This is a genomic window from Streptomyces sp. NPDC050211, assembly GCF_040656035.1.
In the GTDB taxonomy this organism is placed as follows: Bacteria; Actinomycetota; Actinomycetes; order Streptomycetales; family Streptomycetaceae; genus Streptomyces.
On record NZ_JBFALC010000076.1, the window covers coordinates 1 to 41,294 of the forward strand.

The window sequence follows — 41,294 nt, forward strand, 5'->3', positions numbered from 1 at the left end:
GTTCCGCTGCGCGAGGGCAGCGAGGAGTACCTCGACTCGGAGAAGTACCAGCTCAAGCTGCGCGACTGGGAAGCGGCCGAACGCGCGGGGGCCACTATCACCCCGCTGATCACCCAGCTCAACACCATTCGCCGGGCGAATCCGGCGCTGCGGCAGTTGCGTGATCTCCATTTCCACCACGCCGACCAGGATTCGGTGATCGCGTACTCGAAGCGGAGCGGCTCGAACACGGTTCTGGTGGTCGCCAACCTCGACCCCCACCACACCCAGGAGGCCACGGTCTCGTTGGACATGCCGCAACTCGGCCTCGACTGGCACGAGTCGGTGCCGGTGCGCGACGAGCTCACCGGCGAGACCTATCACTGGGGCAGGGCCAACTATGTGCGTCTCGAGCCGGGCAGGAGGCCCGCGCACATCCTGACCGTCCTGCGACCGTCCACCCCGCAGATCGGAGGGTCACCCACATAATGATCGTCAACGAGCCCGTCCCGGACACCTTCGAGGACACTCCGGCCAGGGACCGCGACCCCGACTGGTTCAAGCGAGCCGTCTTCTACGAGGTCCTCGTCCGCTCCTTCCAGGACAGCAACGGCGACGGCGTCGGCGACCTGAAAGGCATCACGGCCAAGCTGGACTATCTCCAGTGGCTGGGCGTGGACTGCCTGTGGCTGCCGCCGTTCTTCAAGTCACCGCTCAGGGACGGCGGCTACGACGTCTCCGACTACACGGCCGTCCTGCCGGAATTCGGTGACCTCGCCGACTTCGTGGAATTCGTCGACGCCGCCCACCAGCGCGGTATGCGCGTCATCATCGACTTCGTCATGAACCACACCAGCGACCAGCACCCGTGGTTCCAGGAGTCCCGCGCCAACCCCGACGGCCCCTACGGCGACTACTACGTCTGGGCCGACGACGACAAGCAGTTCCAGGACGCCCGGATCATCTTCGTCGACACCGAGGCCTCCAACTGGACCTTCGACCCGGTCCGCAAGCAGTACTACTGGCACCGGTTCTTCTCCCACCAGCCGGACCTGAACTACGAGAACCCCAATGTGCAGGAGGAGATGATCTCCGCCCTGCGGTTCTGGCTGGACCTCGGTATCGACGGCTTCCGCCTGGACGCGGTGCCGTATCTGTACCAGCAGGAGGGCACCAACTGCGAGAACCTTCCGGCGACCCATGATTTCCTCAAGCGGGTCCGGAAGGAGATCGACGCCCACTACCCGGACACGGTGCTGCTGGCGGAGGCGAACCAGTGGCCGGAGGACGTCGTCGACTACTTCGGCGATTACGCGTCGGGCGGCGACGAATGCCATATGGCGTTCCATTTCCCGGTGATGCCGCGGATCTTCATGGCCGTACGCCGGGAATCCCGCTACCCGGTCTCGGAAATCCTGGCGAAGACCCCGGCGATTCCCTCCAGCTGCCAGTGGGGCATCTTCCTGCGCAACCACGACGAGCTGACCCTGGAAATGGTCACCGACGAGGAACGCGACTACATGTGGGCGGAGTACGCGAAGGACCCGCGTATGCGCGCCAACATCGGGATCCGCCGCCGGCTCGCCCCGCTGCTGGACAACGACCGCAACCAGATCGAGCTGTTCACGGCCCTGCTGCTGTCCCTCCCGGGCAGCCCAATCCTGTACTACGGCGACGAGATCGGCATGGGCGACAACATCTGGCTCGGCGACCGCGACGCCGTCCGCACGCCGATGCAGTGGACCCCGGACCGCAACGCGGGCTTCTCGTCGTGCGACCCCGGCCGGCTGTTCCTGCCGACGATCATGGATCCGGTCTACGGCTACCAGGTCACGAACGTCGAGGCGTCGATGTCGTCCCCGTCGTCGCTGCTGCACTGGACCCGCCGCATGATCGAGATCCGCAAGCAGAACCCGGCGTTCGGCCTCGGCTCGTACACCGAGCTGCCGTCCTCCAACCCGGCGGTGATCGCGTTCCTGCGCGAGTACGAGGACGACCTCGTCCTGTGCGTGAACAACTTCTCCCGGTTCGCCCAGCCCACCGAGCTGGACCTCAGCCGGTTCAAGGGACGCCACCCGGTCGAGCTGTTCGGCGGCGTACGCTTCCCGGCCGTCGGTGAACTTCCGTATCTGCTGACCCTCGGGGGTCACGGCTTCTACTGGTTCCGGCTGCGCAAGGACCCCGTGTAGCCACGCCGAACAACCCGGGCGGGGCGGTTTCTCCCGTCCCGCCCGGGGCACGCATCAGTAACACCCCGACCACTCCGGGGAAAGGACGCGACGCCATGTCGGAAGCCGTCACCCGTTCCGTCACGACCGAGTCAGGTCTCCTTGCGTCACTGGATCCCCTGCTCAGGGAGTGGCTGCCGCGGCAGCGCTGGTTCGCGGGGAAGGGACGCCCGGTCACCGGGTTCTCGCCGGTGGCGGCCACCGAGCTGCTGTCGGCCGGCGGAAAGCTGGGCCTGCACCATCTGCTGGTGCGCGCCCATCAGCCGATCGCGCTGGGCGCCCCGCCCCACCCCGGAGACTGCTACCAGCTGCTGATAGGGGAGCGCGAGGCGCTTCCGCCGCGGCTGGCGCCCGCGCTGATCGGGCATGTGACCGAGGGCCCGCTCGCCGGACGCACGGTGTACGACGCCCTCTACGACCCCCGCCCGGGCGATGTGCTCCTGGAGGCCCTGCGCACCCGCGCCCGCGTCGGCCCCCTGCGCTTCGAACGGGACATGCACCAGGAGATCCGCACCGGTCTGGTGCCCCGGCTGGTGACCGCCGAGCAGTCCAACTCGTCGGTCGTCTACGGAGATACGTTCATTCTCAAGCTCCTGCGCCGGATCGTGCCGGGCGTCAATCCCGACCTGGAGCTCCCGCTGGCGCTGGCCCGCGAGGACTGCCCCCGGGTGCCCGCGCCGAGCGCGTGGATGCTGGCGGACCTCGCCGACCAGACATATGTGCTGGGTGTGCTCCAGCCGTTCATACAGGGCGCGGCGGACGGCTGGGAGCTGGCGCTGCGTGAGCTGGCCAAGGGCGAGGACTTCGGCGGCGAGGCCCGGGCGCTGGGCCGTGCCACGGCCGAGGTGCACACCGCGCTGGCCCGGGCGCTGCCCACGGTGACACTCGGCCATACGCAGCTGCAGCTGCTGGTCGACGGCATGGTCGAGCGGCTCGACGCGGCGGCGCAGGCGGTGCCCACGCTGCGTCCCTACGCGCCCGGGTTGCACTCCGCCTTCGAGGCGCTGGCCGACCTGGGCGCCGAGGGCCGCACGTGGACCGCCCAGCGCATCCACGGCGACCTCCATCTCGGCCAGTGCCTGCGCTCGCCCGCCGGTCAGTGGCGGCTGATCGACTTCGAGGGCGAACCGTCAAAGCCGCTCGCCGAACGCCGGATGCCGCAGCCGCCCGTGCGGGACATCGCGGGGATGCTCCGCTCCTTCGACTACGCCGCCCACTCGGCCGACCCGCCCGCACCGGACTGGGCACGGACGTGCCGGGCCGCGTACTGCGCCGGGTACGCCGAGGCCGGCGGCGGCGATCCGCGCACCGACGCGGTGCTGCTGCGCGCCTACGAGACCGACAAGGCGATCTACGAGGTCGTCTACGAGGCCCGGCACCGCCCCGACTGGCTGCCGGTGCCGATGTCCGCGGTACGCCGCCTCGCCGCGTCCGACTGACCCGCCCCGACCAGACCCACCAGACCCACCTCACTTGATCTTCGCCGAGGAGGCGCCGCCCGTGACCCCCCGCACCCCGTCCGACGATTCGAAGAAGAGCGCAGAGGAAAACAGCGCCGCGCAGGAGACGAAGGCGGCGAAGCGTGTGAAGAAGGCCGCGGAGACGGCGGTGGAGAAGGCGGCTTCGCCTGCGAAGAAGGCGGCGAAAAAGGCCACGGCCACGAAGACCACGGCAAAGAAGGCCACAGCGAAGAAGGCGGCTGCCAAGAAGACCACGGCGAAGAAGACGGACGCCAAGAAGACGGCCGTGGCGAAGAAGACGGCCGTGGCCAAGAAGACCACCGTGGCCAAGAAGACCGCGGCGAAGAAGAAGATCCCGGCGCAGAAAACGGCCGCCCGGAAGGCGACGCCGACGAAGGTCACCGCCGGGAAGAACCCCGCGCCGAACTCCGCTCCCCCGCCGGAGGTACCCGTCGCCGTGTCCCCCGCCGTCGACGCCGGTGACCGCGAGCGCCTGCTGAGCGGCGCGCACCACTCCCCGCACTCCGTGCTCGGCGCCCACCCGGTCCCCGGCGGTGTCGCGTTCCGTGCCTTCAGGCCGTACGCGCTGTCCGTGACGGTCGTCGCCGGTGATCTGCGGGCGGAGCTGCACGACGACGGGGACGGGTTCTTCTCGGGGCTGCTGCCGCTGCGGGAGGTGCCGGCGTACCGCCTGCTGGTGGCGTACGAGGGGACGGTGCAGGACACCGAGGACGCGTACCGCTTCCTGCCCGCGCTGGGCGATCTCGATCTGCATCTGATCGGCGAGGGCCGGCACGAGCAGCTGTGGACGGCGCTCGGCGCGCAGCCGATGACGCACCAGGGCGTGACCGGGACCCGCTTCACGGTCTGGGCGCCGAACGCGCGGGGCGTCAGCCTGGCCGGCACCTTCAACTTCTGGGACGGCACCGGGTACCCGATGCGCTCGCTCGGCTCGTCCGGGATCTGGGAGCTGTTCGTGCCCGGCATAGGAGAGGGTGAGCTGTACAAGTTCGAGATCACCCGCCCCGACGGTTCCCGGACCCTGCGCGCCGACCCGATGGCCCGCCGCACGGAGACCCCGCCGAACACGTCCTCCATCGTGGACGCCTCGCACCACGAGTGGGGCGACGAGGAGTGGCTGGCCAGGCGCGCGGACAAAAGCGCACACGAGGCGCCCTTCTCCGTCTACGAGATCCATCTCCCGTCCTGGCGCCCCGGCCTGACGTACCGTCAACTCGCCGAGCAGCTACCGGCGTACGTCAAGGACCTCGGCTTCACCCACGTCGAGCTGATGCCGGTCGCCGAGCACCCCTTCGGCGGCTCCTGGGGCTACCAGGTCACCGGCTTCTACGCACCGACCGCCCGCCTCGGCACGCCCGACGACTTCAAGTACCTGGTGGACGCCCTGCACCAGGCCGGCATCGGCGTCCTGATGGACTGGGTCCCGGCGCACTTCCCGCGTGACGACTGGGCGCTGGCCGAGTTCGACGGCCGCACTCTGTACGAGCACGAGGACCCGCTGCGGGCCGCCCACCCCGACTGGGGCACCCTCGAGTTCGACTACGGTCGGCACGAGGTCCGTAACTTCCTTGTCGCCAACGCCGTCTACTGGTGCGAGGAGTTCCACATCGACGGGCTGCGGGTCGACGCCGTCGCCTCCATGCTCTACCTCGACTACTCACGCGAGCCGGGCCAGTGGCTGCCGAACGAGCACGGCGGCCGGGAGAACCTGGACGCGGTCGCCTTCCTCCAGGAGATGAACGCCACGGTCTACCGGCGGGTGCCGGGCGTGGTGACGATCGCCGAGGAGTCGACGGCCTGGGACGGCGTCACCCGCGCCACGCATCACATGGGCCCGGGCGGCTTCGGGGGCCTCGGCTTCGGCCTGAAGTGGAACATGGGCTGGATGCACGACTCGCTGGACTACATGACCCATGAGCCGGTCCACCGCAAATTCCACCACCACGAGATGACCTTCTCGATGGTCTACGCCTACAGCGAGAACTACGTCCTGCCGATCTCCCACGACGAGGTCGTCCACGGCAAACGAGCCCTCGTGTCGAAAATGCCCGGCGACTGGTGGCAGCAGCGCGCCAATCACCGTGCGTACCTGGGCTTCATGTGGGCCCACCCCGGCAAGCAGCTCCTCTTCATGGGCCAGGAGTTCGCCCAAGGCGCCGAATGGTCCGAGGCACACGGCCCGGACTGGTGGCTGCTGGACCCGGCGTACGGCGCGGAGGCCGACCACCGCGGCGTCCGGGACCTGGTCCGCGACCTCAACACCGTCTACCGGGCCACCCCGCCCCTCTGGCAGCTCGACACCGAACCGTCCGGCTTCGAGTGGGTGGTCGGGGACGCGGCCGAGGACAACGTCTTCGCCTTCCTGAGGTACGACACAGAGGGCGTCCCGCTGCTCTCGGTCTCCAACTTCTCCCCGGTGGTCCGCCACGACTACCGCCTCGGCGTCCCCGACACCGTCCCCGCCTGGCACGAAACCCTCAACACGGACGCGGCGAAGTACGGCGGCAGCGACGTCACCAACCCCGACCCGATCAAACCGGAGCCACAGGGGTGGCACGGCCGCGCGGCAAGCATCCGCGTGACCCTGCCACCGCTGGCCACCGTGTGGCTACGCCCCGCCTAGCGCCTTCGGCAACTGCCCTGTGTGCAGCACCCCGAGCCGCTGTGTGGCCCGGGTCAGGGCCACATACAGGTCGCTCGTGCCGTACGCCCCCGGTTCGACCACCAGCACCGAGTCGAATTCGAGCCCCTTCGCCTGACGCGGGTCGAGGAGTACGACGGTCCGCGTCAGGTCGGGCTCGGCGCCCGCTGTCACCCCGTCCAACCGCGCCGCCAGGCTGCGGTGCAGGTGGCGGGGGGCGATGACCGCGAGGCGGCCCTCGGCGGGGGTCAGTTCCTCGACCGCCTTGGCGACCGCGCCGGGCAGGTCGTCGGTGGCCCGCACCCAGGGCCGTACGCCGGTCGAGCGCACCGAACTCGGCGGCTCGAAGCCCGGGTTCTCGGCGCGCACCACGGCGGCCGCGAGGTCCATGATCTCGGCGGGTGTGCGGTAGTTGACGCCGAGGCGGGTGTGCTCCCAGCGGTCCTCGACATAGGGCTCCAGGATCTTCGCCCAGGAACCCACCCCCGCCGCCTCCGCCGTCTGCGCCGGGTCGCCGACCAGCGTCATCGACCGGGTCGGGCTGCGCCGCATCAGCAGCCGCCACGCCATCGGCGACAGCTCCTGCGCCTCGTCGACGATGATGTGCCCGAACGCCCAGGTCCGGTCGGCCGCCGCGCGCTCGGCGGCGCTGCGGTGGTCGTCCTCCTCCTGGCGTTCGGCGAACCGCTCGGCGTCGATGATGTCGTGCGCGGACAGCACCTCCGAGTCCTCGTCGTGCTTGTCGTCGAACTCGTAAGTACGGGACGCGTACGACACATCCAGCACGCCCTGCGCGTACGACACCTGCCGCTCGCGCTCCCGTTCCGCGCGCGCCCGCGCCAACCGGTCGTCCTCGCCCAGCAGTTCGGCCGCCTCGTCGAGCAGCGGTACGTCCGCCACCGTCCACGCGCGCGTGACCGGGCGGCGGATGGCGGCCGCGTCGGCGTCGGAGACGTACCCCTCGGGCTCGGCCAGGAAGTCCGCGACCAGGCGGCGCGGGGTGATCCTGGGCCACAACTGGTCGATGGCGGACCAGACTTCGGGGTTCTCGGCGAGTTCGTCGCGGATCTGGGTGATGTCGGCGGCGTCGAGGAGACTCGTGCCGTCGTACGGGTCGGTGCCGACGCGTTCGGCGTACAGCTCGGTGAGCGTGTTGAGGACATGGCCCTCGAAGTGCTCACGGGCCGCGTTGTGCGGGAGCTTGGCGGCGCGGGTGCGCTCGCGGGCGACGCCGACCAGGCCGTCGTCGAGCATCAGGATCTCGCGGTCGTGCGCGATCGCGATCACCGGGTCGGGGAGGGCTTGGCGGTCGCGTACGACCCGTGCCAGTACGTCGGCCATCTCCGCGCGGCCCTTCACCGCCGCCGCCTCGGGCGTGTCCGTCGCCCTCGCCTTCACGCCGGGGAACAGCTCGCCGACCGTCGCGAGGAGCACGCCGGTCTCGCCCAGCGAGGGCAGCACCTCGCCGATGTAGCCGAGGAAGGCGGGGTTGGGGCCGACGATCAGGACGGCCCGCTTGGCGAGCAGTTCGCGGTGCTCGTAGAGGAGATAGGCCGCCCGGTGCAGGGCCACCGCCGTCTTGCCGGTGCCCGGGCCGCCTTCCACCACCAGCACCCCTCGGTGCGGTGCGCGGATGATCTCGTCCTGCTCGGCCTGGATGGTCTGCACGATGTCGGTCATCCGGCCGGTGCGGGCCGAGTTGAGCGCGGCGAGCAGGACCGCGTCGCCGGCCGGGTCCTCGTGGCCCGTCCGGGTGGCGTCGCCGACGTCGAGGAACTCGTCGTGCAGGTCGGTGACCCGGCGGCCGTCGGTGCCGATGTGCCGGCGGCGGCGCAGGCCCATCGGGGTGTGGCCGGTGGCCAGATAGAACGGGCGGGCGACATCGGCTCGCCAGTCGATCAGGACCGGGGTGTGTTCGGCGTCGTCGGTGCGCAGGCCGATCCGGCCGATGTGGTGGCTGACGCCGGAGGTGAGGTCGATCCGGCCGAAGCAGAGCGAGCCGTCGACCGCGTTCAGAGCGGCGAGCAGCCCCGAGCGTTCGGCGACCAGGATGTCCCGCTCCAGGCGGGCCTGCATGGGCGTGTTGCCCTGGGCGAGCGCGTCCGTGACGGAGTCCTCGGTGTGGCCGCGCAGCGCGTCCACGCGCGCGTACAGGTTGTCGATGAATTCCTGCTCGCGGCGCATTTCATCGTCTGGAAATTCGCTGTTTGACAATTCCACTCCCGCCCGGATATACTGTGCTCGTTGAACTTCTCCGCGACTCAATTGCCCTGAAGTCGCGAACCATTGAGTATACGCAAAGAAATCCCCCGGGACGCAATTGCCCGGGGGATTTCTTTGTATTGCGTCAGGCCAGATGACGTCCGCCAGCTTCTCCAGGAGCCGGCGCTTGGGCCGGGCTCCCACCATCGCCTTCACGGGCTCGCCACCCCGGAAGACCATGAAGGTCGGCATCGACAGCACCTTGTACGCGTTCGTGGTCTCCGGGTTGGTGTCCACGTCCAGCTGGACCACCTTGAGCCGCTCGCCCTGCTCGGCGGCGAGCGCGCTGAGCACCGGCCCCATCTGCCGGCAGGGCGGACACCAGTCGGCGGTGAACTCGACCAGCACCGGCAGCTCCGCCCCGATCACCTCCGCCTCGAAGTCCGCATCCGTCACCTCGGCCACACCCGCCGCCTTGATCACAGGCCCTGCCCTCCCAGTTCGCACAACGGTGATTCACCCTCGGCCAGGGCCAGCCGTACGCCGATCTTCGCCCGCACCGCCCGCAACTCGCCGATCAACGCGTCCAGCTCGTCCAGCTTGCGCCGGTAGACCGCGAGGGAGGCAGGGCACTGGTCGCCCTCGGAGTGCCCGGCGCGCAGGCACTCCACGAAGGGCCGTGTCTCCTCCAGGTCGAACCCGAAGTCCTGCAGCGTCCGGATCTGCCGGAGCAGCTTCAGGTCGTCCTCGTCGTATGTCCGGTATCCGTTGCTCCCGCGCCGCGCGGTCAGCAGCCCCCGCGACTCGTAGTACCGCAGCGTCCGCGTCGTGGTCCCGGCCCGTGCGGCCAGCTCGCCGATTCGCATGCCCACGAAGGTAGTCCTTGACGCCGACGTCAAGGCAACAGCGGTTTCCGCTGCACCGGGGAGGTGAGAACGATCGACGTCGTCGTGCGGCCCAGGGCGGAGACCGCTTCGAGGACCTCCTCCAGGTGGACCGTGTCCCGGACGGCGACCTTGAGGATCCAGCAGTCCTCGCCGACCACGTGGTGCACCTCGGTGATCTCGGGACGCTCCATCAGCTCCAGGGTCCTGGGGTGCTTGAGGTTGTAGCCGCCGTGCGGGTTCACGCGGATGAACGCCTGGATGCCGTAGCCGAGGCGGGCCGGGGCGACATGGGCGCCGTAGCCGCTGATCACACCCGCCGCCTCCAGCCGCCGCACCCGCTCGGTGACCGCCGCCGGGCTGAGCCGGACCCGGCGGCCCAGTTCGCTGAGCTTGATCCGGCCGTCGGTCTGGAGGAGTTCCAGGATCTGCCGGTCCAGCGCGTCGAAGGCCACCGATGTTTCGTCGGCCGTCGCGCGCAGATGCCGAGGTTCTTTCGGCGCTGCGGCCGGAACTCCCATGCTTCCCCCTTCAGGACGTGCGGATACGCCGGGAGAATTATGGTCATGGAAAACGCCCGAGAGGTACTGGTCATCGGCGGGAGCCGCTATTTCGGCAAGCGGCTCGTCGCACGGTTGCTGGCCGCCGGGGACCGGGTGACGGTCCTCAACCGCGGCTCGTCGGCGCCTCCGCCCGGCGCGCTGCACCTCGTCGCCGACCGGAACGACGAGAAGTCCCTGACGGACGCGCTCGGTTCGCGCACCTTCGACGTCGTCGTCGACCAGGTCTGCTACACCCCACGGCAGGCGGCGCTCGCCCGCCGGGTCTTCGCCGGCCGCACCCGGCGCTATGTGATGACGTCGACGGTCGAGGTGTACGAGTACGAGGACTCGATCGCGCTCGTACGGGAAGACGCCGTCGACGCTCGCGAGATGCCCGTCGATCTCCAACTCCCCTGGGACGAACCGGAGTTCCTCGACCGCCACTACGGCGAGGGCAAGCGGCAGGCCGAGGCCGTGTTCGCCGCCGCCCCTGAATTCCCGTACGCGGCCGTCCGGGTGGCCCATGTGCTGGGCGGGGACGACGACTTCACGGGACGGCTGGAGCATTACGCCTCCCGCATCCGGACCGGTGCGCCGATCGCCGTGCCCGCCGCGAACCAGCCCGCCACCTGCATCCACGTCGAGGAGATCGCCGACTTCCTGGCGTGGGCGGCCGGCGAGGACTTCACCGGTCCGGTGAACGCCGCCTCCCACGGCGTACTGACCACCGAGGAGTTGTGCAAGGCGGTGAGCGCGCAGCTGCCCGAGGGCAAGGTCGTCCTCCAGTGGGTGGACGTCGGCGAGGTCTCGCCGCTCTCCTTCTACCGCTCCTACGGCATGGACAACTCCCGGGCCACCCGGCTCGGGTTCACCTTCGGCGACGTACGGCAGTGGCTGCCGAAGGCGGTCGCGGAGACGCTGGGAAAGGACGGCTGACATGCGGTACCGCACACTCGGCGGCCTGCGCGTGAGCGCGGTCGGGCTCGGCGCCATGCCACTGTCCATCGAGGGCCGCCCGGACGAAACGCGGGCCCTGGCCACGGTGCACGCGGCGCTCGACGCGGGCGTCACGCTGCTGGACACGGCGGACTCCTATCACCTGCCAGGCGACACACCCGGCCACAACGAGCAGCTGGTCGCCCGGGCCCTCGCGACATACGGCGGTGACACGGCGGACGTGCTGGTGACCACGAAGGGCGGGCGTGGCCGCCCCGCCGACGGCACCTGGACGGTGACGGGCGCCGCGCGGCATCTCAAGGCCGCCGCCGAGGCTTCGCTGAAGCGGCTCGGGGTGGAGGCGATCGGCCTCTATCAGCTGCACAAGCCGGACCCCTCGGTCCCCTTCGAGGAGTCCGTCGGCGCGCTACGCGAACTGCTCGACGAGGGCAAGATCCGGCTGGCGGGAGTTTCCAACGCGGACGCGGGCCAGATCCGCCGGGCCCACGCGATCCTCGGGGACCGGCTGGTCTCGGTACAGAACCAGTACTCGCCGGCCGTGCGCGACAGCGAGGCCGAGCTACGGCTCTGCGCCGAGCTGGGCCTGGCGTTCCTGCCGTGGAGCCCACTCGGCGGCATCTCCCGCAGCTCGCTGGACGGACCGTCCCGCCTGGAGGGAACCGCCCGCTTCGGCGCGTTCCACGCCGTGGCGAAGGAGCGCGGAGTCAGCCCCCAACAGATCTGCCTGGCCTGGCTGCTGGCCGCGTCCCCCACGGTGATCCCGATCCCGGGCGCGAGCCGACCGGAGACAATCAGGGACTCAGCGGCAGCGGCGGACCTGGCGCTGAACACGGAGGAGCTGGCCCGGCTGAACGCGACGGGTTAGGGCAACGGGATTTGGATGCGGTACCGCGCCCCGTAAGGGGCGCGGGGAACTGCGCGACCAGCCCCCACCGACCCGCAGATTCAGCACCGTGCTTCCAGCGGAGCGCTACGGCGGCGCGGACGTCCTCGGGGTCGGTGGACGGCGATTCCCGCTCGGCCGCGATCAGCACGGAGCGGCGTACGAGTTCCTTGGTGAAGGAGGCGGTCGTGCCCTCGGTGCGGGCCACCACCTCGTCGGTGATCTCCTGGCCGAGGTCGAGGCCGGAGCCGTACAGGCCGAGGAGGCGGGCGCGCCGTAGGCCCCCGTCCTGCGGGCGCGAGCCCTGACCGGTGACCAACAGCGCGTGTACGCCGTCCTGTTGGGCCCGGTCGCTCTACTCCCCTGTCGACCACAAAGGCGCACCGGTACGTTCGAGACACTCCCGGGCGGCCTCCGGGCGTCCGGTCAGCAGGAGCAGCAGGGCCGCGATCGGCCCGCGGACCTCCTCCCCCTCCCCGCGCGTCCACTCGATGTCGGTGGCGACGAGCCGGGCGCGCGGCAGCGGCCAGGGGCGGGGCGGCATGCGCATGGTCCACACCCGTTCTGCGGCGTCGCGGGCGGCCTCCCGCGGCATGTCGCGTGGGCGGCCGAGCGCGAGGGCGATGTCCTGGCCGTGGACGAGGATGTCGAGCAGCGGCTCACGGGGGGTCGTGGTGGGCGCGAGGCGGCGGGAGCCGATGATCGAGCGAAGGTCGGCGACGATCGCCGTGCCGGGCTTCTGGGCCTCGCGGACCGCCGAGTCATGGATCATCCGGTCGAAGCTGCCGGCGGCGCGCACGAAGTCACGCAGGACCGATCGGTAGGTACTGCGTGCCGCGATGGTCAGATGCGCGGCGACATCCCGCACTCGCCAATCACCGCACCTCGTGGGCGTCTCCCATTCCTCCGGGCTCAGACCCTCCAACAGATCCGCCAGACTCGCCCGCTCACGGTCGACGACCTGCCAGAGTTCGTCCGTGCCCAACACGACACCCATGGGAATCACCGCCCACTGAAATGGTAAGCTTCTCTGACTAAAGTAGTCAGAGCTTCTGACCAATGTCAAGGCGAAGGGAGTGCCGGGAGCATGACGCCGGAGAGCGAGATCAACACGGGCGTTCTCCTGTTCATCCCGTACCGGGCACTGGAGAACCGGGTCTTCGCCGCACTCGCCGAGGCCGGCTTCGACGACTTCACGCCCGCCCAGGCCCGGGTGATGCAGCGCATCGGCCCGAACGGCACCCGGCTGACCGAGCTGGCCGAACAGGCTCAGATCACCAAGCAGACGGCGGGTTTCCTGGTCGACCAGTTGGAGAAGGCCGGCTATGTGAAGCGGGTGCCTGACCCGACCGACAAGCGGGCGCGACTGGTGTGCGGGGCGGAGAAGGCGTGGACGGCCAAGGAGGTCGCGGATGCCGTGGTCGCCGAGGTGGAAGGGGAGTGGGAGGCCCACCTCGGCAAACGGCGGATGAAGCAACTGCGGGAGGCGCTGACCCTGCTGCGGGAGATCACGGACCCATGGGCGTGATCATCAGCGGCTGTCATCACCACCCAGCTGACCGAACAGGCCGAGCGGCCAGGCTACGGGGGGCGCCTGGCCGCTCGGGGCTTTCTTCGGGGTGCTGCTACGCCTTCGCCAGCTCCTTCTCGCCGCCCTGCTCGGGCACCTCGGCCTGTGTGCCATGGCCGTCGTCCAGCAGGGTCTGCTCGTCGAACGGGGCGTGGCCGGCGAGGACCTGGTCCACTCGCTCGCGGTCGATCTCCTTGGTCCACGTGCCGATCAGGACAGTGGCGACCGCGTTGCCCGCGAAGTTCGTGAGGGCGCGGGCCTCGCTCATGAAGCGGTCGATGCCGACGATGAGACCGATGCCGTCGACCAGCGCGGGCTTGTGGGACTGGAGTCCGCCCGCGAGGGTGGCGAGACCGGCGCCGGTGACGCCCGCCGCGCCCTTCGAGGCGACCAGCAGGAACAGCAGCAGCGGGATCTGCTCGCCGACCGACATCGGCGTACCCATGGCGTCGGCGATGAACAGGGACGCCATCGTCATGTAGATCATGGTGCCGTCGAGGTTGAAGGAGTAGCCGGTCGGGACGGTAATGCCGACCACCGGCTTGCTGACACCCAGGTGCTCCATCTTCGCGATGAGCCGCGGCAGCGCGGACTCGGACGAGGAGGTGGACAGGATCAGCAGGAACTCACGGCCCAGGTACTTGAAGAGCGACAGGATGTTCATGCCCGCCACCACTCGCAGCAGCGCGGCGAGCACGATGAAGACGAAGAGGAAGCAGGTGATGTAGAAGCCGAGCATCAGCACGGCGAGACTCTTGAGCGCGTCAAGACCCGCGGAGCCGGTGACCGCGGCGATGGCACCGAAGGCGCCGATCGGGGCGGCCCACATCACCATGGCGAGGACGCGGAAGACGAGGCGCTGGATGTGCTCGACGCCGCGCAGGATCGGTGCGCCGGTGTCCCCCATGGCCTGCAGCGCGAAGCCGACGAGGAGGGCGACCAGGAGGGTCTGCAGGACCTCGCCGCCGGTGAACGCGGAGACGATCGTGGTCGGGATGATCCCGAGCAGGAACTCCTCGGTGGTCTTGGCCTCCGTGACCTGCGCCTGTCCGGTCTCCTTGACCGCCTCGGTCACCGCGAGGCCCGTGCCCGGCTCGACGATGTTGCCGACGACCAGGCCGATGCCGAGCGCGACCAGCGACATCACGGTGAAGTAGGCGAGCGCGATGCCACCCACCGCGCCGACCTTCGCGGCCTTCCGTACCGAGCCGATGCCCAGCACGATGGTGCAGAAGATGATCGGCGAGATCATCATCTTGATCAGGTTCACGAAGCCGGTACCGATCGGCTTCAGCTCGACCGCGAAGTCGGGGGCGACCAGACCGACGGTGATGCCTGCGGCTACGGCGGCGATCACCGCGATGTACAGGTAGTGGGTCCGGTCCCGTTTGGCTCGGGGTGCTGCAGGTGCCGTATCGGCTGCGCTGGTCACGGCGGCCTCCTTGACGTCGTCGTCGGCATCACCGGCGTGCGGCTCACGTCCGGGAGATTGCGGAGATTTAAGGGGGTTGTGGGGAGATCACCCGGGAGCGTTCGCTTCCGGGATGCCGTGACTATCTCCCGCCCTGTGAGGGCGGTCACCCTTCCGTTCATTTAGTTCATGCTTAACGTGAGGGGCACACTGACGACATGCACGTGCGCCTCCCGATACCCCGCAGCCTGGCCGGCCAGCTCTTCGCCGTGCAGGCCGTGCTGCTCACGGTCGTGGTCCTCGGGTATGCGCTGTTCACGTACGTCAGTGACGGCCGCCAGGCCGAGGCCGCGGCGGGGCGGCAGGCGATGGCGGTAGCGCGCTCGGTCGCCGACTCCCCCTCCGTGCGGGAGGCGATCCGCACCCCCGACCCCAGCGCGCGGCTCCAGCCGTACGCGCTGCAGGTCATCAAGGACGCCGAGGTCGACTTCGTGACGATCATGAACCCGCGGGGCAAGCGCTGGACCCACCCCGACCCGGACCAGATCGGTCAGCAGTTCCTCGGTCACATCGGCCCCGCGCTGAAGGGCGGTTCCTTCACCGAGACCTATACGGGCACGCTCGGCCCGTCGGTCCGGGCGGTCACCCCGGTGTGGGACGGCGGGAAGGTCGTCGGCCTGGTCAGCGCCGGCATCAAGGTCGAGGCGATCAGCAAGCGGGTCCAGGGCCAGCTGACCGCGCTCATCGGTGTCGCGGCCGGCGCGCTCGCCCTGGGCGCGATCGGCACGTACGTCGTCAATGCCCGGCTGCGCCGCCACACCCACGGCATGAACGCGGCCGAGCTGAGCAACATGCACGACTACCACCAGGCCGCCCTGCACGCCGTACGCGAAGGTCTGCTGATGCTCGACGGGCAGTACCGCGTCGCGCTGATCAACGACGGGGCGCGGGAACTGCTCGGGGTGAGCGAGGAGGTGATCGGCCGCTCGGTCGCGGAGCTGGGGCTGCCCGCGCCGCTCACCGGCGCGCTGCTCGCGTCGGAGCCCCGGGTGGACGAGGTGCATCTGTCGGCGGACCGGGTGCTCGTGGTGAACACCTCACCGGTGTCGGGCGGGGAGCGCCGCGGAACCGTGGTGACCTTGCGCGACGTCACCGAACTCCAGTCCCTCATGGGCGAGTTGAACTCCGAGCGCGGCTTCACCCAGGCGCTGCGCTCGCAGGCCCACGAGGCGGCGAACCGGCTCCACACGGTGGTCTCGCTGATCGAGCTGGGCCGCGCACAGCAGGCCGTGGACTTCGCGACGGCCGAGCTGGAGCTGGCGCAGGCGCTGACCGACCAGGTGGTGGCCGCGGTGAGCGAGCCGGTCCTCGCGGCGCTGCTGCTCGGCAAGACGGCCCAGGCGAACGAGCGGGGCGTGGAGCTGGTGGTGTCGGAGGACAGCCGCATGGACGACGGGCTGCTCCCCGAGTCCCTGCCCGCGCGGGACCTGGTGACCATCCTGGGCAACCTGATCGACAACGCGGTGGACGCGGCGCAGGGCAGCGTGCGGGCGCGGGTGACGGTGACGGCGTACACGGAGGGCGGCTCGGAGCTGGTGCTGCGGGTGTCCGACACGGGTGCGGGCGTCGACCCCGCGCACGCGGAGGAGGTCTTCCAGCGCGGCTTCTCGACCAAGCCGGCGGGGCCGGGCGGGCGGGGTCTCGGCCTGGCCCTGGTACGGCAGGCGGTCACCCGGCACGAGGGAGAGCTGACGGTGACGGAGGCGGCCGGGGGCGGCGCCGAGTTCCAGGTGCGGTTGCCGTTGAATAGCCCGGTGTCCGAGCGTGCGGTGACCGGAGGTGGCGGATGACAGCGGCCCAGCAGCCCATCCGGGTCCTGGTCGTGGAGGACGACCCGGTCGCCGCCGACGCGCACGTCCTGTACGTCGGCCGTGTCCCCGGCTTCGTCGCGGTCGGCAAGGCGCACACCGGCGCGGAGGCGCGGCGCGCGCTGGACCGTATGCCGGTGGATCTGCTGCTGCTCGACCTGCACCTGCCGGATGTGCACGGGCTGCAGCTGGCCCGCTCGCTGCGGGCGGCCGGCCATCACGCGGACGTGATAGCGGTGACGTCGGCACGGGATCTGACGGTCGTCCGCGAGGGCGTCTCGCTGGGCGTCGTGCAGTACGTCCTCAAGCCCTTCACCTTCGCCACGCTGCGGGACCGGCTCGTGAGATACGCCGAGTTCCACGCGGCGGCGGGCGAGGCGAGCGGCCAGGACGAGGTCGACCGCGCCCTGGCGACCCTGCGCGCCCCGAGCCCGGCCGCCCTGCCGAAGGGGTTGAGCGCCCCGACACTGGAGCGGGTCTCGGTGGTCCTGCGCGACTGCGCCGACGGCCTGACGGCGACGGGCGTCGCGGAGGCGGTGGGCATCTCCCGCATCACCGCCCGCCGCTATCTGGAACACCTGGTGGACGCGGGCCGAGCGGCCCGCAGCCCGCAGTACGGGACCGTGGGGCGACCCGAGCTGCAGTACCGCTGGGTGAAGGGCCAGTAGAGCTGCTGCACGGTCATTGACCTGACTAGACCACTCCTCTTACGTTCACCGGGCAGCCATCCCGGCGCCACAACGAAGTGAGCCCGTAGGAGGACATGCCGTGCGCCCCACCGCCGCTCTGCTCACCACCGCCCTTGTTCTCACCGCCTCCGCCCTGACCGCCTGCGGCGGCGGGTCCGGCAGCGACCCCGACACCGTGCAGGTGTCCTTCAAGCAGTCCACGGACAACAGCATCAAGGTGCTGGACACGTTCCTCGCGGACATCAAGAAGCAGTTCGAGAAGGAGAACCCCGGCAAGAAGGTCGAGCTCGTCCCGATCAAGGCCCCGGACGCGGAGTACTACACCAAGGTCCAGCAGATGCTCCGCTCCCCCAAGACGGCCCCCGACCTGGTCTATGAGGACACCTTCCTCATCAACTCCGACATCACAAGCGGGTATCTGAAACCCCTGAACGACTATCTCGCCAAGTGGCCGGACTGGAACCAGTTCATCGACACGGCGAAGGCCGCGGCCCAGGGCGAGGACGGGAAGACGTACGGCGTCCCGGACGGCACCGACACCCGCGGGCTCTGGTTCGACAAGGCGATCTTCGCGAAGGCCGGCCTGCCCGCGAACTGGCAGCCGAAGAACTGGGACGACGTCCTCGAAGCGGCCCGCACCATCAAGGAGAAGGTCCCCGGCGTCACCCCGCTCAACGTCTACACCGGCAAGTCCGTCGGTGAGGCCGCGACGATGCAGGGCTTCGAGATGCTGCTGTACGGCACGAACGACGGCACGTCCGATCCGCTGTACGACGAGTCGTCGAAGAAGTGGATCGCGGGCAGCCAGGGTTTCAAGGACGCGCTGGCGTTCGTGGAGACCGTGTACAAGGAGAAGCTCGGTCCGGACGTCGCCGACGCCCTCGACCCCAACTTCGGCACCCGCGTCCGCGGCGAACTGCTCCCCGAGGGCAAGCTCGGCATCAACCTCGACGGCTCCTGGCTTCCGCAGGACTGGCTGGAGGGCAGCGGGCACGAGTGGCCCGAGTGGTCGGAGAAACTCGGGCTCGCCGCCATGCCCACGCAGAACGGCCAGGCACCCGGCAAGGTCAGCATGTCCGGCGGCTGGACCTGGGCCATCCCGGACAAGGCGGCCAACCCCGATCTCGCCTTCAAGTTCATCGAGACGATGCAGACCAAGGCGAACGCCAAGAAGTGGTACATCGCCAACTCCGGTATCGCCGTACGCAAGGACGTCGCCGCCGACCCCGAGTACGTCAAGGCGCAGCCCGGCATCAAGTTCTTCACCGACCTCGTCTCCAGCACGCACTACCGGCCCGCCTTCAAGGCGTATCCGCAGGTGTCCACCGCCATCCAGGAGGCGATGGAGGGCGTGACGACGGGTGACATGTCGGTTCAGGAGGCGGCGAGCGGGTACGACGAGGCGCTCAAGACGGCCACCGACGACCAGGTCGTCGAGAAGTGAACGGCGGCGACCGTACATGACAGCCGCCGCACCGCACGCGGGCCCGGAGACCGCCAAGTCCCCTCCGGGCCCGACGGGTTCACCCCCCGCGCCACCGGGCAACCACCTCCGCCGGGCCCTGACCCGCGCCCTCCCCGTCTCCCCCGCCCTGGTCCTGCTGATCCTCTTCCTCGCGGGCCCGATCGCCTACTGCGCCTACATCGCCTTCACCGACCTCCAGCTCACCGGGCAGGCCGAGTCGTCGTTCGTCGGGTTCGAGAACTTCCGCAGGGCGTTCCAGGACGAGGCGTTCCTGAACGCCGTATGGCTGACGCTGGTGTTCACGGTCCTGTCGTCGCTGGTCGGCCAGAACACGCTGGGGCTGGCGCTGGCGGCGCTGATGCAGCGCGCCTCCAAGCCCGTCCGCACGCTGGTCGGCGGCATCGTGATCACGGCGTGGGTGCTGCCGGAGGTGGTCGCTGGCTTTCTGCTGTACGCGTTCTTCCGCCGCGAGGGCACGCTGAACGCCATCCTGGACTGGCTCCATCTCCCGTCACAGAACTGGCTGTTCACGCTGCCGATCCTCGCGGTGTCCTTCGCCAACGTATGGCGCGGCACGGCGTTCTCGATGCTGGTCTACTCGGCGGCGCTGAACGAGATCCCCAAGGAGATCACCGAGGCCGCGGAGGTGGACGGGGCGAGCGGCTGGCGCCGTATGTGGCACATCACGCTGCCGATGATCCGCCGTTCGATCGGCACGAACCTGATGCTCAACACCCTCCAGACGCTGTCCGTCTTCGGCCTGATCTGGGTGATGACCCGGGGCGGGCCGGGCGGCAAGAGCCAGACGCTGCCGCTGTTCATGTACGAGCAGGCCTTCCAGAACAGCCTGATCGGCTACGGCACCGCGGTCGCCCTGCTCCTGCTGCTGGTCGGCTCCGCCTTCTCCCTCGTGTACATGCGCCTGCTGCGGACGGAGGTCTGACGCCATGGCACTCACGCTCACGTCCCGCCGCAAGCGGCACAAGCTGGCCGCCGACGCGGGTCTGCTGGTGGTCGCCGCGGCCTTCTGCCTGCCGCTGGCCTGGGTGGTCCTGTCCGCCGTGGACCCGGACGCGAACCTTCAGGTGAAGGCCCCCGACGGCCTCACCTTCGACAACTTCGACGCGATCCTGACCCAGGACATCACCTTCACACCGCTGCTGAACAGCCTGATCCTGTGCGGCGGCGCGACCCTGCTGACAGTGGTCTGCGCGGCCCTGGCGGCGTACCCCTTGTCCCGCTTCCGCTCCCGCCTGAACCGCCCCTTCCTGCTGACGATCCTCTTCGCGACGAGCCTGCCGATCACGGCGATCATGGTGCCGGTGTACGCGCTGTTCGTGCAGGTCGATCTGATCGACACCATGCAGGGCACGATCTTCTTCTTCGCCGCTTCCCAACTCCCCTTCGCCATCTGGCTGATGAAGAACTTCATGGACGGCGTGCCGAAGGAACTGGAGGAGGCCGCGTGGACGGACGGGGCGTCGTCCTTCCAGTCGCTGATCCGGATCGTGCTGCCGCTGATGGGTCCCGGGGTGGCGGTGGTGACCGTGTTCTCGTTCGTGATGATGTGGGGGAACTTCTTCGTCCCGTTCATGCTGCTGCTCACGCCGGACCAGATGCCGGCGGCGGTGAGCATCAACGAGTTCTTCGGGAACCGGGGGACGGTGGTGTACGGGCAACTGGCGGCGTTCTCGATCGTCTACTCGACGCCGGTGATCCTGCTGTACGTACTGGTCGCCCGGCGGCTGGGGGGCGGGTTCGCGCTGGGCGGGGCGGTCAAGGGGTGAGGGGTGCGATTTGCGCCGCGGGCTTTCTCCCCGCATGTGCCCGACAGATGTGCGAACCGTGCGGCGCATGGGAACCGAGCCACCCGGCCCGCCGTCCCGGAGTACCGGACGGACGGCACCGGCACGCACGCGCGCATATGCCCCTCTACCTTGCCCTTCGCAAGGCGGCCGCCCGCATCCCGGGCGGCCGGAGGACCGTACCGGCACCTCACGGGGCATCCTTCAGCCACACCAACAGTTTCGGACACCTGACCGAAACCGTACGTTCCTACAATCCGTGATACTGGCCGAACAGACCGTAGTCACCGCACCGCAGCGCCCCTAGCTTGTGGCCCGTGCGCCGACCCCGAGCTCTGCCGAACCAGCCCGGTCCTCCCTTCAACGCCCCCGCCGCCCAAAGACTCCGTGCCGCCCTCGGCATGGGCCCCGAACATGTCGCCCGCGACCTGCGGGCCTCGTACGGCATGCCGTACGCCACCCCGGATCTCGTCATCGCCTGGGAACGCGGCGCCCTCACCCCCACCAGCTCCGAACTCACCTCGCTCGCCGGCGTGTTGTGGTGCTCGCAGGGTGAGCTGATCGGGCAGCCGCGGACCCTGCGCGAGCACCGCATCGCCCGTGGCCTCGCGCCCGACGATGTCGCCCGTACCCTCGGCCTTGAACTCGCGGCGTATCTCCGGATGGAGGAGACCGGCGACTGGCGCGGCACCGACCGCCAGGCCGCCGTCCTCGCCGCCCTGCTCGACCTGTCGATCCCCGACTTCGCCACCGTCACCGGCCGCGACCCGAAGCTGGCCGAGCTGCTGCGCAGCGCGGTGACGACACGCTGGCAGGCGTACGTCCGGCCGGTCGCGAAGCTGCTGCCCCTGGACCGGCGGCTCCTGGAGGTCACGCTCCAGGAGCTGTACGACGACTATCAGGGGCGGATGGTCGCCACGCTCAGCTGGGGCGGCGGCAGCGACGGCTCGGACCGGTCCGGCCGCGAGTTCCTCGACCGGATCCTGGACCTCTTCTGGACCAGGGTCAGCGACCGTTCTCCCGGTGTCTAGAACTCCTGGTGCCTAAAACTCCTGGTGTCTAGAACACCGACTCCGCCTCGTCCATACGGTCCTTCGGCACTGTCTTCAGCTCGGTCACCGCTTCCGCCAGCGGCACCATCATGATGTCCGTGCCGCGCAGCGCGGTCATCTTGCCGAACTCGCCCCGGTGCGCGGCCTCCACCGCGTGCCAGCCGAAGCGGGTGGCGAGCACCCTGTCGTACGCCGTCGGTGTGCCACCGCGCTGGACGTGGCCGAGAATGACCGGCTTGGCCTCCTTGCCGAGCCGCCTCTCCAGCTCGTACGCCAGTGCCGTGCCGATGCCCTGGAAGCGCTCGTGTCCGAACTGGTCGATCTCGCCGTGCCCGTAGTCCATGCTGCCCTCGGCGGGGTGGGCGCCCTCGGCCACGCACAGGACCGCGAACTTCTTCCCGCGGGCGAAGCGCTCCTCGACCATCTTGACCAGGTCGCCCGGGTCGAAGGCCCGCTCGGGCAGGCAGATGCCGTGGGCGCCGGCGGCCATGCCGGACTCCAGCGCGATCCAGCCGGCGTGGCGGCCCATGACCTCGACGACCATGACGCGCTGGTGGGACTCGGCCGTGGTCTTGAGGCGGTCCATCGCCTCCGTGGCCACGCCGACCGCGGTGTCGAAGCCGAAGGTGCGGTCCGTGGACGAGATGTCGTTGTCGATCGTCTTCGGTACGCCGACGACCGGCAGGCCCACGTCCGACAGCATGCGCGCCGCCGTCAGCGTGCCCTCGCCGCCGATCGGGATGAGCGCGTCGATGCCGAACTCGCGCATCTCGTCCTCGGCCCCCTCACAGGCCTCGCGCAGCCGGTCGCGCTGGAGGCGGGAGGAGCCGAGGATGGTGCCACCGCGGGCGAGGATGCCGCTGACGTCGTCAAGGTCGAGGTTGCGGTAGCGGCCGTCGAGCAGACCCGCGTACCCGTCCTCGAAGCCGATCACCTCGTCGCCGTAGTGCGCGACCGCTCGGTGCACGACCGACCGGATCACGGCGTTCAGGCCGGGGCAGTCGCCGCCTGCGGTGAGAACTCCGATACGCATCGTGCTGTGTCTCCTGCTCGCTGTTGACACCGGTGAGCCAGTCCGATTGTTTCACGTCGCCCAGGGGGACATGACTTCTCCACAGCTGACGGGCGCCTTATCCACCGGCAAGGGTATTGTCAAGAGGGTTCTGCTCACCCCGGTGGGCGATTTTTGTGAGCCATAAAACATGCCAAACACACCCCAGCAGATGAAACGGAGAGCACGCGTGACGCGCAGCGTGTACGTGACCGGTATCGACCGCGGCGACGGCCGCCAGGTGGTCGAGCTGGGGGTCATGGAACTGCTGACCCGGCAGGTCGACCGGGTGGGCGTCTTCCGCCCCCTCGTCCACGACGGACCCGACCGGTTGTTCGAGCTGCTGCGCGCCCGGTACCGGCTCTCGCAGGACCCGGCGACGGTCTACGGCATGGACTATCACGAGGCGTCCGCACTCCAGGCCGAGCAGGGCGCGGACGAACTGGTCTCCACCCTCGTCGACCGCTTCCATCTCGTCGCCCGTGACTATGACGTCGTCCTCGTCCTCGGCACCGACTACGCCGACACCCAGTTCCCGGACGAGCTGTCCCTCAACGCCCGGCTGGCGAACGAGTTCGGCGCGTCCGTGATCCCGGTGGTCGGCGGCCGGGGGCAGAGTGCCGAGTCCGTGCTCGCCGAGACCCGCAACGCCTACCGCGCCTACGACGGCCTCGGCTGCGACGTCCTCGCCATGGTCACCAACCGGGTCGCCCGCGAGGACCGCGACCGCATCGCCGAACGGCTCACCGACCGGCTGCCGGTGCCCTGCTACGTCGTGCCGGACGAGCCCGCCCTCTCCGCGCCCACCGTCGCCCAGATCAGCCACGCTCTCGGCGCCAAGGTGGTGCTCGGCGACGACTCCGGGCTCGCCCGTGACGCGCTCGACTTCGTCTTCGGCGGCGCGATGCTGCCCAACTTCCTGAGCGCCCTGACCCCGGGCTGCCTGGTCGTCACGCCGGGCGACCGCGCCGACCTGGTCGTCGGCTCGCTCGCCGCGCACAGCGCCGGCACCCCGCCGATAGCCGGCGTACTGCTGACGCTCAACGAGGTGCCCAGCGACGAGATCCTCACCCTCGCCGCCCGTCTCGCCCCCGGCACCCCGGTCCTCTCGGTCTCCGGCAACAGCTTCCCGACCGCTGCCGAACTCTCCGGCCTGGAGGGCAAGTTGAACGCGGCCACCCCGCGCAAGGCGGAGACCGCGCTCGGCCTGTTCGAGCGGTACGCCGACACCGGCGAGCTGCTGAAGCGGGTCAGCGCCCCCAGCAGCGACCGCGTCACCCCGATGATGTTCGAGCACAAGCTCCTCGAACAGGCCCGCTCCGACATGCGCCGGGTCGTCCTCCCGGAGGGCACCGAGCCCCGCGTCCTGCACGCCGCCGAGGTCCTGCTGCGCCGCGGCGTCTGCGACCTCACCCTCCTCGGCCCGGTCGACCAGATCCGCAAGAAGGCCGCCGACCTCGGCATCGACCTCGGCGACTCCCAGCTGATCGACCCGGCCACCAGCGAGCTGCGCGACGGCTTCGCCGAGCAGTACGCGGCCCTGCGCGCCCACAAGGGCGTGACGGTGGAGCTGGCGTACGACGTGGTCTCCGACGTGAACTACTTCGGCACCCTGATGGTGCAGGAGGGCCTGGCCGACGGCATGGTGTCCGGGTCGGTCCACTCCACCGCGGCCACGATCCGCCCCGGCTTCGAGATCATCAAGACCAAGCCGGACGCCTCCATCGTGTCCTCCGTCTTCTTCATGTGCCTCGCCGACAAGGTGCTCGTCTACGGCGACTGCGCGGTCAACCCCGACCCGAACGCCGAGCAGCTCGCCGACATCGCCATCCAGTCCGCCGCGACCGCCCAGCAGTTCGGCGTGGAGCCGCGGATCGCGATGCTGTCGTACTCGACCGGTACGTCCGGCTCGGGCGCCGACGTCGACAAGGTGCGCGAGGCGACCGAGCTGGTACGGCAGCGCAGGCCCGACCTGAAGATCGAGGGGCCGATCCAGTACGACGCCGCCGTGGAGCCGACCGTCGCCCGCACCAAGCTGCCGGAGTCCGAAGTCGCGGGCCAGGCAAGCGTGTTGATCTTCCCGGACCTGAACACCGGCAACAACACCTACAAGGCCGTGCAGCGTTCGGCCGGCGCGATCGCTGTCGGCCCGGTCCTCCAGGGTCTGCGCAAGCCGGTCAACGACCTCTCCCGCGGTGCCCTCGTCCAGGACATCGTCAACACCGTCGCCATCACGGCGATCCAGGCCCAGACCCCCAGCGAGAAGGCAACCGCACAGTGAGCTCGTCCCGTGTCCTCGTCCTCAACTCCGGCTCCTCGTCGGTGAAGTACCAACTGCTCGACATGCGCGACGGCAGCCGGCTGGCGGTGGGCCTGGTCGAGCGGATCGGTGAGGAGACCTCGCGGCTCAAGCACACCCCTCTGGCGACCGGCGAGTCCCGTGAGTGGACCGGCCCGATGGCCGACCACGAGGCCGCGCTGAAGGCCGTATCGGAAGAACTGACGAGGGACGGGCTCGGCCTGGACTCACCGGAGCTGGCCGCGATCGGCCACCGGGTGGTGCACGGCGGGAAGCTCTTCACCGAGCCGACCGTGATCGACGACGCCGTCCTCGCCGAGATCGAGCGGCTGATCCCGGTCGCCCCGCTGCACAACCCCGCCAACCTCACCGGCATCCGCACCGCCCAGGCGCTGCGCCCCGACCTGCCCCAGATCGCCGTCTTCGACACCGCGTTCCACACCACGATGCCGGAGTCGGCGGCGCGCTACGCGATCGACGTGAAGACCGCCGACGAGCACCGGATCCGCCGGTACGGCTTCCACGGGACGTCGCACGCGTACGTCTCCCGGGCGACCGCGCAACTGCTGGGCAAGGACCCTTCCGAGGTCAATGTGATCGTCCTGCACCTCGGAAACGGGGCGTCCGCCTCGGCGGTCGAGGGCGGTCGATGTGTCGACACCTCCATGGGGCTGACGCCTTTGGAGGGGCTGGTGATGGGTACGCGGTCCGGGGACATGGATCCTGCCGTCATCTTCCATTTGATGCGCGTTGGCGGAATGTCCACGGACGAGATCGACACTCTTCTCAACAAGAAGAGTGGGCTGATCGGTCTGTGCGGGGACAACGACATGCGGGAGATCCGCCGCCGGATCGACGAAGGTGACGAACAGGCGAAACTGGCCTTCGACATCTACATTCACCGGCTGAAGAAGTACATCGGCGCCTATTACGCCGTACTCGGACGGGTGGACGCGGTCGCCTTCACAGCGGGAGTCGGGGAAAACGCGAGCCCGGTGCGGGAAGCTGCCGTGGCGGGCCTGGAGGCGCTGGGCCTGGCCGTCGACAGCGAACTGAACGCCGTACGGAGTGACGAGCCGCGGCTGATCTCGCCGGAGTCCGCGCGGGTCGCCGTCGCCGTGGTGCCGACCGATGAGGAACTGGAGATTGCGACACAGACGTATGCGCTCGTGAATGGTTCTCGGAATCTCACCTGAGCGGCATCCCGCCCCTTTGTATTTTCCGCCAGACGGAATATTCCGCAGCGAAACAAACCGATAGGATCGCCCCCATGCGCCGTTCGAAAATCGTCTGTACTCTCGGCCCCGCGGTCGACTCCCACGAGCAACTCGTCGCGCTGATCGAAGCCGGCATGAATGTGGCCCGCTTCAACTTCAGCCACGGCACACACGCCGAGCATCAGGGGCGGTACGACCGTGTCCGCGCCGCGTCCAAGGAGACCGGCCGCGCGATCGGCGTCCTCGCCGACCTGCAGGGCCCCAAGATCCGGCTGGAGACCTTCGCCGAGGGCCCGGTGGAGCTGGAGCGCGGTGACGAGTTCGTCATCACCACCGAGGACGTCCCGGGCGACAAGCAGATCTGCGGGACGACCTACAAGGGCCTGCCCGGTGACGTCTCCCGCGGCGACCAGGTCCTGATCAACGACGGCAACGTCGAGCTGAAGGTGCTGGACGTCGAGGGCCAGCGGGTCAAGACGATCGTCATCGAGGGCGGTGTCGTCTCCGACCACAAGGGCATCAACCTGCCCGGCGCGGCCGTCAACGTCCCGGCGCTGTCCGACAAGGACGTCGAGGACCTCCGCTTCGCCCTCCGCATGGGCTGCGACATGGTCGCCCTGTCCTTCGTGCGGGATGCCAAGGACGTCGAGGACGTCCACAAGGTGATGGACGAGGAGGGCCGCCGGGTCCCCGTCATCGCCAAGGTGGAGAAGCCGCAGGCGGTGGAGAACATGGAGGGCGTCGTGATGGCGTTCGACGCCGTCATGGTGGCCCGCGGTGACCTGGCCGTCGAGTATCCGCTCGAGAAGGTCCCGATGGTGCAGAAGCGCCTGATCGAGCTGTGCCGGCGCAACGCCAAGCCGGTGATCGTGGCGACCCAGATGATGGAGTCGATGATCACCAACTCCCGCCCGACCCGCGCCGAGGCCTCCGACGTGGCCAACGCGATCCTGGACGGCGCGGACGCGGTGATGCTGTCCGCCGAGTCCTCGGTCGGCGCCTACCCGATCGAGACGGTCAAGACGATGTCGAAGATCGTCGTCGCGGCCGAGCAGGAGCTGATGTCGAAGGGCCTCCAGCCGCTCGTCCCCGGCAAGAAGCCGCGCACGCAGGGCGGTTCGGTCGCCCGCGCCGCCTGCGAGATCGCCGACTTCCTCGGCGGCAAGGGCCTGGTCGCCTTCACCAAGTCCGGCGACACGGCCCGCCGCCTGTGCCGCTACCGGGCTTCCCAGCCGATCCTCGCCTTCACGACGGACGAGTCCACCCGCAACCAACTCACCCTCAGCTGGGGCGTCGAATCCCACGTCGTCCCCTTCGTCAACAGCACCGACGAGATGGTCGACCTGGTCGACGGCGAAGTCCTCAAGCTGGGTCGCTTCAACGCCGGCGACACCCTCATCATCACGGCCGGCTCACCTCCTGGGGTGCCGGGGACCACGAACATGGTGCGGGTCCATCACTTGGGCGGCGAGGCGAAGTAACGCAGGCGCCCTGCAAGGGGCTTGTACGGCGGTGAGGGCGCCTCCTGGGGCAGGGGGCGCCCTCGTGGCTTCCGCCGGGTGTCACGCCTCGGCCACCGCCCGCTGGACGGCAGACGCCAGGGCGTAGAAGTTCTCCCGGTAGAAGCCCAGGCGGATGTTGAACGGCTCCTCCGCGAAGAGGCCACCGCGCTCGAGGAACATGGTGGGCGCGGCGGTCAACGCGCTGTGCACCATGTGGAGTTCCTCGATGGTGAGGCGGAAGTCGCGTGACTCCGTGTGCCGTCCGGCCAGGCGTGCCACGAGGGCCTCGACCGGCTCCCGGCCCGCGCCGACCAACAGGGTCAGCTCCGTGTCACCGTAGTCGTGCCCGCTCAGGTGACTCAGCGCCTCGTACATCGCCGCCACCTGACGGGGCGTGAGCCGGGCGACGAACGCGTCGCCGTCGCGGGTCAGCTTCAGCTGAGTTCTCAACCATCTCTCCCTTGTGAGCGGTCAACAGGACTGTGCCCCCGTCGGGTCGAAACCCGGCGGGGGCACAGCCTTTTGCGGCTCCCGGAGAGGACTCGAGAGGGTGGCGCTTCGGCCGGTCCCGGCGTTCAGTCCTGCCAGCTGTGCAGCCCGGGGACGGTCAGGTCGCCGCCGAACTGGCCGGCCTGCTGGACCTTCACCTTGGTGAAGTAGATCAGCGGGATGTTCAGCGGCGGCGGGTGCTTCGGGTCGAACGTGATCGGGATCAGGCCGAACAGGTTCCCGGAGATGGACTCCGTGTACATGATCGTCTTGCCGTTGCGGATCGTGGACGTCGTGCCCGCGCCCGCCTGCACGTGGTAGGTCTTGCCGGACTGCTTGTCCTTGACCGTCTGGTGCAGATCGCCGATGTCGGTGCCGTCGGAGATGACGTACTTCAGCACCTTCTTCTTGGTGCCGTTCGCGGTCCTCACCTCGACTATGCCCTGATAGTCGGCGCCCTTCAGCAGCAGCGAGCTGGCGTCCAGGAACCAGGGGTCGTCGGGCAGCGGCACCGTGTTGTCGACGCCGCCCTCCTCGTCCGTGGCGACCGGACAGCCGTCGGCGTCCGTGGTGGCGCTCGCGGACGGGCTCGGGGTGGCCGACTCGGTGGCCTGCTCGGCCGCCTCGGCCGCCTCCTTGACCGCCTCCTGCTTCTCCTCGGCCGCCTTGGACGCCGTGTCGGTCGTGTCCTTCGCGGTGTCCTCGACCGTGTCGGTGACCTTCTCGGTGGCCTCCTTGACGGCGTCGGACGACGAGGACTTCGCGCTCTCGGAGGCCGACGCCGACGGGGTGGCCGACGGCGACGGGCTCGCGCTCGCCGACGCGCCCTGACCGCCGGTGAAGATGTCGGAGATCGCGTCGCCGATGTCCTCCAGCAGGCCGCCGCCGCTTTCCGACGGCGAGGGGCTCGGCGTGGCGGCGTCGCCGCCCGACTCCGGGCCGCCCGAGCCGCTGGCGGTGGCCGACGGCGTCGGCGTGGGCTCGTCGTCGGAACCTGAATCCGACGAAGAGTCCTTGCCGCCCGAGGAGTTGCCCTCCGAGGAGTTGCCCTCGGTGGAGTCCGAAGTCCCGGTGTCCCCGGTCGAGGACTCCGACGGCGACGGCTCCGTCTTCTCGGACTCGCTCGCCGAGGCGGACGGTGACGGGCTCGCGCTCGCCGACGCCTCGTCCTCGAGGGCCGCGACACATTCCTTGTACTCGTCCGCCGTCAGGCTCTTGGATGTCGGCCGGTCCTCGGCGAGGGCCAGCTTCGGTGTGAACCCCATCCCCATGAGGACCGCCGTCGGCATCGCCGCCAGGGCTATCGCCTTCCCGGCCGGCATCTGGAACCTGGTGAACAGCGGCTTCTTGGGTGCCGCATGGCGCGGCCCGGTTCTCACACGGGACTTGTCCACCTCAGTCCCGTGGGTCACCTCGTCAGCCGGCACTGTGCCTCCCGTTCGCCCCGTTCGCCGGGCTCGTTCCTGACAGATCGATCGGCTCACCCAGCGGATCGGCGCTCGGACCGGTCAGGCCCTCGGGCGCGTCGCCCTTGCCCTTCCCGGTCTCCTCCGCCTCCGGCGCCGGCGGCTCACCCGGCACCCAGGCCACTGCCATCGCGCCGCCGATCATCGCCAGCAGGAAGCCGATGAGGAAGCCACCAATGTTGGACACCGGGATGGAGACCAGGGCCAGCAGGATCGCCGCTACGCCCGCGAAGGTGCGTACGTGCTTCTGAAACCAGAGGCTGATGCCGAGCACGACGAGCAGCACGCCGATGATCAGGGACCCGGCGCCCGCGGTGGTCGCCATCGCCAGCGTCAGGTGCCCGATCTTCAGATTGGCGTACGGGAAGTAAGCGATGGGGATTCCGCCGAGGAGGACGAACAGCCCGGCCCAGAACGGCCGGGTGCCCCGCCAGGCGCGGAACTGCAGCCTCCGGCGGCTGAACTGGCCGGTAGCGGCAGGAGTCTCGGCGCTCATGGAAAACAGCTCCCTGGTGCGGCTTTGCTGTGGTGGTGAGTTGTACTGGGTGTGAAGATTCCGCTTCTACGGTGACGGGCGGGGGCGCCACCGGCTCCCCCGCCCGTCATGGAGTGCTTAGTAGCACTCCTTGACACCCGTCGACAGCGACATCTTCAGGCCGCTGAGCTTGAAGGTTCCGGCGGTGGTCGCCCACGCCGTCTGCTTCACATCGGTCAGCGTGGCCCGATCGGCCTGCTGCGCGAACCCGAACGGGTTCGAGGTCTCGTTGCTCTTCATGCCAGGACCCTTGTTGGCGTCCTTGGCGGCAACGCCGATGTCGATGTTCTCGAAGACGGCGTTCGCCTCGAGATCTTCGACGTCGATGTACAGGTTCTCGGCCTGAACCGGCGTACCGCCGCCGCCCGCCTTCAGCGTCAGGCTGACGGAACCGAGCAGCGGGATGTTCGGCGTGACCACGGACTGGCACATGTTCGTGATCGAGGCGTTCTTGAAGGCCGAGACCGCGACGGGGTGAGCCGTCTTCTTGCCGTCGAGGGTGTACCCCGAGTCAATGGCCCCGTACTGGGAGAAGCCCGTACCGACGAGCTTGTCGGCCGTGACCTTGAACGACTGCCCCGACACGCTGAACGACGCGGCAAGGGCGCCCTGCGCGAGAGCGATACCTATACACGCCGTGGCGGCGACGCTGGGCACCATGACCACAGCGAACCGCTTCCATCTGGTCCCGCCACGCACCTGGGACTCCATATTTCCTCCTTCTCGGACGTACATCTCCTGGCCCTGGCTGCCCCTGTCGAGTCGACGGCTCAGCCGGGCAGGGATGGGAGAAGTGCTACGTCCTCGGGAAGGGGAGCGCCCGCGCCCGGAAGCGCGAAACGCGCCTCGATCACCGGCGATCACCCCCGAGCGACAACCACTGGTCGCGCCTGACACGCATCACGCACAACCTTGCTGGACAGGCTTCGCCGGTAAGCGAAGACCCCCCTGCCCAAGAGCCGGCGCCACTGCCGCCGGCTCTACTCGGTGGGGACCCTTGACTCCCGTCGACCCAACCGGCTGTCGGGGTACGGGAATGGACCGAGCGTCGCCGATCGTGGTGCATTCTCGCCGCCCGCACAAGGGGGTTCGTTACTCACTAGTAACGGCCGGATAACCGAACAACGACCCTCGGGTCTCGAGCGGCAACGCTGGGTGGCTCCTGGGGGGTGGACAAAGCCGTTGATCATTGGACAGATTCCGACAGATCAACGGCTCTGACTTACTCGCAGTAACAGCGGCCGCGATTACCAAGATTTGGTAAAGCGCGGCCGCACTGGCCCCCTGTCGGCCAATCTTTCACTCGGGCATCACACGCCCCGGCGTTTAGCGACTGGTCAGAACCGGGCCCCCACCCCGGTCAGAACAGGGCACGCGCCAGCGCCCTGCGCGCCGCTACAACTCGCGGATCCTCGGCGCCGACCACCTCGAAGAGTTCGAGCAGCCGCACCCGTACGCCCTCCCGCTCCTCGCCCGCCGTGCGCTGCACGGTGTCGATGAGCCGTCCGAACGCGTCCTCGACATGTCCGCCCACCAGATCCAGGTCGGCGGCGGCGACCTGCGCCTGCACATCACCCGACTTGTCGGCGGCCTCCTTGCGCACCTGCGCCGGGTCGAGCCCCTGCACCCGCTGGAGCAACTCGGCCTGGGCGAGGCCGAGTTTGGCCTCCATGTTGCCCGGGTCGTCGCTCAGCACGTTCTTGTACGCCTGAACGGCACCGCCCAAGTCGCCCGCGTCCAGGGCCTGTACGGCGGCTTCCAGTAGGGCGTCGTACGGCCCCGCCGGTACCGCGGGAGCCTGCTGCTGTTCGGCGGCGCCGGGGTCGGCCTCCGGGTCGACGGCCAGGCCGGTGAGGCCGAACCGCTGCTCGGCGACCTGGACGAGCTGATCGAGCGTCTGCCGGATCTGCGCCTCGCCGGCGGCCCCCTGGAAGAGCGGCAGCGCCTGTCCCGCCACCACGGCGAAGACAGCGGGAATCCCCTGGATCCCGAACTGCTGCATCAGCATCTGATTGGCGTCGACGTCGATCTTGGCAAGGACGAAGCGCCCGTTGTACTCGACGGCCAGCCGCTCCAGGACCGGGCTCAGCTGCTTGCAGGGCTCACACCACTCGGCCCAGAAGTCGATGACGACGGGTACTTCGGTGGACCGCTGGAGGACATCGCGCTCGAATCCGGCCTCGTCGACATCGATGACGAGGTCGGCCGGGGAGACGGCTCCTCCCCCGCCGCCCTGCCGGGCCGCTTCGGCGCGCGCCTGCTCCGCCTTCGCCTTGGCCTCCTGGGCCGCCTTCACCGCGGCGAGGTCGACGACTCCGCTCATGGACATGTTCCGTGGCTGCATACGCCTATCCTCCCCCGTTCTCGCGCGTGTGTGAAAAGCGTTGAGAAAGCCGGTCGTGCAGTGTCCGTTTCGGCGCCGGGTCCCCACCCTGCACCCATGGTTTCGCTACGACCCGTAGCGTAATGGCACCGAGTGCCTCCGCGGTACTCCGCCCCGGTGATCTCCCTCACGGCCTCACAGGAACCGCCGGTTATGGTCAGGGGATGCAGAGCCCCACTTCCGCCCCACGCGCCACAGGACGCCCGCGCAGCGCCGCCGCGGACACCGCGATCCTCGCGGCCACGCGGGAGGCCCTGGTGGAGCTGGGCTGGTCGAAGCTCACCCTGGGAGACGTGGCCACGCGGGCCGGGGTTGCGAAGACGACGCTGTATCGCCGCTGGGCGGGCAAGAACGAGCTCGTGGTCGACGCGGTCGCCGAGCTCTTCGACGAACTCGAACTCCCCGACCGCGGCAGCCTCGCCGCCGATATCGAAGGCGTGGTCCTGCAGTTCGCGGTGATCCTGGCCCGCCCCGAGGCGAAGAGCGGCCTGATGGCGGTACTCGCCGAATCGACCCGCGACGACGCGCTGCGCGCACGGATCCGCGCGTCGATCGTCGACCGCCAGAAGCGGCTGGTGCTGGCGGGGCGGGCCCGGGCCCAGACCCGTGGCGAGCTGGCGCCCGAGACCGATCCGCGGGAGGCGGCGCGCACGGTCGACCTCATCTTCGACATGGTCGCGGGCGCGGTCGTCCACCGCTGCGTGGTCAGCGCGGAGCCGGTCGACGAGGAGTGGGTCCGGAGCTTTACGCGTGTGCTGCTCCTTGGGCTGGCCGCCGGCGACGAGGCTAGCCTCTGATTTCCGTTGTCTGCGGGTCCGTTGTGGCTGGTCGCGCAGTTCCCCGCGCCCCTTCGGGGCGCTCTAGAAGCCCGCCGGTTCCGTGTACACCCCCCACTCCTCCCGCAGCACCCCGCAGATCTCCCCCAGCGTCGCCTCAGCCCGCACCGCCTCCAGCATCGGCTCGATCATGTTCCCGCCGTTCCGCGCCGCCGCGACCATCGCGTCCAGCGCGGAGCGCACCCGGGTGTCGTCGCGGGCGGCCTTGCGGCTGCCGAGCGCCCGGACCTGTTCGCGCTCGACCTCGTGGCTGACGCGGAGGATTTCCAGGTCGCCGGTGACCGAGCCGTGGTGGACGTTGACGCCTACGACCCGCTTGTCGCCCTTCTCCAGGGCCTTCTGGTACTGGAAGGCGGACTCGGCGATCTCGCCGGTGAACCAGCCGTCCTCGATGCCGCGCAAGATGCCGGAGGTGATGGGGCCGATGGGGTGCTGCCCGTCCGGGTGGGCCCTGAGCCCCCGTTCCTTGATCTGCTCGAAGATCTTCTCGGCTTCGGCCTCGATCCGGTCCGTCAGCTGCTCGACGTACCACGAACCGCCCAGCGGATCGGCCACGTTGGCGACGCCGGTCTCCTCCATCAGCACCTGCTGCGTGCGCAGGGCGATCTCCGCGGCCTGCTCGGAGGGCAGCGCGAGGGTTTCGTCCAGGGCGTTGGTGTGCAGGGAGTTGGTGCCGCCGAGGACCGCCGCCAGCGCCTCTACGGCCGTACGGACCACGTTGTTGTACGGCTGCTGGGCCGTCAGGGAGACGCCGGCGGTCTGTGTGTGGAAGCGCAGCCACTGGGCCTTCTCGGACCGGGCGCCGTACACGTCCCGCATCCAGCGCGCCCAAATGCGCCGTGCGGCACGGAACTTGGCGATCTCCTCGAAGAAATCGACATGGGCGTCGAAGAAGAAGGACAGGCCGGGGGCGAAGACGTCCACGTCCAGGCCGCGGGACAGGCCCAGTTCCACGTAACCGAAGCCATCGGCGAGGGTGTACGCCAGCTCCTGCGCGGCCGTCGAACCGGCCTCACGGATGTGATAGCCGGAGACGGACAGCGGCTTGTACGCGGGGATCTTCGACGCGCAGTGCTCCATCAGGTCGCCGATGAGGCGCAGGTGCGGCTCGGGCTGGAAGAGCCACTCCTTCTGGGCGATGTACTCCTTGAAGATGTCGGTCTGGAGCGTGCCGTTCAGGACGGCGGGGTCGACGCCCTGCCGCTCGGCCGCGACGAGGTACATGCAGAAGACGGGGACGGCCGGACCGCTGATCGTCATCGAGGTCGTGACGTCGCCCAGCGGGATGCCCCCGAACAGGACCTCCATGTCGGCCGCCGAGTCGATCGCCACTCCGCAGTGGCCGACCTCGCCGAGCGAGCGCGGGTCGTCGGAGTCGCGGCCCATGAGGGTCGGCATGTCGAAGGCCACGGAGAGGCCGCCTCCGCCGTTGGCCAGGATCATCTTGTAGCGCTCGTTCGTCTGCTCGGCGTTGCCGAAGCCGGCGAACTGGCGGATGGTCCAGGTCCGCCCCCGGTAGCCGGTCGGGTAGAGACCGCGGGTGAAGGGGTACTCCCCGGGCCAGCCGATCCGCTCGAAGCCCTCGTACCTGTCCCCCGGCCGGGGCCCGTACACCGGCTCCACGGGATCGCCGGAGAGCGTGGTGAAGTCTGCGTCGCGCTTGCGCGAGGCGTCGTAGCGAGCCTGCCAGCGACGGCGGCCTTCTTCTATGGCGTCAGCGTCCATACCTTCGAATTTACTAGGACGTCCAAGTAAATGTCGATGGCAGACCGCCGTACGAATGGGTACGGCGGTGGGGCTACGCCTTCGCGGCGGCCGGAACGGGCCCGCTGACCAGCGGCTCGACCGTGCGGGTGACCTTGCGCTCCACGAAGAACGCGGCGAGGGGGATGGTTCCCGACAGGAGCACCCACAGCAGCTTGCCGAACGGCCACTTGGCCTTGGAGCCGAGGTCGAAGGCGAAGACCAGGTAGATCATGTAGAGGATTCCGTGGACCTGCGAGACCACGAAGGTGACGTCCTCGCCCATGTCGAAGCCGTACTTGAACACCATGCAGGTGCACAGCACAAGCAGCATGACGGCGGTGACATAGGCCATGACGCGGTAGCGGGTCAGCACGCTTTTCTTCATGCCGTCGAGCGTAACGGCCGGTTCCGGGAGATCTTGCCCCGGGCTAGCCTTCCTCGAAGTCGCCGGAGGCCACCCGAAGCGGCCGCAGCATCGCGAAGATCTCGGCGCACTCCTCGGCGTCGTACACGCCGAGTCCGAAGTCCATCGCCATCAGGTCGCGGGTGGCGGCCTCGACGACCTCACGGCCCTTGTCGGTGATGGTGGCGAGGGTGCCGCGGCCGTCGTTCGGATTGGGCCGCTTCTCCACCAGGCCCGACCTCACCAGCCGGTCCACGGTGTTCGTCACGGACGTCGGATGCACCATGAGCCGCTCGCCGATCTTGGACATCGGCAGCTCACCGGCCTTGGAGAAGGTGAGCAGCACCAGTGCCTCATAGCGCGCGAACGTCAGTTCGTACGGCTTGACCACCGCGTCGACCTCGGCGAGCAGAATCTGCTGGGCCCGCATGATCGAGGTGATCGCGGCCATGGAGGGTACGTTTCCCCAGCGCTGCTTCCAGTGTTCGTCGGCGCGGGCGATGGGGTCGAAGGGAAGGCTGAGCGGCTTCGGCACGCCCCAGACCCTACCGGCCGGTCATATGGCGGTCAGCCCCGTCTCGCCCTTCGGTCCGCCGGGCTTTCCCGGCATTGCGATACCGGTCGAGATGTGTCCGCTATGCAACGATTGTCGATGACTTGTCACTGTACGTCACTCTCGCCCAAGGGAGCAGCATGCCCCGGCTGATCCACGCCCTCGCGGCTCTCGCGGTGCTCGGACTCGCGGCGGGCTGTACGTCCGCGGCCGACATCGACGAGGCCTCTGTCGCCGGCGCCGCCTCCAGGAAGGCGCACGCCGGGTCCTCCTCGCCGTTCTGGGTCGACCCGGAGAGCCCGGCCGCCCAGCAGATCGAGAAGTGGCGGCAGGAAGGCCGTACCGAGGACGCCGAACTGCTCCGGCGGATCGCCGAGCGGCCCGCCGCGCTGTGGCCGGCCGGTGAGACCGACCCGACGGCGGTGGTCGGCTCGGCCGCCGCGGCGGCCCTCCAGGAAGGGCGGACGGCGGTGTTCACGGCGTACAACATCCCGCACCGGGACTGCGGGCAGCACTCGGCGGGCGGGGCCACGAGCGCGGGCGCGTACCGGGCCTGGATCGGGAAGTTCGCGGCCGCGCTGGGCAAGGCGAAGGCCGTGGTGGTGCTCGAGCCCGACGCGGTCGCGCACGTCGTGGACGGCTGTACGCCCGGTGAGTACCACGGTGAGCGCGAGAAGCTGCTCGGCGAGGCGATCGACCGGCTGAAGCGGCAGCCGAACACGAAGGTGTACCTGGACGCCGGCAACCCGGCCTGGATCAAGGAGCCCACGAAGCTGGCCCAGCTGGTCCAGCGCCTGTACCGGGCGGGCGTCGCGCGCGCCGACGGCTTCGCCCTCAACGTCTCCAACTTCCAGACCAACGAGGTCACCAAGAAGTACGGCCTGAAGCTCTCCGAGGACCTGGGCGGCAAGCACTTCGTCATCGACACCAGCCGCAACGGCAAGGGGCCCCTGCCCGGCGCCTGGTGCAACCCGCCGGGCAGAGCGCTGGGCACCCCGCCCACCTTCGACACCGGCGAGCCCGCCCTGGACGCCTATCTGTGGGTCAAGCGGCCCGGCGAGTCGGACGGGACGTGCGGGGGCGGGCCGGAGGCGGGGCAGTGGTGGCCGGAGTACGCGCTGGGCCTCGCGCGCAACTCCCAGGCGTAGTCGGCTGCTTGTCGGCTACTTCACCCGGATCCACTTCGCCTCCGACGGCGTGCCCTGCGCGTCCGTCACGAACAGCATGTACCAGCCGGGCGGGACCAGGGTCGGGTCCTTCGGTACGTCGACCGTGACCGAGTCGCCTGTCTTGGTGAGGTCGAGTGCGATGGAGCGCTGCTCCACGTCCGTGGTGTGCGTGACCGCGCTGGGGCGCATGAGGCGGGCCGCGGTGATCCGCTCGGGGTGGGCGGTGGTGAAGGTCGCGCGGTGGTCGCTGTCGAGTGTCTTCGGGCCGCGGTCGAGTACGGGGCGCTGCTTCCCGTTCTTGTGCAGGGCGGGCGGCGTGAAGATCTCCATGCGTTGCTCGAAGTGGCCCAGCTTGGTGTTCTGCTGGTCGTCGAAGAGCGGGTCGGAGCCGAAGGTGGCGACCCGGCCGTCGGGCAGCAGCAGCGCCTCGGAGTGGTAGTTGCGGCCGACCGTCGGTGCGGCGGCCTCGCGGAAGGCGTTGGCCTTCGGGTCGTAGAACTGCGCCTTGAGGATGTTGCTGGCGCTGCGGCCCCGGTAGTCCGCGGAGCCGTTGGAGGTGAAGACGGTGTCGTCGGGCATGATCACGCTGTTCAGGTAGCGGGTGCCCTGGGGGAGGTCGGGGCCGTCCTCGAAGACCGGGTTGTCCTTCTTCAGGTCGATGACGGCGGTGCGCGGGGTCGACTTCTTGGATTCGCCGACGCCTCCGCCGCCGAGGATCATCACCTTCTGGTCCTGCGCGGGCGGGAGCAGGAGGGAGGCCGACGTCTCCGTCTTGTCGGCGTCGCGCAGGCCCGGCACGTACTGGAAGGTGTTGGTCCGCAGGTCCCACAGGCCCGGCTTGCGGCCCCTGTCGGCGGGGCCGTAACCGGCGTTCGAGGCCGGGTAGAAGAGCTTGCCGCCCTTGGTGAGGAAGAGGGCGGGGTACGTCGGGAAGTACCGCTTGGGGCCCGGTGACCACTTCTTGGTCCTCGGGTCGTAGATCTCGTTGTCACCTGGGTCGATCTTGCCCAGGTCGTCCAGGCCGGAGACGGCGAGGACCCGGCCGTCCTCCAGGCCGACGAGCGTGGGGTACCAGCGGGCCTTGTCCATCGGGTCGACCGGGATGTACCGCTCGGACTTCGGGTCGAACTCGTAGGCGGCGCGGATGCCCTGGAAGTCCTGCTTGTCGAGGCTGATCCGCTCGGAGAGACCGTAGGTGTTGTTAGCGTCCCTGCCGGTCAGGCCGACGATCTCGTACTGGGCCTGGTTCTCGGTGACGGACAGCGGGCCCTTCTCGACGGCCTCCACGAAGACGCGGACCTCGCTCGCGGTGACCCGGGTCCGGGCGGAGCGGCGGTCGGTTACGGCCTGGGCCCTCGGGACCGTGACGTCGAAGCGGGAGACGTACTCGACTCCGGCGGGCGAGCGGAAGACGGTGCCCTTCTTCAGGAACACTGCCTTGTCGGGGCTCTCGTTCTTCACGCGCATACCGCCGGCGGCGCGCTCCACCTCGCCGTCGAGGAGTTCGTAGCGGGCGGTGCCGCCGGCCACCAGGAGGCGGCCGTCGGGGAGTTGGGCGTGGCCGGCGCAGAAGAAGTCGTCGGGGGTGGGGATCTTCTTGAAGGTGTCGGTCCTGGGGTCCCAGAGGACGGTGTCGAACTCGCCCTTGTTGAACTTCTTCTGCTCGTTGCCGGAGCCCGCGACGATCAGGACCTTGCCGGTGTGCAGGAGCGCCGCGTGGATGGCGTTGGTGCGGTACTCCTCGGGGATGTCGACCTGGCTCCAACTGCCGTACTGGGCCTGGTAGCCGGGTTGGGCGATCTTGTACGCGTGGTACCGCTCGCCCGCGAAGTCCAGTGCGGCCGGGGCGTTCAGGCTGAGCAGGACGGCGATGCCGCCGATGCCGAGGACGGTCTTCTTGGTCTTCTGAGAAGGTTTGTAGGCCATGGCCTAGTTGCCTCCCGTCGTGGAGCCGGCGACCGTGGTGCCCGCGCTGTTGCCGGCGAGCGCGGGTTCGGCTCCTTCGCCTCTGCGGGGCGAGGCGTGCAGTACGGGCCGCGGCGAGGGCTCCCTGCGCTCCTTGAGCCGGGTGGAGCACCATACGGCGACCGGTGCCAAGGAGATCGCCGTGGCCAGGAGCGCCCAGGTGCGCATCGCCGCGTGCGTGTTGTCGAGGATCACCGACGCGGTGAGAGAGGTCGCGAGGAGGCCCGCCCAGAAGAGGTGGATGCGGAAGGTGAGCAGGCGGTCCGGGCTGGCGTCGTCGCCCTTCGGTGTCACCACGAAGCGGCTCGGGCGGCGCAGGACGGCCTCGCCGAAGGACTTGAGGTAGATGGGGGCCGACAGGGCCGACATCGCCATGCCGGCCAGGCCGCCGGAGCCCTGTGGTTCGTGCGGGGAGACGTTGTGGCGGCGGTTCCAGAGGTAGAGGCCGATCTGGAGGGCGGCGGCGTCGCTGTAGAGCATCAGCCAGACCGAGGCGGCGACTTGGGTGCCGGAGGCGCCGAACCAGAGGAACAGGACGCAGCTGAGGATGCCGAGGAACCAGTTGACCGCCGTCATCGGGTAGTAGACCAGCATGAGCGTGTACGAGAGGAAGCGGCCCGGGGGCATCTTGCCGGGGGCCCTCCAGTACTGCTTGATCAGCGTCTCGTAGGTGCCGCGTGACCAGCGCATCTGCTGGGTGAAGAAGTCCGTCCAGGAGGCGGGGCCCTCGCCGACCGCGAGTACGTCGGGGGTGTAGACGCTGCGCCAGTGGTTGCGGGTTCGGGGGTTGCGGGTGCGGTGCAGTTCGAAGCCGGTGGCCATGTCCTCGGTGATCGAGTCGTAGAGGCCGCCGATCTGCTTCACGGCTTCGATGCGTACGACGTTGTTCGTGCCGACGAACATGGGGGCGCGGTAGCGGTTGCCCGCGCGTTGTATCAGCGCGTGGAAGAGGAACTGCTGGGACTCCGCCGCCTTGGTGACCGGGTTGTGGTAATTGCCGTACACCTGGGGGCCTACGACGAAGGCGACGTCCGGGTCGCGGAAGTAACCCATCATCCGCTCCAGGAAGTTGGGGAGCGGGACGTGGTCGGTGTCGACGGAGGCGAAGAAGTCGTACTCCGCGCCGTGCATCGCGATCCAGGCGTTGTAGTTGCCGTGCTTGGTGCGGGCCTTGTGGACGCCGTCCGGTCGGTTCCACTCGGGGACGCCTCGGCGGGTGAAGTGCCGCACGCCGAGTTCGGTGCAGAGGGCTTTGGCCTGGGCGTCGTCGCCCTCGTCGAGGAGCCAGACGTCCAGGGGGCCGGGGTGGTGGATGCGGGTCGCGCCCTCGAGGGTGGCGCGGACCATGTCGAGGGGTTCCTTGCCCGGGACGTAGGTGGTGAGGAAGGCGACGCGGGTGCCGGGTTCGGGGAAGACCGGGACGGGGTCGCGGGCGACCATGGTGGCGTGGGCGACGGAGGCGACGTTGACGACCATGAAGAGCTCGATCAGGCCGATGGATATCAGCATGGTGACGTCCAGGGCGGCCATCCACGCGTCGCCGCCGTCGCGGTCCACCCAGTGGCTGGGCCATATGAGGTAGACGAGGAGGGCGCCGGTGAGGATCGGCGCGAAGGTCATGAGCAGGATCGCCCGTATTCGGTGCGGCTCGCGTGCGAGGAGCGATATGTACTGGACCCGGTACGCCTTGTCCGACGGCTCCGTGAGCGGTCCTGCCAGTCGGCTGTGGGTGTCGTAGTCGTAGCCCTCCGGCTGCCGCACAGCGTCCTCCAGTTGTGTGGGGTGATCGAACTAGTCGATACCCATACAAAAGTGGAGTTTTGGGGGTGTGTCGAACTGGACGCGTCCAGGTGGGTGCCGGTGCCTTCGGCGGGGGCGCGGGGTTGTGGGGGTGCGTGTAGCGGGGTGCTGTGCGGTGTGTGGGTGGGGCGCCTCCCGGCGGGGGGCGCGGGTGGGTGGGGGTGCGCGTAGCGCCTTCGGTTTTGGGGTGGGGGCGGGGACGTGGTGGGGGTGTCCGTCCTCG

Annotated in this window: 35 protein-coding genes; 19 read left to right on the top strand and 16 right to left on the bottom strand. The window is 69.3% G+C overall.

The window, feature by feature from the left end; genetic code table 11:
- The 4 genes from AB0I98_RS42605 to glgB form a co-directional block, all read left to right on the top strand.
- Positions 1 to 468, top strand: a 468-nt coding sequence (locus AB0I98_RS42605) for an alpha-glucosidase C-terminal domain-containing protein (RefSeq protein ID WP_362951377.1), incomplete at its 5' end; no start/stop codon positions are given.
- On the top strand, positions 468 to 2,168 hold the full coding sequence (gene treS / locus AB0I98_RS42610) for a maltose alpha-D-glucosyltransferase (RefSeq protein ID WP_362951379.1): 1,701 nt from the start codon (positions 468 to 470) through the stop codon (positions 2,166 to 2,168). The genes AB0I98_RS42605 and treS, both read left to right, overlap by 1 nt.
- Positions 2,169 to 2,263: 95 nt before the next feature.
- Positions 2,264 to 3,646 (top strand): maltokinase, encoded by a 1,383-nt coding sequence (locus AB0I98_RS42615; RefSeq protein WP_362951381.1) that lies wholly within the window; start codon positions 2,264 to 2,266, stop codon positions 3,644 to 3,646.
- Between the two features lie 61 nt (positions 3,647 to 3,707).
- Complete coding sequence (gene glgB, locus AB0I98_RS42620; protein WP_362951383.1) at positions 3,708 to 6,311, top strand: 1,4-alpha-glucan branching enzyme; 2,604 nt, start codon at positions 3,708 to 3,710, stop codon at positions 6,309 to 6,311.
- Here glgB and AB0I98_RS42625 read toward each other — a convergent pair.
- The 3 genes from AB0I98_RS42625 to AB0I98_RS42635 are packed head-to-tail and all read right to left on the bottom strand — an operon-like array spanning position 6,297 to position 9,936.
- On the bottom strand, positions 6,297 to 8,996 hold the full coding sequence (locus tag AB0I98_RS42625) for a thioredoxin domain-containing protein (protein WP_362951385.1): 2,700 nt from the start codon (positions 8,994 to 8,996) through the stop codon (positions 6,297 to 6,299). The genes glgB and AB0I98_RS42625 overlap by 15 nt on opposite strands.
- A gap of 14 nt (positions 8,997 to 9,010) precedes the next feature.
- A complete protein-coding gene (locus AB0I98_RS42630) occupies positions 9,011 to 9,397 on the bottom strand; it encodes a MerR family transcriptional regulator (protein ID WP_362951387.1) in 387 nt (128 codons plus the stop codon).
- Positions 9,398 to 9,426: 29 nt separating this feature from the next.
- Positions 9,427 to 9,936, bottom strand: a complete 510-nt coding sequence (locus AB0I98_RS42635; RefSeq protein ID WP_362951389.1) for an Lrp/AsnC family transcriptional regulator — start codon at positions 9,934 to 9,936, stop codon at positions 9,427 to 9,429.
- Between the two features lie 45 nt (positions 9,937 to 9,981).
- Here AB0I98_RS42635 and AB0I98_RS42640 point away from each other — a divergent pair, with 45 nt between their 5' ends.
- From AB0I98_RS42640 to AB0I98_RS42650, 3 genes are all read left to right on the top strand, one after another.
- Positions 9,982 to 10,893 (top strand): NAD-dependent epimerase/dehydratase family protein, encoded by a 912-nt coding sequence (locus AB0I98_RS42640; RefSeq protein WP_362951391.1) that lies wholly within the window; start codon positions 9,982 to 9,984, stop codon positions 10,891 to 10,893.
- A 1-nt stretch (position 10,894) separates the two neighbouring features.
- Entirely contained in the window at positions 10,895 to 11,779 is an 885-nt protein-coding gene (locus AB0I98_RS42645; RefSeq protein ID WP_362951393.1) for an aldo/keto reductase, read from the top strand.
- An 88-nt stretch (positions 11,780 to 11,867) separates the two neighbouring features.
- The gene (locus tag AB0I98_RS42650; RefSeq protein ID WP_362951395.1) at positions 11,868 to 12,077 is read left to right on the top strand and encodes a hypothetical protein; all 210 of its coding nucleotides are present in this window, start codon (positions 11,868 to 11,870) and stop codon (positions 12,075 to 12,077) included.
- A gap of 75 nt (positions 12,078 to 12,152) precedes the next feature.
- Here AB0I98_RS42650 and AB0I98_RS42655 read toward each other — a convergent pair whose 3' ends face one another.
- Positions 12,153 to 12,794, bottom strand: a complete 642-nt coding sequence (locus AB0I98_RS42655; protein WP_362951397.1) for a maleylpyruvate isomerase family mycothiol-dependent enzyme — start codon at positions 12,792 to 12,794, stop codon at positions 12,153 to 12,155.
- Positions 12,795 to 12,884: 90 nt separating this feature from the next.
- Between AB0I98_RS42655 and AB0I98_RS42660 the strand changes: the two genes are divergently transcribed.
- Positions 12,885 to 13,325 (top strand): MarR family transcriptional regulator, encoded by a 441-nt coding sequence (locus tag AB0I98_RS42660; RefSeq protein ID WP_362951400.1) that lies wholly within the window; start codon positions 12,885 to 12,887, stop codon positions 13,323 to 13,325.
- Between the two features lie 97 nt (positions 13,326 to 13,422).
- Here AB0I98_RS42660 and AB0I98_RS42665 read toward each other — a convergent pair whose 3' ends face one another.
- The gene (locus AB0I98_RS42665) at positions 13,423 to 14,799 is read right to left on the bottom strand and encodes a cation:dicarboxylase symporter family transporter (RefSeq protein ID WP_362951402.1); all 1,377 of its coding nucleotides are present in this window, start codon (positions 14,797 to 14,799) and stop codon (positions 13,423 to 13,425) included.
- 197 nt (positions 14,800 to 14,996) lie between these two features.
- Here AB0I98_RS42665 and AB0I98_RS42670 point away from each other — a divergent pair, with 197 nt between their 5' ends.
- The 6 genes from AB0I98_RS42670 (at position 14,997) to AB0I98_RS42695 (ending at position 21,636) form a co-directional block, all read left to right on the top strand.
- A complete protein-coding gene (locus tag AB0I98_RS42670) occupies positions 14,997 to 16,628 on the top strand; it encodes a sensor histidine kinase (protein ID WP_362951404.1) in 1,632 nt (543 codons plus the stop codon).
- Positions 16,625 to 17,314, top strand: a complete 690-nt coding sequence (locus AB0I98_RS42675; RefSeq protein ID WP_362951406.1) for a response regulator — start codon at positions 16,625 to 16,627, stop codon at positions 17,312 to 17,314. Before AB0I98_RS42670 ends, AB0I98_RS42675 begins: the two co-directional genes overlap by 4 nt.
- A 100-nt stretch (positions 17,315 to 17,414) precedes the next feature.
- Positions 17,415 to 18,779, top strand: a complete 1,365-nt coding sequence (locus AB0I98_RS42680) for an extracellular solute-binding protein (protein WP_362951408.1) — start codon at positions 17,415 to 17,417, stop codon at positions 18,777 to 18,779.
- Between the two features lie 16 nt (positions 18,780 to 18,795).
- A complete protein-coding gene (locus tag AB0I98_RS42685) occupies positions 18,796 to 19,743 on the top strand; it encodes a sugar ABC transporter permease (RefSeq protein ID WP_362951410.1) in 948 nt (315 codons plus the stop codon).
- Positions 19,744 to 19,747: 4 nt separating this feature from the next.
- A complete protein-coding gene (locus AB0I98_RS42690) occupies positions 19,748 to 20,587 on the top strand; it encodes a carbohydrate ABC transporter permease (protein ID WP_362951412.1) in 840 nt (279 codons plus the stop codon).
- Between the two features lie 326 nt (positions 20,588 to 20,913).
- Positions 20,914 to 21,636 (top strand): XRE family transcriptional regulator, encoded by a 723-nt coding sequence (locus AB0I98_RS42695; RefSeq protein WP_362951414.1) that lies wholly within the window; start codon positions 20,914 to 20,916, stop codon positions 21,634 to 21,636.
- 28 nt (positions 21,637 to 21,664) lie between these two features.
- Here AB0I98_RS42695 and AB0I98_RS42700 read toward each other — a convergent pair whose 3' ends face one another.
- Positions 21,665 to 22,690 carry an ATP-dependent 6-phosphofructokinase gene (locus AB0I98_RS42700; RefSeq protein ID WP_362951416.1) on the bottom strand — a complete coding sequence of 342 codons (1,026 nt, stop codon included), beginning with the start codon at positions 22,688 to 22,690 and terminating at the stop codon, positions 21,665 to 21,667.
- Positions 22,691 to 22,898: 208 nt separating this feature from the next.
- On the opposite strand from AB0I98_RS42700, the gene pta reads away from it, so the two are divergent.
- The 3 genes from pta to pyk all read left to right on the top strand — a co-directional run bounded on the left by pta (position 22,899) and on the right by pyk (position 27,705).
- Positions 22,899 to 24,989 carry a phosphate acetyltransferase gene (gene pta / locus AB0I98_RS42705; RefSeq protein ID WP_362951418.1) on the top strand — a complete coding sequence of 697 codons (2,091 nt, stop codon included), beginning with the start codon at positions 22,899 to 22,901 and terminating at the stop codon, positions 24,987 to 24,989.
- Positions 24,986 to 26,203, top strand: a complete 1,218-nt coding sequence (locus AB0I98_RS42710; RefSeq protein WP_362951420.1) for an acetate kinase — start codon at positions 24,986 to 24,988, stop codon at positions 26,201 to 26,203. Before pta ends, AB0I98_RS42710 begins: the two co-directional genes overlap by 4 nt.
- A 74-nt stretch (positions 26,204 to 26,277) precedes the next feature.
- Complete coding sequence (gene pyk / locus AB0I98_RS42715; RefSeq protein ID WP_362951422.1) at positions 26,278 to 27,705, top strand: pyruvate kinase; 1,428 nt, start codon at positions 26,278 to 26,280, stop codon at positions 27,703 to 27,705.
- 81 nt (positions 27,706 to 27,786) lie between these two features.
- On the opposite strand, the gene AB0I98_RS42720 is transcribed toward pyk, so the two are convergent.
- The 5 genes from AB0I98_RS42720 to AB0I98_RS42740 all read right to left on the bottom strand — a co-directional run bounded on the left by AB0I98_RS42720 (position 27,787) and on the right by AB0I98_RS42740 (position 32,560).
- On the bottom strand, positions 27,787 to 28,176 hold the full coding sequence (locus tag AB0I98_RS42720) for a hypothetical protein (RefSeq protein ID WP_362951425.1): 390 nt from the start codon (positions 28,174 to 28,176) through the stop codon (positions 27,787 to 27,789).
- 125 nt (positions 28,177 to 28,301) lie between these two features.
- Complete coding sequence (locus AB0I98_RS42725) at positions 28,302 to 29,642, bottom strand: hypothetical protein (RefSeq protein ID WP_362951427.1); 1,341 nt, start codon at positions 29,640 to 29,642, stop codon at positions 28,302 to 28,304.
- The gene (locus tag AB0I98_RS42730) at positions 29,632 to 30,177 is read right to left on the bottom strand and encodes a DUF6114 domain-containing protein (protein WP_362951428.1); all 546 of its coding nucleotides are present in this window, start codon (positions 30,175 to 30,177) and stop codon (positions 29,632 to 29,634) included. The genes AB0I98_RS42725 and AB0I98_RS42730 overlap by 11 nt, the downstream gene beginning before the upstream one ends.
- A gap of 117 nt (positions 30,178 to 30,294) precedes the next feature.
- A complete protein-coding gene (locus tag AB0I98_RS42735) occupies positions 30,295 to 30,927 on the bottom strand; it encodes a DUF6230 family protein (RefSeq protein ID WP_362951429.1) in 633 nt (210 codons plus the stop codon).
- 649 nt (positions 30,928 to 31,576) lie between these two features.
- The gene (locus AB0I98_RS42740; RefSeq protein WP_362951430.1) at positions 31,577 to 32,560 is read right to left on the bottom strand and encodes a tetratricopeptide repeat protein; all 984 of its coding nucleotides are present in this window, start codon (positions 32,558 to 32,560) and stop codon (positions 31,577 to 31,579) included.
- 203 nt (positions 32,561 to 32,763) lie between these two features.
- Between AB0I98_RS42740 and AB0I98_RS42745 the strand changes: the two genes are divergently transcribed.
- Positions 32,764 to 33,396: a TetR/AcrR family transcriptional regulator gene (locus tag AB0I98_RS42745; RefSeq protein WP_362951431.1), complete on the top strand. Its 633-nt coding sequence runs from the start codon at positions 32,764 to 32,766 to the stop codon at positions 33,394 to 33,396.
- A gap of 63 nt (positions 33,397 to 33,459) precedes the next feature.
- Here AB0I98_RS42745 and AB0I98_RS42750 read toward each other — a convergent pair whose 3' ends face one another.
- The 3 genes from AB0I98_RS42750 to AB0I98_RS42760 all read right to left on the bottom strand — a co-directional run bounded on the left by AB0I98_RS42750 (position 33,460) and on the right by AB0I98_RS42760 (position 36,119).
- Entirely contained in the window at positions 33,460 to 35,160 is a 1,701-nt protein-coding gene (locus AB0I98_RS42750; protein ID WP_362951433.1) for a methylmalonyl-CoA mutase family protein, read from the bottom strand.
- Positions 35,161 to 35,233: 73 nt separating this feature from the next.
- Positions 35,234 to 35,566 (bottom strand): DUF3817 domain-containing protein, encoded by a 333-nt coding sequence (locus tag AB0I98_RS42755; RefSeq protein ID WP_328356749.1) that lies wholly within the window; start codon positions 35,564 to 35,566, stop codon positions 35,234 to 35,236.
- Positions 35,567 to 35,609: 43 nt separating this feature from the next.
- Positions 35,610 to 36,119, bottom strand: coding sequence for a MarR family transcriptional regulator (locus AB0I98_RS42760; RefSeq protein WP_362951434.1), 510 nt, complete (start codon positions 36,117 to 36,119; stop codon positions 35,610 to 35,612).
- A gap of 158 nt (positions 36,120 to 36,277) precedes the next feature.
- On the opposite strand from AB0I98_RS42760, the gene AB0I98_RS42765 reads away from it, so the two are divergent.
- Complete coding sequence (locus tag AB0I98_RS42765; protein ID WP_362951435.1) at positions 36,278 to 37,285, top strand: glycoside hydrolase family 6 protein; 1,008 nt, start codon at positions 36,278 to 36,280, stop codon at positions 37,283 to 37,285.
- 15 nt (positions 37,286 to 37,300) lie between these two features.
- Here the strand turns inward: AB0I98_RS42765 and AB0I98_RS42770 are convergent, their stop codons facing one another.
- Both AB0I98_RS42770 and AB0I98_RS42775 read right to left on the bottom strand, forming a co-directional pair.
- Positions 37,301 to 39,232 (bottom strand): kelch motif-containing protein, encoded by a 1,932-nt coding sequence (locus AB0I98_RS42770; protein ID WP_362951436.1) that lies wholly within the window; start codon positions 39,230 to 39,232, stop codon positions 37,301 to 37,303.
- A gap of 3 nt (positions 39,233 to 39,235) precedes the next feature.
- Positions 39,236 to 41,032, bottom strand: a complete 1,797-nt coding sequence (locus AB0I98_RS42775; protein ID WP_362951437.1) for a cellulose synthase catalytic subunit — start codon at positions 41,030 to 41,032, stop codon at positions 39,236 to 39,238.
- Between the last annotated feature and the right edge of the window lie 262 nt (positions 41,033 to 41,294).

Bases quoted from the DNA above. Each gene is read 5' to 3' on its own strand.
- treS (WP_362951379.1), top strand. From the start codon at position 468: ATGATCGTCAACGAGCCCGTCCCGGACACCTTCGAGGACACTCCGGCC.
- AB0I98_RS42615 (WP_362951381.1), top strand. From the start codon at position 2,264: ATGTCGGAAGCCGTCACCCGTTCCGTCACGACCGAGTCAGGTCTCCTT.
- AB0I98_RS42630 (WP_362951387.1), bottom strand. From the start codon at position 9,397: ATGCGAATCGGCGAGCTGGCCGCACGGGCCGGGACCACGACGCGGACG.
- AB0I98_RS42635 (WP_362951389.1), bottom strand. From the start codon at position 9,936: ATGGGAGTTCCGGCCGCAGCGCCGAAAGAACCTCGGCATCTGCGCGCG.
- AB0I98_RS42640 (WP_362951391.1), top strand. From the start codon at position 9,982: ATGGAAAACGCCCGAGAGGTACTGGTCATCGGCGGGAGCCGCTATTTC.
- AB0I98_RS42645 (WP_362951393.1), top strand. From the start codon at position 10,895: ATGCGGTACCGCACACTCGGCGGCCTGCGCGTGAGCGCGGTCGGGCTC.
- AB0I98_RS42655 (WP_362951397.1), bottom strand. From the start codon at position 12,794: ATGGGTGTCGTGTTGGGCACGGACGAACTCTGGCAGGTCGTCGACCGT.
- AB0I98_RS42660 (WP_362951400.1), top strand. From the start codon at position 12,885: ATGACGCCGGAGAGCGAGATCAACACGGGCGTTCTCCTGTTCATCCCG.
- AB0I98_RS42670 (WP_362951404.1), top strand. From the start codon at position 14,997: ATGCACGTGCGCCTCCCGATACCCCGCAGCCTGGCCGGCCAGCTCTTC.
- AB0I98_RS42675 (WP_362951406.1), top strand. From the start codon at position 16,625: ATGACAGCGGCCCAGCAGCCCATCCGGGTCCTGGTCGTGGAGGACGAC.
- AB0I98_RS42685 (WP_362951410.1), top strand. From the start codon at position 18,796: ATGACAGCCGCCGCACCGCACGCGGGCCCGGAGACCGCCAAGTCCCCT.
- AB0I98_RS42690 (WP_362951412.1), top strand. From the start codon at position 19,748: ATGGCACTCACGCTCACGTCCCGCCGCAAGCGGCACAAGCTGGCCGCC.
- AB0I98_RS42700 (WP_362951416.1), bottom strand. From the start codon at position 22,690: ATGCGTATCGGAGTTCTCACCGCAGGCGGCGACTGCCCCGGCCTGAAC.
- pyk (WP_362951422.1), top strand. From the start codon at position 26,278: ATGCGCCGTTCGAAAATCGTCTGTACTCTCGGCCCCGCGGTCGACTCC.
- AB0I98_RS42730 (WP_362951428.1), bottom strand. From the start codon at position 30,177: ATGAGCGCCGAGACTCCTGCCGCTACCGGCCAGTTCAGCCGCCGGAGG.
- AB0I98_RS42735 (WP_362951429.1), bottom strand. From the start codon at position 30,927: ATGGAGTCCCAGGTGCGTGGCGGGACCAGATGGAAGCGGTTCGCTGTG.
- AB0I98_RS42740 (WP_362951430.1), bottom strand. From the start codon at position 32,560: ATGCAGCCACGGAACATGTCCATGAGCGGAGTCGTCGACCTCGCCGCG.
- AB0I98_RS42745 (WP_362951431.1), top strand. From the start codon at position 32,764: ATGCAGAGCCCCACTTCCGCCCCACGCGCCACAGGACGCCCGCGCAGC.
- AB0I98_RS42750 (WP_362951433.1), bottom strand. From the start codon at position 35,160: ATGGACGCTGACGCCATAGAAGAAGGCCGCCGTCGCTGGCAGGCTCGC.
- AB0I98_RS42755 (WP_328356749.1), bottom strand. From the start codon at position 35,566: ATGAAGAAAAGCGTGCTGACCCGCTACCGCGTCATGGCCTATGTCACC.
- AB0I98_RS42765 (WP_362951435.1), top strand. From the start codon at position 36,278: ATGCCCCGGCTGATCCACGCCCTCGCGGCTCTCGCGGTGCTCGGACTC.
- AB0I98_RS42770 (WP_362951436.1), bottom strand. From the start codon at position 39,232: ATGGCCTACAAACCTTCTCAGAAGACCAAGAAGACCGTCCTCGGCATC.